Origin of the sequence: Paraburkholderia sp. BL6665CI2N2 (genome assembly GCF_004366535.1) — a bacterium.
Lineage (GTDB): Bacteria > Pseudomonadota > Gammaproteobacteria > Burkholderiales > Burkholderiaceae > Paraburkholderia.
The window spans coordinates 3,903,874-3,961,544 of record NZ_SORC01000001.1; the positions used below are offsets into that span (position 1 = coordinate 3,903,874).

At 63.1% G+C, this 57,671-nt stretch carries 47 protein-coding genes and 1 tRNA gene (2 of these 48 only partly in view); 18 read left to right on the forward strand and 30 right to left on the reverse strand.

From position 1 onward, the window contains the following. Positions 1-1,403: the 5' portion of a glutamate--tRNA ligase gene (gene gltX / locus B0G81_RS17415; protein WP_134137786.1), read on the reverse strand. The gene continues 7 nt to the left of window position 1, outside the view; only the first 1,403 of its 1,410 coding nucleotides appear in the window; its start codon is at positions 1,401-1,403; the stop codon falls past the left edge of the window. A 406-nt stretch (positions 1,404-1,809) separates the two neighbouring features. Between gltX and B0G81_RS17420 the strand changes: the two genes are divergently transcribed. Further along, entirely contained in the window at positions 1,810-2,757 is a 948-nt protein-coding gene (locus B0G81_RS17420; protein ID WP_134137787.1) for a patatin-like phospholipase family protein, read from the forward strand. Positions 2,758-2,872: 115 nt separating this feature from the next. Here the strand turns inward: B0G81_RS17420 and B0G81_RS17425 are convergent, their stop codons facing one another. The 5 genes from B0G81_RS17425 to B0G81_RS17445 form a co-directional block, all read right to left on the reverse strand. Then, positions 2,873-3,538 carry a C40 family peptidase gene (locus tag B0G81_RS17425; protein ID WP_121307615.1) on the reverse strand — a complete coding sequence of 222 codons (666 nt, stop codon included), beginning with the start codon at positions 3,536-3,538 and terminating at the stop codon, positions 2,873-2,875. Positions 3,539-3,675: 137 nt separating this feature from the next. Then, positions 3,676-5,310: a dipeptide ABC transporter ATP-binding protein gene (locus B0G81_RS17430; RefSeq protein WP_134137788.1), complete on the reverse strand. Its 1,635-nt coding sequence runs from the start codon at positions 5,308-5,310 to the stop codon at positions 3,676-3,678. Next, positions 5,307-6,413, reverse strand: a complete 1,107-nt coding sequence (locus B0G81_RS17435; RefSeq protein ID WP_106279563.1) for an ABC transporter permease — start codon at positions 6,411-6,413, stop codon at positions 5,307-5,309. The genes B0G81_RS17430 and B0G81_RS17435 overlap by 4 nt, the downstream gene beginning before the upstream one ends. Beyond that, positions 6,413-7,450: an ABC transporter permease subunit gene (locus tag B0G81_RS17440; RefSeq protein ID WP_134137789.1), complete on the reverse strand. Its 1,038-nt coding sequence runs from the start codon at positions 7,448-7,450 to the stop codon at positions 6,413-6,415. The genes B0G81_RS17435 and B0G81_RS17440 overlap by 1 nt, the downstream gene beginning before the upstream one ends. Positions 7,451-7,485: 35 nt before the next feature. Next, positions 7,486-9,327, reverse strand: coding sequence for an extracellular solute-binding protein (locus tag B0G81_RS17445; RefSeq protein ID WP_243856512.1), 1,842 nt, complete (start codon positions 9,325-9,327; stop codon positions 7,486-7,488). Positions 9,328-9,573: 246 nt separating this feature from the next. Here B0G81_RS17445 and fabI point away from each other — a divergent pair, with 246 nt between their 5' ends. Then, the gene (gene fabI, locus B0G81_RS17450) at positions 9,574-10,365 is read left to right on the forward strand and encodes an enoyl-ACP reductase FabI (protein WP_134137791.1); all 792 of its coding nucleotides are present in this window, start codon (positions 9,574-9,576) and stop codon (positions 10,363-10,365) included. A gap of 155 nt (positions 10,366-10,520) precedes the next feature. On the opposite strand, the gene B0G81_RS17455 is transcribed toward fabI, so the two are convergent. After that, positions 10,521-10,868, reverse strand: coding sequence for a hypothetical protein (locus tag B0G81_RS17455; protein ID WP_134137792.1), 348 nt, complete (start codon positions 10,866-10,868; stop codon positions 10,521-10,523). Positions 10,869-11,554: 686 nt separating this feature from the next. Here B0G81_RS17455 and B0G81_RS17460 point away from each other — a divergent pair. From B0G81_RS17460 to B0G81_RS17475, 4 genes are all read left to right on the forward strand, one after another. Continuing rightward, a complete protein-coding gene (locus B0G81_RS17460) occupies positions 11,555-12,841 on the forward strand; it encodes an MFS transporter (protein WP_106279553.1) in 1,287 nt (428 codons plus the stop codon). A gap of 24 nt (positions 12,842-12,865) precedes the next feature. Further along, on the forward strand, positions 12,866-15,289 hold the full coding sequence (locus tag B0G81_RS17465; protein ID WP_134137793.1) for a glycoside hydrolase family 31 protein: 2,424 nt from the start codon (positions 12,866-12,868) through the stop codon (positions 15,287-15,289). A 63-nt stretch (positions 15,290-15,352) separates the two neighbouring features. Next, positions 15,353-16,537 (forward strand): porin, encoded by a 1,185-nt coding sequence (locus tag B0G81_RS17470; protein WP_134137794.1) that lies wholly within the window; start codon positions 15,353-15,355, stop codon positions 16,535-16,537. Positions 16,538-16,695: 158 nt separating this feature from the next. Continuing rightward, positions 16,696-17,607: an amidohydrolase family protein gene (locus tag B0G81_RS17475; RefSeq protein ID WP_134137795.1), complete on the forward strand. Its 912-nt coding sequence runs from the start codon at positions 16,696-16,698 to the stop codon at positions 17,605-17,607. A gap of 149 nt (positions 17,608-17,756) precedes the next feature. On the opposite strand, the gene B0G81_RS17480 is transcribed toward B0G81_RS17475, so the two are convergent. The 6 genes from B0G81_RS17480 to cysS all read right to left on the reverse strand — a co-directional run bounded on the left by B0G81_RS17480 (position 17,757) and on the right by cysS (position 24,749). Further along, positions 17,757-17,850: transfer RNA gene (locus tag B0G81_RS17480), tRNA-Ser, on the reverse strand. A gap of 191 nt (positions 17,851-18,041) precedes the next feature. Further along, on the reverse strand, positions 18,042-19,292 hold the full coding sequence (locus tag B0G81_RS17485; RefSeq protein WP_134137796.1) for an aspartate kinase: 1,251 nt from the start codon (positions 19,290-19,292) through the stop codon (positions 18,042-18,044). 384 nt (positions 19,293-19,676) lie between these two features. After that, entirely contained in the window at positions 19,677-21,110 is a 1,434-nt protein-coding gene (gene tilS / locus B0G81_RS17490) for a tRNA lysidine(34) synthetase TilS (RefSeq protein WP_116117629.1), read from the reverse strand. Positions 21,111-21,158: 48 nt separating this feature from the next. Beyond that, a complete protein-coding gene (locus B0G81_RS17495) occupies positions 21,159-22,130 on the reverse strand; it encodes an acetyl-CoA carboxylase carboxyltransferase subunit alpha (RefSeq protein ID WP_074283028.1) in 972 nt (323 codons plus the stop codon). Between the two features lie 124 nt (positions 22,131-22,254). Beyond that, the gene (locus B0G81_RS17500) at positions 22,255-23,304 is read right to left on the reverse strand and encodes a DNA-3-methyladenine glycosylase (protein ID WP_134137797.1); all 1,050 of its coding nucleotides are present in this window, start codon (positions 23,302-23,304) and stop codon (positions 22,255-22,257) included. A gap of 47 nt (positions 23,305-23,351) precedes the next feature. Then, positions 23,352-24,749 carry a cysteine--tRNA ligase gene (cysS, locus tag B0G81_RS17505; protein ID WP_106279538.1) on the reverse strand — a complete coding sequence of 466 codons (1,398 nt, stop codon included), beginning with the start codon at positions 24,747-24,749 and terminating at the stop codon, positions 23,352-23,354. 239 nt (positions 24,750-24,988) lie between these two features. Here cysS and B0G81_RS17510 point away from each other — a divergent pair, with 239 nt between their 5' ends. From B0G81_RS17510 to B0G81_RS17525, 4 genes are all read left to right on the forward strand, one after another. Continuing rightward, a complete protein-coding gene (locus tag B0G81_RS17510; RefSeq protein ID WP_134137798.1) occupies positions 24,989-25,753 on the forward strand; it encodes a tetratricopeptide repeat protein in 765 nt (254 codons plus the stop codon). Positions 25,754-25,801: 48 nt separating this feature from the next. Next, entirely contained in the window at positions 25,802-26,383 is a 582-nt protein-coding gene (locus B0G81_RS17515; protein WP_106279534.1) for a peptidylprolyl isomerase, read from the forward strand. A 143-nt stretch (positions 26,384-26,526) separates the two neighbouring features. Next, the gene (locus B0G81_RS17520) at positions 26,527-27,021 is read left to right on the forward strand and encodes a peptidylprolyl isomerase (RefSeq protein WP_106279532.1); all 495 of its coding nucleotides are present in this window, start codon (positions 26,527-26,529) and stop codon (positions 27,019-27,021) included. A gap of 46 nt (positions 27,022-27,067) precedes the next feature. Beyond that, a complete protein-coding gene (locus B0G81_RS17525; RefSeq protein ID WP_134137799.1) occupies positions 27,068-27,865 on the forward strand; it encodes a UDP-2,3-diacylglucosamine diphosphatase in 798 nt (265 codons plus the stop codon). A gap of 178 nt (positions 27,866-28,043) precedes the next feature. Here the strand turns inward: B0G81_RS17525 and cysE are convergent, their stop codons facing one another. Both cysE and B0G81_RS17535 read right to left on the reverse strand, forming a co-directional pair. Next, positions 28,044-28,877, reverse strand: a complete 834-nt coding sequence (gene cysE / locus B0G81_RS17530; protein WP_121307607.1) for a serine O-acetyltransferase — start codon at positions 28,875-28,877, stop codon at positions 28,044-28,046. A gap of 208 nt (positions 28,878-29,085) precedes the next feature. Continuing rightward, the gene (locus B0G81_RS17535; protein ID WP_134137800.1) at positions 29,086-29,904 is read right to left on the reverse strand and encodes an RNA methyltransferase; all 819 of its coding nucleotides are present in this window, start codon (positions 29,902-29,904) and stop codon (positions 29,086-29,088) included. 407 nt (positions 29,905-30,311) lie between these two features. Between B0G81_RS17535 and B0G81_RS17540 the strand changes: the two genes are divergently transcribed. From B0G81_RS17540 to B0G81_RS17555, 4 genes are all read left to right on the forward strand, one after another. Further along, entirely contained in the window at positions 30,312-31,115 is an 804-nt protein-coding gene (locus B0G81_RS17540) for an inositol monophosphatase family protein (protein WP_106279526.1), read from the forward strand. Between the two features lie 201 nt (positions 31,116-31,316). After that, complete coding sequence (lplT, locus tag B0G81_RS17545; protein WP_134137801.1) at positions 31,317-32,615, forward strand: lysophospholipid transporter LplT; 1,299 nt, start codon at positions 31,317-31,319, stop codon at positions 32,613-32,615. A 170-nt stretch (positions 32,616-32,785) separates the two neighbouring features. Continuing rightward, positions 32,786-35,470 (forward strand): DNA mismatch repair protein MutS, encoded by a 2,685-nt coding sequence (mutS, locus tag B0G81_RS17550; protein ID WP_134137802.1) that lies wholly within the window; start codon positions 32,786-32,788, stop codon positions 35,468-35,470. Further along, positions 35,457-36,815 carry a hypothetical protein gene (locus B0G81_RS17555; RefSeq protein WP_134137803.1) on the forward strand — a complete coding sequence of 453 codons (1,359 nt, stop codon included), beginning with the start codon at positions 35,457-35,459 and terminating at the stop codon, positions 36,813-36,815. Before mutS ends, B0G81_RS17555 begins: the two co-directional genes overlap by 14 nt. On the opposite strand, the gene B0G81_RS17560 is transcribed toward B0G81_RS17555, so the two are convergent. Continuing rightward, positions 36,795-37,337 carry a peptidylprolyl isomerase gene (locus B0G81_RS17560; protein ID WP_012433513.1) on the reverse strand — a complete coding sequence of 181 codons (543 nt, stop codon included), beginning with the start codon at positions 37,335-37,337 and terminating at the stop codon, positions 36,795-36,797. The two genes, B0G81_RS17555 and B0G81_RS17560, sit on opposite strands and share 21 nt — an antisense overlap. 32 nt (positions 37,338-37,369) lie before the next feature. On the opposite strand from B0G81_RS17560, the gene B0G81_RS17565 reads away from it, so the two are divergent. After that, positions 37,370-38,620 carry a cupin domain-containing protein gene (locus B0G81_RS17565; RefSeq protein ID WP_134137804.1) on the forward strand — a complete coding sequence of 417 codons (1,251 nt, stop codon included), beginning with the start codon at positions 37,370-37,372 and terminating at the stop codon, positions 38,618-38,620. Between the two features lie 232 nt (positions 38,621-38,852). Next, positions 38,853-39,128, forward strand: a complete 276-nt coding sequence (locus tag B0G81_RS44685; RefSeq protein ID WP_083772052.1) for a hypothetical protein — start codon at positions 38,853-38,855, stop codon at positions 39,126-39,128. Between the two features lie 145 nt (positions 39,129-39,273). Here B0G81_RS44685 and B0G81_RS17580 read toward each other — a convergent pair whose 3' ends face one another. The 3 genes from B0G81_RS17580 to B0G81_RS17590 form a co-directional block, all read right to left on the reverse strand. Then, positions 39,274-41,547 carry an ATP-dependent DNA helicase gene (locus tag B0G81_RS17580; RefSeq protein WP_134137805.1) on the reverse strand — a complete coding sequence of 758 codons (2,274 nt, stop codon included), beginning with the start codon at positions 41,545-41,547 and terminating at the stop codon, positions 39,274-39,276. Between the two features lie 64 nt (positions 41,548-41,611). Next, positions 41,612-41,830, reverse strand: coding sequence for a DUF465 domain-containing protein (locus tag B0G81_RS17585; RefSeq protein WP_007181361.1), 219 nt, complete (start codon positions 41,828-41,830; stop codon positions 41,612-41,614). Positions 41,831-41,954: 124 nt separating this feature from the next. Further along, positions 41,955-42,887, reverse strand: coding sequence for a hypothetical protein (locus B0G81_RS17590; RefSeq protein WP_134137806.1), 933 nt, complete (start codon positions 42,885-42,887; stop codon positions 41,955-41,957). On the opposite strand from B0G81_RS17590, the gene B0G81_RS43680 reads away from it, so the two are divergent. Then, entirely contained in the window at positions 42,823-43,110 is a 288-nt protein-coding gene (locus B0G81_RS43680) for a hypothetical protein (protein ID WP_166679013.1), read from the forward strand. The two genes, B0G81_RS17590 and B0G81_RS43680, sit on opposite strands and share 65 nt — an antisense overlap. 157 nt (positions 43,111-43,267) lie before the next feature. Continuing rightward, positions 43,268-45,616, forward strand: coding sequence for a Tex family protein (locus B0G81_RS17595; RefSeq protein WP_134137807.1), 2,349 nt, complete (start codon positions 43,268-43,270; stop codon positions 45,614-45,616). Positions 45,617-45,787: 171 nt separating this feature from the next. On the opposite strand, the gene B0G81_RS17600 is transcribed toward B0G81_RS17595, so the two are convergent. The 11 genes from B0G81_RS17600 to bamB form a co-directional block, all read right to left on the reverse strand. After that, complete coding sequence (locus tag B0G81_RS17600) at positions 45,788-47,674, reverse strand: potassium transporter Kup (protein WP_116117684.1); 1,887 nt, start codon at positions 47,672-47,674, stop codon at positions 45,788-45,790. Between the two features lie 292 nt (positions 47,675-47,966). Then, positions 47,967-48,557, reverse strand: a complete 591-nt coding sequence (locus tag B0G81_RS17605) for a phosphoribosyltransferase (RefSeq protein WP_106279509.1) — start codon at positions 48,555-48,557, stop codon at positions 47,967-47,969. A 3-nt stretch (positions 48,558-48,560) separates the two neighbouring features. Then, positions 48,561-49,907: an adenylosuccinate synthase gene (locus B0G81_RS17610; RefSeq protein WP_106279507.1), complete on the reverse strand. Its 1,347-nt coding sequence runs from the start codon at positions 49,905-49,907 to the stop codon at positions 48,561-48,563. 215 nt (positions 49,908-50,122) lie between these two features. Then, positions 50,123-51,274 (reverse strand): ATP phosphoribosyltransferase regulatory subunit, encoded by a 1,152-nt coding sequence (locus B0G81_RS17615; protein WP_134137808.1) that lies wholly within the window; start codon positions 51,272-51,274, stop codon positions 50,123-50,125. Between the two features lie 271 nt (positions 51,275-51,545). After that, on the reverse strand, positions 51,546-51,737 hold the full coding sequence (locus B0G81_RS17620) for a DUF2065 domain-containing protein (protein ID WP_007181354.1): 192 nt from the start codon (positions 51,735-51,737) through the stop codon (positions 51,546-51,548). Between the two features lie 44 nt (positions 51,738-51,781). Then, positions 51,782-52,684: a protease modulator HflC gene (gene hflC, locus B0G81_RS17625; RefSeq protein ID WP_106279505.1), complete on the reverse strand. Its 903-nt coding sequence runs from the start codon at positions 52,682-52,684 to the stop codon at positions 51,782-51,784. Between the two features lie 12 nt (positions 52,685-52,696). Then, on the reverse strand, positions 52,697-54,097 hold the full coding sequence (gene hflK / locus B0G81_RS17630) for an FtsH protease activity modulator HflK (RefSeq protein ID WP_134137809.1): 1,401 nt from the start codon (positions 54,095-54,097) through the stop codon (positions 52,697-52,699). A gap of 49 nt (positions 54,098-54,146) precedes the next feature. Beyond that, positions 54,147-55,361 (reverse strand): GTPase HflX, encoded by a 1,215-nt coding sequence (gene hflX / locus B0G81_RS17635; protein ID WP_181919931.1) that lies wholly within the window; start codon positions 55,359-55,361, stop codon positions 54,147-54,149. 30 nt (positions 55,362-55,391) lie between these two features. Continuing rightward, on the reverse strand, positions 55,392-55,628 hold the full coding sequence (gene hfq, locus B0G81_RS17640) for an RNA chaperone Hfq (RefSeq protein WP_006051315.1): 237 nt from the start codon (positions 55,626-55,628) through the stop codon (positions 55,392-55,394). A gap of 153 nt (positions 55,629-55,781) precedes the next feature. Beyond that, a complete protein-coding gene (gene der, locus B0G81_RS17645; RefSeq protein WP_116117689.1) occupies positions 55,782-57,119 on the reverse strand; it encodes a ribosome biogenesis GTPase Der in 1,338 nt (445 codons plus the stop codon). 456 nt (positions 57,120-57,575) lie between these two features. Then, positions 57,576-57,671: the 3' portion of an outer membrane protein assembly factor BamB gene (bamB, locus tag B0G81_RS17650; protein ID WP_116117690.1), read on the reverse strand. 1,050 nt of this gene lie beyond the right edge of the window; the window shows 96 of its 1,146 coding nt (coding positions 1,051-1,146); its start codon lies beyond the right edge, outside the window — the gene reads right to left on this strand; the stop codon is at positions 57,576-57,578.

The window sequence follows — 57,671 nt, forward strand, 5'->3', positions numbered from 1 at the left end:
AGCGCTTTTTCGATACGGCCCACGACGACGTCACGCCCGAACAGCATCAGCACGCTGTCGATCGACGGCGTATGGGTGGTGCCCGCCACCAGCAGACGCACCGGCATCGCCAGTTGCGGCATCTTCAGCTTGTGCGCGCCAAGCGTTGCCTTCAATGCCGCGGCGATCGCTTCCTTGGTCCATTCCACGGTCTTGAGCGCGGCGGCCAGATCGGCGAGCGCCGGGCGCACTGCGTCGGTCACGTGCTGCGCGACGGACTCGGCATCCGGCGCCGGCGTGCGATAGAACATCGCGGCGTTCTCAGCGATTTCCTTCACCGTCGACGCACGGTCCTTCAGCAAGCCGACCACGGCCACCAGATCGGCGCCTTGCGCGAGCGCCGCCTCGTCGATACCCAGTTCGGTGAAGAACGGCTTGGCCAGCTCGGCGAGGCGTGCGTTATCCGCTTCCTTGATGTAGTGCGCATTCAGCCACGCCAGCTTGTCGTGGTCGTACTGCGCCGGGGACTTGCCCAGATGCTCCAGATCGAACCACTCGACGAACTGCTCGCGCGAGAAGATTTCCGCGTCGCCATGCGACCAGCCGAGGCGCGCCAGATAGTTGACCACCGCCTCGGGCAGGAAACCGGCGTCGCGATAACCCACCACGCTCATCGCGCCGTGGCGCTTGCTCATCTTCTCGCCCTGCTCGTTCAGCACGGTGGGCAAATGCGCGTAGGCCGGCGGCTCGCCGCCGAGCGCGCGCAGAATGTTGATCTGCCGCGGCGTGTTGTTGACGTGATCGTCGCCGCGAATCACGTGCGTGATGCGCATGTCCAGATCGTCCACCACCACGCAGAAGTTGTAGGTCGGCGTGCCGTCCGGACGCGCGATCACGAGATCGTCGAGCTCTTCGTTCGAGATCTCGATGCGGCCCTTCACGGCGTCGTCCCACGCCACCACGCCGGTGAGCGGGTTACGGAAGCGCAGCACCGGCTGCACGCCCGCCGGCGGCTGCGGCAGCACCTTGCCCGGCTCCGGACGCCACGTGCCGTCATAACGCGGCTTTTCGCCGGCTTCGCGTTGACGCTCGCGCAGTGCGTCGAGTTCTTCCGTCGACATGTAGCACGGGTAGACCAGCCCGGCGTCCTGCATCTGCTTGAGCACTTCGCGGTAACGGTCCATGCGCTGCATCTGGTAGAACGGGCCTTCGTCGAAATCGAGGCCGAGCCACGCCATGCCTTCGAGAATGGCATCGACAGATTCGGAGGTGGAGCGCTCCACGTCGGTGTCCTCGATCCGCAGCACGAAGGTCCCTTTCATCTTGCGCGCGAACGCCCACGGATAAAGCGCGGAGCGAATGTTGCCGAGGTGGATGAAGCCGGTGGGACTCGGTGCGAAACGGGTACGAACAGAGGTGGTCATTAGCGGTTACTCGGAAGACGGGCGCCGGCGCTCGGGGCGGACATCGCCCGCGAAGCGCGGCAGCGGAGCGCGCCCATTCGGCAAAACAGCGCCGTGCATGGGCACGAAGGAATTAAATGCGAGAGCCGAATTATACCTTCGAGAGGCGTCTTACCTGCCCTCGTCCGAACGGCCAGGTGGCGCGTGCGTGCCGCGCGGCGTAGCGTCCAAGGGCTTCCTCTGCAACGTTTCATTACCGCGCCGCCGCGCGCGCGGGGCTTTGCTTTATGATGTGCGCGCGCTGCGGCCGGAGATAGATCCACGGCGCATGGAATCGCCGCCGGCGATCCCGTCCGTCTGACTATCCGCCTGATCGCGGCCACCGGCGACGCCGATTGCGTCGCCCGCGCCGTTGCTGGAGAACTCGTTGAAGCCCTCATCGCCTAGCCTCGCCCGCCGCAACTTTTCACTGGCCGCCGCTTCCGCGGTGCTGGCCGCCTGCACCACGACCGGCAGCAAAACCGACAGCACGCCCGTCGCCGTCACACCCGTTACGCCGACGCCGCCACTCGACAAGCCGCAGCGGCCGCTGCGCGTCGCGCTCGCGCTGGGCGGCGGTGCCGCGCGCGGCTTCGCGCACATCGGCGTGATCAAGGGGCTCGAGGCGCGCAATATTCAGGTCGATCTGGTGGCCGGCACCAGCGCCGGATCAGTGGTGGGCGCGCTGTACGCGTCGGGCATGAACGGCTTCGCGCTGAACAAGCTCGCATTGACCATGGACGAAGCGTCGATCAGCGACTGGGCCATGCCGTTTCGCACACGCGGCTTTCTGCAAGGCGTCGCGCTGCAGAACTACCTGAACACGACGCTCAACAACCGACCGATCGAGAAGATGGCCAAGCCGCTCGGCGTGGTCGCCACCGATCTGAAAACCGGCCAGCCGATCCTGTTCCAGCGGGGCAATACCGGTATCGCGGTGCGTGCGTCGTGCAGTGTGCCGTCGATTTTCGAGCCGGTGAGGATCGGCGGCCACGAGTATGTGGACGGCGGGCTGGTGAGTCCGGTGCCGGCGTCGTTCGCGCGCAAGATGGGCGCGGATTTCGTGATCGCGGTGGATATCTCGCAGCGCCCGGAAAGCGGCCTCACGGCCAGTTCATTCGACGTGCTGATGCAGACCTTCACCATCATGGGCCAGACGATCAAGGCTTATGAACTCGACAAATACGCCGACATCGTGATCCGCCCCAATCTGGCCGCCATGAGCGGCAGCGATTTCTCGCAGCGCAACGCGGCGATTCTGGCCGGCGAGGAAGCGGTGGCGAAGATGATGCCGGAATTGCAGCGCAAGCTGGCGGCGAGCCGGGCCGCAGCGTAGGCGGACCTGCGCGGACCCGCGCGGCCCTGCGGCGGCCTCGTGCGCCACTCAAACGCAAAAAAGCCTGCTTCGTTCGAAGCAGGCTTTTTTTTATGCGGGAACCACAGGCGCGATCTTACTGATTGCCGCCGATTGTTGCGTTCACGCGCTTGCGCAGATCCTCGCCTTCCTGATACGAGGTCTCGATACGACGCGCGCCGGTGAAGCGCTTTTCCCAGTAGCCGTCATCCATGTCGTCGACACGAATCGTGCTGCCCGTGGAGGGCGAATGCACGAACTTGTTGTCGCCGATATAGATGCCGACGTGCGAGAACGTGCGGCGCATGGTGTTGAAGAACACCAGATCGCCCGGCTTCAGGTCGCTCACGCGAACCTTTTCACCAACACGGCTCATTTCCTCGGCGCGGCGCGGCAGCGCCATACCGAGCGTGTCCTGGAATACGTAGCGCACGAAGCCGCTGCAATCCAGCCCCGAATCCGGGGTGTTGCCACCCCAACGATAGCGCACGCCGATCATATTCAGCGCACCGACAACCACATCGCCCGCTTTGCCGGCCATGCCGGACAGGAACGATTTGGCGCCGCTGTCGCTAGTGGGAGCGGTGGCTTGCGAGGTGGGGGTGGACAAAGAATTCGACCCGTTGAGGGTCGAATATGAGGCATTCTGATTGAAACTGCTTACTTCGTCGGCGAACGCGCCGGGAGCTGCTGCCATCAAGACGCCAATGAACATCCCGGCGACGACGCGCGTGCAAGCCTGGGTTAGGTTTCTGTGCTGCATTGGTCGGTATTTTTTGCCTAAAAATCAGGGGTCTACGGAAAAAAGTTTGGTCGATACTAGCCAGTAAGTATTCACATGTCAAAACAAATAGAAAAATACAATCGAGAGGCGCACCCAATTGGTGAAAAAGCGGTAAATCAATGGTCCAGCGCTGCTTTCAGCAGCTTTCGGGTGTACGGGTGGGCGGGTGTCGCAAAAATCTCCTCAACCTCGCCGCTTTCGACAATCGAACCGTTTTGCATGACCGCGACACGATGCGCCATTGCCCCGATCACCGCTAAGTCGTGGCTAATAAAAACGAAGCCGAGGTTGTACTTCCGTTGCAACCCTGCGAGCAGTTTCAGAACCTGCTGTTGAATGGAGACATCGAGCGCGGAGGTCGGTTCGTCGAGGATCAGAATGCGTGGTTCGAGCACCAGGGCGCGCGCAATCGCGATCCGCTGACGCTGCCCGCCGGAGAATTCGTGCGGATAGCGTTGCAGCACCGTGCGGTCGAGGCCGACCTCGCGCAGCACCGAGATCACCTTGTCGCGGCGCGCTTGCGGCGTCATGGCCGGCCGGTGCAGCGCGAGCCCTTCGCCGACGATCCGCTCGATGGTCTGCCGCGGCGAAAGCGAACTAAACGGGTCCTGGAAGACAACCTGCATGTTCGACCGCAAGGCGGTCTGTTCGGCGCCACGATAGCTGTCGAGCGCCCTGCCCTGAAACTCGATCTCGCCGTGCACGGTGCGTTGCAGGCCGAGCAAGGCCATCGCGAGCGTCGACTTGCCCGAACCGGATTCGCCGACGATCCCGAGTGTCTCGCCCTGCCGCACCGACACGTTCGCGTCCGCGACCGCGCGAAACCGTCCCGAGCGGAACCAGCCGCTGAAGCCCGGCAGCTTCGTTTTGAAGGCGACCGAGATTCCGCGCGCTTCGAGCAACACCGGCGAAATCGGCAGCACCGGCACCACCGTGCGTTCCGGGCGGCTCGCCAGCAGACGTTGCGTGTACGGATGCTGCGGCGACCCGAACACCTGTTCGACCGGCCCGCTCTCCACCAGCACGCCCTTCTCCATCACCGCGATGCGTTGCGCGAAATGGCGCACCAGATTCAGGTCGTGCGTGATCAGCAGCACGGCCATGCCACGTTTGTCCGCTTCGTCGCGTTGCAGTTCCAGCAGCAGGTCGACGATCTGCGCGCGGATCGTCACGTCGAGCGCCGTGGTCGGCTCGTCGGCGAGCAGGAGGCGCGGACGGCACGCCAGCGCCATCGCGATCATCGCGCGTTGGCGCTGGCCGCCTGAAAGCTGATGCGGATAGCTGTTCACGCGCTTGCCCGGCTCGGCGATACCCGTGCGTCCCAGCAGCGCCACGGCGCGCTTGCGCGCTTCGTTTGCGCTCACGCCGTCATGCACGACGATGGTTTCCGCGATCTGGTCGCCGACCGTGTAGAGCGGATTGAGCGCGGTCATCGGCTCCTGAAAGATCATCGCGATGTCCGAGCCGCGCAGGCCGCGCATCTCGCGCTCGGTTCTGCCGAGCAGATCCTCGCCATCGAAACGGATCGAGCCGCTGACCTGCGCGTCGCTCAGCAGCCGCAGGATCGACAGCGCGGTCACGCTCTTGCCCGAACCCGATTCACCGACCAATGCCACGCGCTCGCCGCGCTGAATCGCGAGCGTCACGTCGCTCACCGCGACGGTGTCGCCGAAGCGCACGTGCAAATGGTCGAGTTCCAGCAGCGGCGGTGTCGCGGCCGATGTCGCGTTGCTTTGCAAATTCGCGCTCATTGATTGCCTCCGGCGCGCATCGCATCGGAGATACGGGTATCGAGCGCGTTGCGCAGCGCGTCGCCCATGAAGGTCAATAGCAACAGCATCGCCACCAGCACACCGAAGGTGGACAGCGAAATCCACCACGCGTCGAGATTCGCCTTGCCTTGCGCGAGCAGTTCGCCGAGGCTCGGTGTCGGCGACGGCACGCCCAGGCCGAGAAAGTCGAGGCTCGTCAGCGCGAGAATGGCGCCGCTCATGCGAAACGGCAGGAACGTGATCACCGGCGTGAGGCTATTGGGCAGCACATGCCGCCACATGATCTGCCAGTTCGACAGCCCCATCGCACGTGCCGCCCGCACGTAGTCCTGGTGACGATTGCGCAGGAATTCGGCGCGCACGTAATCGGACAAACCGATCCAGCCGAACAACGAGAGCAGTACGATCAGCAGAATGAAGCCCGGCTCGAAGATCGACGAAAAGATGATCAGCAGATAAAGCTCGGGCATCGCGCTCCAGATTTCGATCAAACGCTGCCCGATGATATCGATACGTCCTCCGAAATAACCCTGCACGGCGCCCGCGGCGATGCCCAGTATCGTGCCGATCAGCGTCAGCACCAGCCCGAATTCCACCGACACCCGGAAGCCGTAAAGCAAACGCGCAAACAGGTCGCGGCCGCGGTCGTCGGTGCCGAGCCAGTTCTCGCGCGACGGCGGCGCCGGATTCGGCGCTTTCGAAAAGTAATTCAGCGTGTCGTAGTAGTAGCGATTCGGCGGATACACGGCGAAATTGCCTGGCGCGTCGAAACGATGCTTGATATACGGGTCGAGATAATCGGCCGGCGTCGGGAAGTCGCCGCCGAAGGTTGTCTCGGCGTAAGTCTTGAACATCGGAAAATACAGGCTGCCGTCGTAGCGCACCACGAGCGGTTTGTCGTTCGACCACAGCGGTCCGGCGAGGCTCGCCGCGAACGCCACGACGAACACGATCAGGCTCCAGTAGCCCAGACGCTGCTGGCGAAAACGCTGCCACACACGGCGCGCCGGCGACGGCGAGACGAACGCGCGCGCCGGTTCGGAGCGCGCCGACGCATCGGCGGAAAGACGGGCTCGATTCATCAGCGCTCCAGTTGTTCGAATTGGATGCGGGGATCGACCCACACATAGCAAAGATCGGAAATCAGCTTGGTCGCGAGTCCGATCAGCGTGAACAGATACAACGTGCCGAGCACGACCGGATAGTCGCGCCGCACCACCGATTCGTACGACAGCAGCCCGAGGCCGTCGAGCGAAAACAGCGTTTCGATCAGCAGACTGCCGGTAAAGAACGCGCCGATAAACGCGGCCGGAAAGCCGACGATCAGCGGCAACAGCGCATTGCGAAACACGTGTTTCCACAGCACGCGCTTTTCCGACAAACCTTTGGCACGCGCAGTCAGCACGTATTGCTTGCGGATCTCGTCGAGAAAAGCGTTTTTCGTCAGCATAGTAACGACGGCGAAACTGCCTACCACCGAGGCCGTGATCGGCAACGCGATATGCCACAGATAGTCGAGAATCTTGCCCGCCACGCTCAATTGCGCCCAGTTGTCCGAAGTGAGATTGCGCAGCGGGAACAGTTGCAGGAACGTGCCGCCGCCGAACAGCACGAGCAGCAATACGCCCAGCACGAAGCCCGGAATCGCGTAGCCGACCAGCACCACGAGGCTTGTCGCGACATCGAAGCGCGAGCCGTTGCGCACCGCCTTCGCAATGCCGAGCGGCACCGATATCAGATACGTCAGAAAGAACGTCCATAAACCGATGCTGATCGACACCGGCAGTTTGGACACGATCAGCGACCACACGCTTTGATGGCGGAAATAACTCTGGCCGAGATCGAAAGTCGAGAAGCGCTTGAGCATCAGCACGTAGCGTTCGAGCGGCGGTTTGTCGAACCCGTAGAGCGCTTTGAGTTGCGCGATCTGCTGCGCGTCGACGCCGTTGTGCGCGCGCAGACCGAACGGCGCGCCGCTTTCCGCGCCTTTGCGCAACTCGTGCTGCATCTGCTCGACCGGGCCGCCGGGAACGAACTGGATCACGACGAAGGTCAGCGTCAGCACGCCGAGCAAGGTCGGGATCATTAGCAGGAGGCGTTTGAGGATGTAGCTCCACATGGCGGCGTTTCCGAATAAATGACGCGTTGGCGCGCTTAAGGTTGCGCCGGCGGCTGCGGCTGCGATGGTGGCTGCGCGAACCACCACATCGATGTAATCCAGCCTTCCGCCGTATAGTACAGAGGCAGCGTTTTGGGCCACGCAAGACCGCGCTTGAACGCCACGCGGTGCGTGGCGCTGTACCAATGCGGCACGACATAGTAGCCATGCATCAGCACACGGTCGAGCGCATGCGTGGCGTCGACCAGTTGCTCGCGCGTTTGCGCACGCACGAGCGCCCTCAGGATCGCATCCACCACAGGCGACTTCAGCCCGATCATGTTATTCGACCCCTGCGTATCGGCGGCCTTGCTGCCGAATCGTTCGATCTGCTCGGAGCCGGGCACCTGCACGTCCGGCATGCGGATCGTGGTGGTGTCGAAATCGAAGGCGTCCAGACGCTTCTGATAGACCGCGAAATCCGACACGCGAAACGTGGCCTGGATGCCCAGCTTCTGCAGATTGCGGATGAAGGTGGCGACGATCGGCTCCATTTGCGCGGACGAGCCGGAGTCGTCGAGAATCTCGAAGCGGAACGGCTCGCCCTTGGCGTTGCGCAATGCGCCGTCACGATAGGTCCAGCCGGCCTGCTGCAACAGCGCGCGCGCTTCCAGCAGATTGGCACGCAGCGAGCCGGGCGGATCGGTATCCGGCTGCTTCGGCGGCGGACCGAACACCGCCGGGTCGAGCTTCGCGCGCCACGGCTCGAGCAAGGCCAACTCGCCCGGAGAAGGCAGACCCTTCGCCTGCAGATCGGTGTTGGCGAAGAAACTGTCGATACGCGTGTACTGATTGAAGAACAACTGGCGATTGAGCCATTGAAAGTCGAGCGCGAGATCGAGTGCCTTGCGCACACGAACGTCCTGAAACAGCGGCCGCCGCGTGTTCAGCATAAAGCCCTGCATGCCGGTGCCGTTATGTTGCGGGAACACCTGCTTGATCAGTTCGCCGCTATCGAATTTCTTGCCGACGTCACGCCGTACCCAATTGCGCGCGACGTACTCGACCAGTGCGTCGTACTCGCCCGCCTTGAACGCCTCCAGGCGCGCCGTGTTATCCAAATACAGCTTGTAGACGACGCGATCGAAGTTATTCATGCCGACGCGCACCGGCAGCGCCGCGCCCCAGTAATTCGGGTCGCGCCGGTAGGTAATCGTGCGGCCGTTGTCGTATTGCTCGATCAGATAAGGCCCGCTGCCGATCGGCTTTTCGAACGCAAGCTGGTCGAATGGAATACGGCTGCCGTCCGGCTTCATTCCCCACTTGCGCGAGAACACCGGTATGCCGCCCGCGAGCAAGGGCAGCTCGCGATTGCGCTGGTGAAACTCGAAGCGGATCGTATGCGGATCGACCACCACCGCGCGCGTGATTTCGCCGAAGATCGACGCGAATTGCGGCGCGGCCTGTGGGCTTTTGAGCGTGTCGAGCGAGAACTTGACGTCGTCGGCGGTGACCGGATCGCCGTTCGAAAACCGTGCGCGCGGATTGATGTGGAACGTCACCGACAAGCCATCCGGCGCGACGTTGATGTCGTCGGCGAGCAGCCCGTAGGCGGTTGCCACTTCATCGCTGCTGCCGACGGTGAGGCTTTCGAAAATCAGGTCGACACCGGGCGCCGTATTGCCGCGCAGTGTGAACGGATTGAATTTGTCGAAGCTGGTGAGGCGGCTCGGATTGGCGAGCACCAGCGTGCCGCCCTTCGGCGCATCGGGATTGACGTAGTCGAAGTGCTTGAAATCCGCCGGATATTTCGGTGCGCCGTATTGCGCGATCGCGTAGACCGCGTGCGCCCGTGGCGCCACCAGCAAACCGGCCACAGCCAGCACGCCGCACAACATCGCGGCGCGGACGGAGCGCCAGGAACGCGGCGCAAATGCAAGGCCGTCACGCGAGGGTTGGTGAATCGCGCTGCACCGAAGTGCACGAGGCGTTGGAACCCGTCGCGAGCCAGTTGTCATGGGGGCCTTGATGGTCAGTGGGCAAGTGCAATGTGAGAGAATTCTACCCAATAAACCCGCGCGATCCGCACGTCCGTCGCGCATGGTGTCGACGTGCGCGGTGCGCCGATCCGATCAGGAGATTTCATGGGCTTCCTCGCTGGCAAACGTATCCTGCTGACCGGCTTGCTGTCGAATCGTTCGATTGCCTACGGCATCGCGCAAGCCTGCAAGCGTGAAGGCGCCGAGTTGGCGTTCACCTATGTCGGCGAGCGCTTCAAGGACCGCATCACCGAATTCGCCCACGAGTTCGGCAGCGACCTCATATTCCCCTGCGACGTCGCCGACGACGCCCAGATCGACGCCCTCTTCGTCTCGCTCCGGCAGCGCTGGGACGGCCTCGACGGCCTCGTCCATTCGATCGGCTTTGCACCGCGCGAAGCGATTGCCGGCGATTTCCTCGACGGCATGACGCGCGAAAATTTCCGCATCGCGCACGACATCTCCGCGTACAGCTTTCCGGCGCTCGCCAAGGCCGGGCAATCCATGTTCACGCCGGACGCATCGCTGCTCACGCTCAGCTATCTCGGCGCCGAGCGCGCGGTTCCGAATTACAACACCATGGGCCTTGCCAAGGCTTCGCTCGAAGCGAGCGTGCGTTATCTCGCGGTCTCGCTCGGCGCGAAAGGCGTGCGCGTCAACGGTATTTCGGCGGGTCCGATCAAGACCCTGGCCGCGAGCGGTATCAGGGGCTTCGGCAAGATTCTCGAGTTCGTCGAACAGAACGCGCCGCTCAAGCGCAACGTGACGATCGGACAGGTCGGGAATACGGCGGCGTTCCTGTTATCGGATCTGGCGGCCGGTGTGACGGCGGAAATCGTGCACGTCGATAGCGGGTTTAGCGCGGTGGTGGGCGGCATGGCCGCCGTGGCGGAATGAACGACGAAGGTTCCGCGTGAACGCGTCATGCGTCGTACTTGTCGCTGCGTTTTACGGGCTGATGGCAGAGCTTATGACAGAAGCCCAACGAAAAAACCGCCCACCTGGGCGGTTTTTCTTTGACCTCGCGATCCGGTCAACCGCGGCCTGAACGCTTAGTGCCAGCCGCGATGATTGTCGTAATGGTCGCGGCCGTAGTTGTAATGGCCCGGGGGATGATGACGATACCAGTCGTCGCGCGCCCAGTAGCGGCGGCCGTCCCAGTAGCGGTCGCCGTGCCAGCCGATCACGACGGCCGGGCCGCCGTAGTACACGGGTGCCGGTTGATAAATGACCGGCGGAGGAGGAGGCGGCGGCGGTGCGTATACCGGTGCCGGCGCGACGTAGACCGGCGCGGGAATACCGATGTTGACGCCGATGTTGACACCGCCGGCCGTTGCGGCACCCGACGCACCCAGTGCGAAAACCCCGATCAAAAGTGGAACAAGACGAGCGGACTTCATCGATCACCCTTTTAGAAGAATGTGTTGTTGGCGGAAATATAGCGCAAGGCGCCGCACCGCGTATTTCAACTTTGTAATAACTGATGCATAACATCGCACGCATCGTCGCGCGGTTACGTCTCGTTACATCGGACATGCTTTTGGTGAAAAGACGGTGGCGTTGTAAACGGAGCGGGCGCAACGCGAGGCGGCTCTGTTCGCAGCGCGGACGAATTCCGTAGGATAACGAATTACTAATTTCCTCAATGCCCTGCCCTGCCTCGACACAGAGACATCCCGATCCGCCTGGCACGGTTCGAGTGCTGCCGATTTCGAGACGGCAGTCGAGCCGGTTCCTACGGCAAGACAAGTTGACGGCATCGACACGCCGTCGCCACCGCAAACACGCCGAGCAATCCGTCATTTTGCGTCCATGCGCAAAACGAACATTCGATGTTCGAAAGAACATTGACAGAAAAATCAACAAGTAGCCGGTCGTCCGACATCTAGCTGGTCGCGTATCACCCAAAGACCCGTTTCATTGCACTTTCCCGCATAAATCCACCACAATGCATGGTTTTCCCTAGTATTCTGCAGCGATATCAGTGATACGATGACTGACACTAAACGAAGATAAATGTTCGAATTCGCGCATAGCCGCTTTCCCAACGGCCAGCCACCGAACACTTCGCGTACGGAGACAGATTTTGAAAACAATCATTGGTTTGCGCTGGTGGATCATTGCGCTCGTGTGTCTCGGGACGATCGTCAACTACCTGTCGCGCAACGCACTCGGCGTGATGGCGCCGGAGTTGATGAAGTTGCTGCACATGAGCACGCAGCAATACTCGTACGTAGTGGGCGCCTTTCAGGTCGGCTACACGATCATGCAGCCCATCTGCGGGCTGATCATCGACCTGATCGGGTTGCGGCTCGGCTTTGCGCTATTCGCCTGCCTGTGGTCGCTGACAGGCGTGCTGCACGGCTTCGCGAGCGGCTGGCTTTCGCTCGCGGCTTTGCGCGGACTCATGGGCCTGACCGAGGCCGTCGCCATTCCGGCCGGCATGAAGGTGGTCGCCGAATGGTTTCCCAATCGCGAGAAGTCCGTCGCGGTCGGCTACTTCAATGCGGGCACCTCGCTGGGTTCGCTGCTCGCTCCCCCGCTTGTCGTGTTTCTCTCGTTGCGATACGGCTGGCAAAGCGCCTTTGCCGTGACCGGCGCACTCGGCTTCGTCTGGGCCGCTGCCTGGTATCTGCTGTACCGATCGCCGACTGAGCACGCCCGCATCAGCGAGGCGGAGCGCGAGACGATTGTCGGCGGCCAGACGCCGGGCGCGCCGCAGCGGCGCAGCATCCGCGAAGTGCTGCGCACGCGCCGCTTCTGGGCGATCGCTCAGGCGCGTTTCTTCGCCGAACCGGCCTGGCAGACATTCAGCTTCTGGATTCCCCTGTATCTCGCCACGCAACGCCATATGGATCTGAAGCAGATCGCGATGTTCGCGTGGCTGCCCTTTCTCGCCGCCGATCTGGGCGGCTTGTTCGGCGGTTACCTGTCGCCTTTCCTGATGAAGCATCTGCGTGTGCCGCTGATCTGGTCGCGCATCGCGGGCGTCGTGCTCGGCGCGCTCATGATGCTCGGGCCCGCGTGCATCGGTCTCGTCGCGTCGCCGTATCAGGCCATTGCGCTCTTCTGCGTGGGCGGCTTCGCGCACCAGATGATCTCGGCGCTCGTGAATACGCTCGCAGCCGACGTGTTCGATCCCAGCGAAGTCGGCACTGTCGCCGGTTTTGCGGGCATGTCCGCGTGGATCGGCGGCCTCGGCTTTTCGCTGCTGGTGGGCGCCCTTGCCGATTCGATCGGCTACACGCCGCTCTTCGGCGCGCTCGGCGCTTTCGATCTGATCGGCGCCACGCTGCTGATCATCCTGATGCGCGGCGTGACCCGCGACGCGCGTCCGCATCAAACCGATAGCAGCGCCAGCCCCGCTGCGTGACCTCAATCGAATCGAAGACACATCATGCATTCACCGACGAATCTGAAGCACCCGCCGCGCTTCTCGCTGTCGACACAGACCGGCAATCACATCGTTCTCGCCGCGCAGGCGCAGTGCCGGATCGAACTGTTCGTGCTCGCCGAAGACATCATCCGCGTGCTCGTGCTGCCTGATGGCGAACTGCACGGGCCGCGCACCTGGTCCATTGCGCCGGGCGAAGACGACGTCGCGCTCGAAGGGCGCGAGCGGCGCGACCTGAGCGGCTTCACGCCGCCGCCGTTCGAGGTGTCGAGCGACGCGCAACAGGTGGTGATCGAAACGGCGCGCATCCGCCTGACGGTCACGCTCGACGGCGGCTTCTGCGCCTGGGACATCCTGCACGACGACGCATGGCAGCGCGTGATGAGCGATCGCAAGACGCAGGCGTATAACTTCGGCTGGTGGGACGAGCGCGTGTATCACTACATCGAGCGGCGCCGGGACGAAATGAATGTCGGCCTCGGCGAGCGCGCCGGTTCGCTGGATCGCGCGCAGCAAAGCTACGAGATGCGCAATATCGACGCGATGGGCTACAGCGCGCGCACCACCGATCCGCTCTACAAGCACATCCCGTTCTACGTGACCTGGCAGCCGCAGACGTCGACGGGCTTCGGACTTTTCTACGACACGCTCGCCGATTGCCGCTTCGACATGGGCCGCGAACTGGACAACTATCACGGCCACTACCGCCACTTCGTCGCCGAGCATGGCGATCTCGACTATTACTTCATCGCGTCGGCGGGCACGCCCCTGCAGGCGGTGCGTCGTTTTACATGGCTGACCGGACGGCCGGCGTGGATGCCGAAGTGGGGACTCGGCTATTCCGGTTCGACGATGAGCTACACCGATGCGCCCGACGCGCAGCAACGCATGGGCGAATTCATCGAACGATGCGGCGAACACGACGTGCTGTGCGATTCATTCCATCTGTCGTCGGGCTACACGTCGATTGGCGCGAAGCGCTACGTGTTCAACTGGAATCACGAGAAGTTTCCAGATATCGACTGCTTCGTGCAGAGCTATCTCGACCACGGCGTGCGTCTGTGCGCGAACATCAAACCTTGCTTGCTGCAAGACCATCCCGCGTTCGCGGACGTTGCCCGAGCCGGCCTGCTGATCGAGTCGCGTGACGGCAATCCTGCCTGGGTGCAGTTCTGGGACGAAGTCGGCGCGTATCTGGATTTCACGAATCCCGACACCATCGACTGGTGGAAGGCGCGCGTCAAGGACAGTCTCCTGAAGCACGGCATCGCGGCCACGTGGAACGACAACAACGAATTCGAGATCTGGTCGCCCGACGCGATCGCACGCGGCTTCGGCGCGGCGTATCCGGCGCGCGAGGCCAAGGTGCTGCAAACGCAATTGATGATGCGCGCGTCGCACGACGCGCAGCGCGAGCACGCGCCTGAGAAGCGGCCCTTTCTCGTGTCGCGTTCGGGCGGCGTCGGCATGCATCGCTATGTGCAGACCTGGTCCGGCGACAATTACACGTCGTGGGAAACGCTGCGCTTCAATCTGAAGATGGGCCTCGGCCTCGCCATGTCCGGCATCTCCAACAGCGGCCACGACATCGGCGGATTCTCCGGCCCGGCGCCGGGCCCGGAACTGTTCGCGCGCTGGGTCGCGTTCGGCATCTTCCTGCCGCGCTTCAGCATTCATTCGTGGAACGACGACGGCACCGTCAACGAACCGTGGATGTACCCCGAAGTCACGCGGCAGGTTGCCGCGCTGATCAAACTGCGCTACCGCTTCATTCCTTACCTGTACGAGTTGCTCTGGCAGTCGCACAGTGCCTACGAACCCGTCTTGCGCCCGATGTTCGCCGAGTTTCCCCGCGACCCGCGCTGCCTCGTCGACGGCGACGACATGATGCTCGGCTCCTCGATGCTGGTCGCGCCGGTGGTCGACGCGGGCCAGTCGACGCGTGACGTGTATCTGCCGTCCGGCTCGCGCTGGGTGGCGTACTGGGGCGGCGAAACGTTCGACGGCGGCCAGACCGTGAACCTGCCCGCGCCGTACGAGCAGCCGGTGATCCTGCTGCGCGAGGGCAGCGTGATTCCATTGAACGTGGCTGAACAACACTTCGGCCGCCCCGCCGACGAACGCGCGTTCATCGCCGTGCCGCATGCCGGCGTTGGCACCACGCGCGGCGGCTGCGTCGAAGACGACGGCGAGAGCGAAGCCTGGCGCGAAGGCGCGCAAGGCCGCTGGCACATCACGCTGACCGGTGACGCGAGCACCTTGCGCGTTTCAGTCGAACGCGAAGGCTGGATGCCGCAGCCGCAGCGCGAAGTCCGGATCTTTGTGCCGAAGGACGAAGCGCGCGCGGTCGAATGCATCGGCGGCGCACTCGTGGCCGATCACACCGCCGACGGCTGGCGCTGCCTGACGATTTCCATGGCCCACTAAACAAGCCCGCATCACCGGCCTGAAGCACTCAGGCCGCTCATCTAATCCGGAGACCTGCAAGCGATGAACTCATTCAAGCGTGCGCGTACGCGCGCACTCGTCCTCTCGTGCCTGCCGTTCGCGGGCGCCGCGCTGTCGAGCGACGCGGCGGCGCAAAGCAGCGTCACGTTGTACGGTGTCGTCGATAACGCGTTCACCTATGTCAGCAATCAGCGCGGTCACGCCAACTTCTACATGAGTCAGGGCAACCTGCAGGCGAGCAAGTTCGGCTTGCTCGGTTCGGAAGACATCGGCGGCGGCACGAAAGCGATTTTCCGGCTGGAGAGCGGCTTCAACTCGCTGACGGGCGCGCAGAGCAGCGCGGGTTTCCTATTCAATCGGCAGGCCTATGTCGGGCTGAGCAACGACCGGTACGGGACCTTCACGCTCGGCCGTCAATACACCCCCTACTTCCAGATGGTCGGCGCACTGGGGCCGACCGGCGTGCTGACCGGCGCAACCGGCGCGCACCCAGGCGATGTCGATGCGCTCGACACCACGCTGCGCTTCAATAATTCGGTAACCTATCTATCGCCGAACATCGCCGGCCTGCAATTTAGCGCGCAATACGGCTTGGGCGGCGTGCCGGGCAGCGTGGCCAACGGCAGCAATTTCAGCGCGGCGTTTCGCTACGACTACAAGCCGTTCGCGGTCGCGGCGGGCTATGTCAAGCTGAAAGACATTGCGACGAGCGCGGCGCTCGGCACCTTCGCCATCAACTCTCCGGTGAATAGCGGTTATGCGACGGCACGCAGCGCGCAACTGTTCGCCGCGGCCGCTCGTTATAACCTGCGGGACCTGATGGTCGGCGTCAACTATTCGAACGTGCAGTATGCGCCGGGCTCCGGTTCGCTATTTGCCGGCAAAGCGGTATTCAACACGTACGGCGTGATTTCGACGTATCGGATTACGCCGGCGGTGATCGTCGGCGCCGGCTACAGCTATACGCGCGCGAGCAAGGCGAATGGCATGAGCGATCCGGCGCACTATCACCAGATTTCGCTGGAGCAGACCTATAACCTCTCGGCGCGCACCACGTTGTACGCGCTGGAAGCGTATCAGCTCGCGCGCGGCAAGACGCTGATCGCGGCGGGCGGCGCCACGAGCATCACCGACGCGGTGGCCGTGGTCGGGGATTCGCAGAATACGACGCCGTCGTCGGGACCTTCGCAGTTTGTCGGGATGGTGGGGTTGAGGCACGCGTTTTGAGGGCGACCTGAAGGGTCAATTAAGCAATGGTGAACCCGCGAAGAGAATCGGCTGCAGGAACACGCCGAGGGACTTCGCGGGACGCGGAAGCGACTCGTGCTAACCTCGCTGGACAGGCACTGTGCTTCAGTGCCGGCTCTCGTACGGAGACCTGGACGATGGACTGCGCCGCGCTGCCGATCCTTGACTGTCACCAACACTTCTACGACGCCCGACGCTTCCATTACCCCGTGTTCGCGACGCGCAGCGAAGGCTTCGAAGCGCTCGTCGGCGACTACGGTGCGCTCCCCCGCATCTACTTACCCGACGACTACGCGCGCGACACGAGCGCGTTAAATGTCGTCGGCACAGTCTGGGCGGAATTTATGTCGACCGATCCGGTGGGCGAGGCAGGCTGGGCACAGGAACTGGCGAACGCGACTCGACGCCCTGACGGCATCATCGCTCTGGTCGATTTTTCAAGTCCTGATCTGCCGGCCACGCTAGACGCGTATTCGTCAGCGCAACGGATCCGTTGTGTTCGCCAGCATCTGGGCTGGCATCCGGCGAACCCGCTGCTTCGCTATGCGCCGAGGCCGGACCTCATGTCGGACCAGGCATGGCGACGCGGCCTCGCGTCGCTGCGGGGACGTGGCGTGATTTGCGAACTGGAAATGTTCGCGCCGCAACTGCCCCAACTTGCTTCGCTGGCGACCGCGTTTCCCGACACTCAGTTCGTGCTGCCCGTCATGGGCTGGCCACTTGACCTGACCAGCGAAGGCCAGGCAGCGTGGAAACGTGAAATGAACGCGGTGAGCGCGTGTCCCAATGTGGCAGTGAAAATATTCGGGCTGGAGTGCATCTTCGGCATTCATTGGACGGTCGCTCAGGTCCGGCCCTGGATACTGGAAACCATTGAAGTCTTCGGCCCCGATCGATGCATGTTTGCCAGTCATATGCCGATAAGCAAGCTGGCCTGCAGCTTCGAAAAGCTGTATCGCGCGTACTTTGAGGTGATAGCGGGATTCAGTGTTTCGGAGCAGCGAGGGCTTCTGCATGACACGGCTGCGGCGATTTACAAGCTGAGCTAAATGTTGGTTGCGGGAGAACCGGACTGCGCGTACCGCTGCGAACGCGGGTGAAGCGACCCGTTGTCGTGCTGATCCGTTCGAACTGCAACACCCCAAAAAAACAAAAACCCCGCAGAGCCTAGACTCTGCGGGGTTCTCTCTACCACTTCTGGCGGAGACGGAGGGATTCGAACCCTCGATCCAGGTTTTGGCCCAGATGCTCCCTTAGCAGGGGAGTGCCTTCGACCTCTCGGCCACGTCTCCCAAACTTTCGGTCGCGCAGGGAGTCAGCGCGACGAAGCCAAGATAATAGCGGGCCGAACCGCGAAGGTCAATGTCTGGCGGACAGTTTTTGTGCCAGTTTCGTCACTGACGACGCAATTTATTCACCTGGGCCACCGCGGCCGCGCAAAACAAACGGGGCGCTCTTGCACGCCCCGCCTATTCAAAACTACTTACGCCTGATCCAGCTCGAACGCTTTATGCAGCGCGCGCACAGCGAGCTCCATATACTTCTCGTCGATCAGCACCGAGATCTTGATTTCGGAGGTCGAGATCATCTGGATGTTGATGCCCTCTTCCGACAGCGTGCGGAACATCGTGCTCGCGATACCCACATGCGAGCGCATGCCGACGCCCACCACCGAGACCTTCGACACCTTCGGATCGCCCAGCACCTGCTCGGCCTGCACGTGGCCTTTCACCTGGTTCGTGAGGATGTCCATGGCGCGTTGATAGTCGCCACGGCCGACCGTGAACGTGAACGCCGTTTTGCCTTCCACGCTCTGGTTCTGGATGATCATGTCGACGTCGATATTCGCGTCCGCCACCGGGCCGAGAATCTGATACGCGATGCCCGGCTTGTCGGGCACACCCATCACGGCGATACGAGCTTCGTCGCGCTGAAACGCGATGCCCGAGATGACTGCTTTTTCCATGGTCTCGTCTTCTTCAAAAGTAATCAGGGTGCCCGACTTCATTTCAGCGTCGAGCGGTATCAGCGGATCGGTCAGGCTCGACAACACACGCGTCTTCACCTGATATTTGCCGGCGAATTCCACCGAGCGGATCTGCAGCACCTTCGAACCCAGGCTTGCCATTTCCAGCATTTCTTCGAACGTCACGCGATCGAGCCGGCGCGCTTCTTCCACCACGCGCGGGTCGGTCGTGTAGACCCCGTCGACGTCCGTGTAAATCAGGCATTCATCGGCTTTCAACGCGGCCGCAACCGCGACCGCCGACGTATCCGAACCGCCGCGGCCGAGCGTGGTGATGTTGCCGGCAGGATCGATACCCTGGAAGCCGGTGATCACCACCACCTTGCCGGCGTCGAGATCGCGCAGCACGCGCTCGCCGTCGATTTCGCTGATGCGCGCTTTCGTGAACGCGCTATCCGTTTTCACCGGCACTTGCCAGCCGGCGTAGCTGACCGCGTCGACCCCGGCTTCCTGCAGCGCGATGGCGAGCAGACCCGAGCTGACCTGCTCGCCCGTGGCGGCAATCATGTCGAGTTCGCGCGGGCTCGGCTGACCCGTGATTTCCTTCGCGAGACCGAGCAAGCGGTTGGTTTCGCCGGACATCGCCGACGGCACGACGACCATCTTGTGGCCAGCCTTGTGCCATTTCGCGACGCGCTTGGCGACGTTCTTGATGCGCTCGACCGAGCCCATCGAGGTGCCGCCGTATTTGTGTACGATGAGTGCCATTGTCGTTCTGAACTGGAGGAGAAACCGCGCTGGCGCGCTGGAGACGACCGCACAAAAGCACAGAAGCGCAACGTCTTGTGAACGACGGCAGAGTGTGTGGCGGCGTAAATGCAGCACGCGTGCAGCACGCGCGGATTTGCCCGGGAATGATCGCTGATGGCTTACCGGAAACGACGGATCACGATCGCAAACCGACTAATTCAACAAAAGCGAAGGCGAAATCGGGTCGGGCAAACAAGTTAACGTACCCGATCGAGCGCAAAAAGACAAGCCGGAACGGCCATCGGATCACGCTGAATATGCGCTGCAAAGGCCTGTTTCATGCGGATTTGCGCCCTATTTCCGGATTCGCGGCACGGACTATCGAGGTGTCCGACCGGCCGGTCAGGCGATCAGCAAGTCCTCGCGCCAGACGATCCTGACGCGCGATTCGGCCTCGTCGATCGGCTGCGGCAACGTCGCGCGATTGATCCCGAGCCCGGGCACGAACAGCAGTTCATCGCCGATGTAAAGCAGCGGTACATCGCGCTTCCATGCGGGAATGCCGCGCTCCTGGAATAGATTTTTCAACGTGCGGCTCGGTGCGCCAGGCGCGTCGCTCGTGCGCATGCGTTCGCCGCCGCTGCGCGGACGTGCGCTCAACACCGCACGCTGCAACACGCTCACGGGAATCGTCGCGTCGGCGTCACCAACCGCGGCGTCGGCGAATACGAACGTGCCGCGCCATTGCGGCAACCGCCAGATCGACTCGCCCTGCCACGCGAGCTCGCTGACCGCGCGCGCGGCGAGGGCGGTTTCGTCGGCGGGCTCGCTACTGTCTCCCGCTTCCCAATAGATCACACCGCGATAGCTGCGCAACGCATGTCCCGCGTGATCGATGCGCAGACCATGGCCCTCGCCCGCCGCGCCGATCTCACGCAACTGACGCAGCGCATCGCCGAGACGCGCGCTCGATGCGGCAACGAAGCCCAACGTGCGCATCCAGTAGCGCAGAAGATTGAGCGCGCGGTCGTCGTCAAGCGCGAGCAATGCATCGTGCGATAGCGCGCGCCCTTCGTCGCGTGACGCTTCTTCCATATCGATGCGCGCAAGCGTATCGAGCAAACGCTGCGCCGACGCCGCGTGCGCCGCCGTGCGCGCAAGCGCGTCGCGAAAGCCCGGAAAATGCACGGCCAGGGCCGGCGTCACTTCGTGGCGCAACGCATTGCGGGCGTAGCGTGTATCGGCATTCGATTCATCGTCGATCCAACGCAACGCACGCTCGCACGCGTATTGCTCGAGCTGTGCGCGCAGTAGATGAAGCAAAGGCCGCACGCGCGTTGCCGACGCATTCGCCGGCAAATACTCGGGCGCCATCGCGGCAAGACCGGCGAGACCGGCGCCGCGCAGCAATTGCAACAACACAGTCTCAGCCTGATCGTCCGCATGCTGCGCGAGCCACAGCGTGGCTACACCATGCGACGCGCACATCTCGTCCAGCGCGCGATAACGCGCATCGCGTGCGGCGGCTTCGACGCTCACGCCCGCATCACGCGACACCTCGACGCGCTCTGCCGCGAACTCGACACCACGCTCCAGCGCAAACGCCTCGCAGTGCGCGAGCCATGCATCGGCATGCGCGCTAAGCCCATGATGCACATGCAGCGCGATGCAACGCGACGCGCCCGCGACACGCACCGCGGCATCGAGCAGCACACTCGAATCCACCCCGCCACTGAAGGCAATCGCAACACGCGCGCTAGCGGGAAGCGCAGACAAAGAAAAGCCGACCGCCTCGAGAACGAGGCGGTCGGCGGGTGTTTCGGCGGTGGAGGTCACGTCGCTAGCGCATCAAGCGCTGAAGGACGAAAGAAAACGCGCGCGGGCTTACGCACCCGGCGTCGTTTCCTTGAATTTGCCGTACGACATCAACCGTTCGAAACGGCGTTGACGCAGGTCGTTGATGCTCATGCCCTGGAACTGGCGCAGCGAATCGGCGAGCGCACGGCGCAGCATCGCGGCCATGCCTTTCGGATCGCGATGCGCGCCGCCCAGCGGCTCGTTCACGATCTTGTCGATCAGGCCGAGCGCCTTCAGACGATGCGCGGTCAGGCCGAGCGCTTCCGCGGCTTCCGGCGCTTTCGCGGCGCTCTTCCACAGAATCGACGCGCAGCCTTCCGGCGAGATCACCGAATAGGTCGAGAATTGCAGCATCAGCACGCTGTCGCCGACTGCAATGGCCAACGCGCCGCCCGAACCGCCCTCGCCGATGATCGTCGCAATCAGCGGCGTCTTCAGTTCGGCCATGACGTAAAGATTGCGGCCGATCGCTTCCGACTGCCCGCGCTCTTCCGCGCCGATGCCCGGATACGCGCCCGGCGTGTCGATGAACGTGAAAATCGGCAAGCCGAATTTTTCGGCGAGACGCATCAGACGTTCGGCCTTGCGATAGCCTTCCGGACGCGGCATGCCGAAGTTGCGCAGCGCGCGCTCCTTGGTATCGCGGCCCTTCTGATGGCCGATCACCATGCACGCCTGGCCGTTGAAACGCGCGAGGCCGCCGACGATCGACAGGTCGTCCGCATAGTTGCGGTCGCCGTGCAATTCGTGGAAGTCGGTGAACAACTCGCTCACGTAGTCGAACGTGTACGGGCGTTGCGGATGACGGGCGATTTGCGAAACCTGCCACGGCGTGAGGTTCGCGTACAGATCTTTGGTGAGCTGTTGACTCTTCTTGGACAGCCGCTCGATCTCTTCCGAAATATCGACGGCCGAATCGTCCTGCACGAAGCGCAATTCTTCGATCTTCGCTTCGAGTTCAGCGATCGGCTGTTCGAAATCCAGAAACGTGGTCTTCATTGTTTGTAATCCTTGGACTTACCGGCAGCGCGTATTCTAACCGCGCGGGCCGATGTCAAAACCATCTCGCAACTATCAATTTTCAAACTTTGATAGCTTTTGAAATAGTCCCGTTTCTTCTTTTTCAGTAGTCGACCGGCAACGGGTCAAGACTACGCCACATATACCAGGTGGCGACGGTGCGCCACGGCTCCCAGTTGGCGGCGACCTCGCGCGCTTCGCTGCGTGTGACCGGTTCGCCACTGAAGTAGTTGACGCTGATCGCACGAATCAGGCCCAAATCGTCGAGCGGCAGGACGTCGGGGCGTGACAGGTTGAAGATCAGGAACATCTCCGCGGTCCAGCGGCCGATGCCGCGAATCTGCGTGAGTTCTGCGATCACGGCCTCGTCTTCCATCGACGTCCATTTGCCGACGTGCAGCGCGCCCGAAACGAAATGCTGCGCGAGATCGAGCACGTATTCGGCTTTGCGCCTGGACAGCCCGCACGTGGTCAGCTTTTCCAGACCGAGCTTGATGAACTGCTGCGGCACGAGCTTGGGACACGCGGCCTCGACCTTCGCCCAGGCGGCCTGCGCGGACGCGACCGAAATCTGCTGCCCGACCACCGAACGCGCGAGCGTGACGAACGGATCGCCGCGACTCAGCAGATGCACCGGGCCGAACTTCGGAATCAGTTTCTTCAGAATGCGATCGCGCTTGACGAGGTCGGCACACGCCTTGTCCCAATAGGCCGGACGCGTGACTTCAGGCGTGAGGCCGGCGATCTGCACCGGCACCGCGGCTTCGCTCGCGCTCGCCGCTTCGCCGCCCGCGGTTGCGGACGCGCGCGTCTTGCGCACGACTTCGCCTTCGTGCCCCTCGACGTTGATGCGGGCGAGTTCCTGCACGTCGCCGGCCAGTTCCGCCGACAAGGCGCCGTTGCTCTTCGCACGCTGCGGCTTCGCGCGCTTCGCGACAGGCGCGTGCGCCGACGCGCCGTTGAGCGCACGCTGCACGGTGGTCTTTTTCGCTGCGCCCGCTGCGGTCTTGGCCACCACCCCGGCGGCTTTCGACGATGCTTTCCTTACCACGCCGCTGCCCGTGCGAGCCGACGTGCGTGTCGACTTTGCCGCGGCTGCCGCGTTTGTTTGAGACGCGGCTCGTTTAGCCGGCGTCTTCGTGGCCGTTGCCATCCTGCCTCCTGCCTGGCGAGTCGATCAAAGGGTAAGTCGAGGTGCGCTCACACGCGCCGCCACTCGGTCAACCCGCCGGGTTTGTCTTCAAGTGCAACGCCGGCCTCGAGCAATTCGGCCCGGATCCGGTCTGCTGCCGCATAGTCCTTCGCCTGTTTGGCGGCCACGCGCGCCGCGATCTTCGCTTCGATCGCGGCGGGCTCGAGCGCGCCCTCAGCTGCAGCCCCCGCTGCCTGCTGCAGGTATGCACGCGGCTCGCGGCCGAGCAGTCCGATCACCGCGCCCAGCGAGCGCAATTGACGGGCCAGCGCGGGGTCGCGCGTGCGATTCACTTCTGTTGCCAACTCGAACAACACCGACACTGCAACCGGTGTGTTGAAGTCGTCATTCATTGCTGCCTGGAAACGAAGCGCATGCGCCTCATTCCAGTCGAGCTCGGCGGCGTCCGGCGTGACGTCTTTCAGCGCGGTGTACAAACGCGCGAGAGCGTTGCGGGCGTCGTCGATATGCACGTCGCTGTAATTCAACGGCGAGCGGTAATGCGCGCGTGCGATAAAGAAACGCACGACCTCGGCATCGTACTGCGCCAATACTTCGCGGATCGTAAAGAAGTTGTTCAACGACTTCGACATCTTCTCATTGTCGATCTGTACGTAGCCGTTGTGCATCCAGAAATTGACGAAGGTTTGACCGGTAGCGGCTTCACTTTGCGCTATTTCGTTTTCATGGTGCGGAAACTGCAGGTCTTGCCCGCCGCCGTGAATGTCGAAATGTTCGCCGAGCAATGTGCAGCCCATTGCCGAGCATTCGATATGCCAGCCTGGACGGCCGCGCCCATACTTCGAATCCCAGCCTGTATCCGCCGGCTCTTCCGGCTTGGCCTGCTTCCACAAGACAAAGTCGAGCGGGTCCTGCTTCGCGTCGTTCGCCGCGACGCGTTCGCCCGCGCGCAGATCTTCGAGCGACTTGCCCGACAGCTTGCCGTAGTTCGCGAACTTGCGCACCGCATAGTTCACGTCGCCGTCGCTTGCCTGATAGGCGTAGCCGTTCGCTTCGAGCTGCTCGATCATGCCGAGCATCTGCGGAATGAAATCCGTGGCGCGCGGTTCGATGTCGGGCCGCTGGATGCCGAGTGCGTCCGCGTCTTCGTGCAATGCGTTGATGAAGCGATCGGTCAGCGCCTTGATGGTCTCGCCGTTCTCCACTGCGCGCCGGATGATCTTGTCATCAATATCCGTGATATTGCGCACGTAGGTCACGTCGTAGCCGAGCGTGCGCAACCAGCGCTGCACGATGTCGAACACGACCATCACCCGCGCATGACCGACGTGACAATAGTCGTACACGGTCATCCCGCAGACGTACATTCGCACGACGCCTTCTTGCAGCGGCACGAAAGTTTGCTTGTCACGCGCGAGCGTGTTGTAGATGCGCAGTGATTCCATAGAGAACGGTGCGTGGGCCGAAAGAAATCCGCAATGTGTTTCATGCGCGGCGTGCCCCGCCAGTCAAGAACCGGACGGCGGGCGCGTCGCATACAGCAAAACCGGTGCACCTGGTGCGGCGGTCAGGCTGCGATCAAGGCGGAGACGACCACGAGTGGCGAAAAGACAGTTTGCGGTTCGACGGAACGCGCAGACCTTTTGTTAGAATGGGTCGGAGTATAACATCCAGACCTGAGCCTATGAAACCTTCAAGCGGCCGCGCGCGCAGCGCTGCGACCCTCGCCGCGACGGCCTTCGGTGGCGCCACGCGGGCCCTCACCTTGCGCGTCACCGTGGCGCTCGCCCTTGCGGCCATGCCGGCCGCGGCGGCCTTTGCGCAGAAAACCGCCACGCTGCCGCAGGGCCCCGCCGTGCGCGACAACACGCCGGAAATCGACACGTCGATCGCGCAGAAAAACTGGGCCGCCTCGCTGACCCAGCTCGACGCGCGCATCGCCTCGAATCCGCGCGACGCGCAAGCAAAGTTCAAGCGCGGCACGGTGCTCGCCCACCTGAATCGCGACGACGAAGCTATCGTCGCGTTCACCGAACTCACGCAGACCTACCCCGAGTTGCCCGAGCCCTACAACAACCTCGCCGCGCTTTACGCGAAGCATGGTCAATACGCCGAAGCGCGCGTCGCGCTCGAAACGGCGACCAAGGTCAACCCGGGCTACGGCCTCGCCTACGAGAATCTCGGCGACCTGTATCTGCGCATGGCCAATGAGGCCTATCGCCACGCGCAGAGCCTCGGCAAGGTGAGCCCCACCACCACGCAGCGGCTCGCGGACATTCAGAAAGTCATCTCGCCGGTCAAGACCGCGGCCCAGGCGAAACAGGCCGTTAGCACCGAAGACGACTACACCGCCCGCGCCACCTCGAACATGACGCAAACGCCGAGCTTCCAGTACGGCGGTGCGAACGGCTCGCTCGCCATGCCGCCTTACATGGCGCCGTCGAAGTAAAGCCATCACGTTTCGCGCAATACGTTTTTTCCAACCCTGAGGATCTTCATGAAATGGTTGATGTTGGCGCTCGGCAGCGCCGCCCTGATCGCAAACGCTCCCGCATTTGCCCAGTCCGGTTCGCAAGCCGCGCATCCGTCCGTCCTCTTCAAGACATCGGAAGGCGACATCCGCGTCGAGTTGTATCCTGAGAAAGCGCCCAAGACGGTCGCCAACTTCCTCGACTATGTGAAGTCCGGCCAGTACAGCGGCACGATTTTCCATCGCGTGATTCGTGGTTTCATGATTCAGGGCGGCGGTTACACGCAAAGCTTCGCGGAGAAGCCGACACGCGCGCCGATTCCGCTCGAAAGCCGTAACGGTCTGAAGAACATGACGGGCACGCTCGCCATGGCGCGCACCAGCGACCCGAATTCGGCCACCGCGCAATTCTTCATCAACACGGTGGACAATGCCGGCCTCGACTATCCGAATCCTGACGGCAACGGCTATGCGGTGTTCGGCAAAGTCACGGGCGGCATGGACGTCGTGAAAAAGATCGAAGGCACGCCCACCACCTCGCGCGGCCCGATGAGCGACGTGCCGCAAAAGCCGGTCGTGATCGAGTCGGCCACGGTCGTCGGCAAGTAATTGCAGCAACAGGACGCGCGCCGCAGTCGGGCGCGCGCACGAGAAAAGCGTCAGCGCTCAATCCACGCCCCGGCGCGGCTCAACGTCAACGCATGACGACTCGCCGCGCCTTTTACCCACCCTGTTCATCAAAGGATTCCATCATGGTTGAACTGCATACGAACCACGGCGTCATCAAACTCGAACTTGACGCTGAAAAGGCGCCGAAGTCGGTTGAGAACTTCCTCAACTACGTGAAGGCCGGCCACTACGACAACACGGTGTTCCACCGCGTGATCGACGGCTTCATGATCCAGGGCGGCGGCTTCGAACCCGGCATGAAGCAGAAGCCGACGGGCGAGCCGATCCCGAATGAAGCGAACAACGGTCTGAAGAACGTCAACGGCTCGGTCGCCATGGCGCGCACGAACGACCCGCACTCGGCCACGGCGCAATTCTTCATCAACGTGAACGACAATGACTTCCTGAACCACTCGTCGCCGACGCCGCAAGGCTGGGGTTACGCCGTGTTCGGCAAGGTGGTCGAAGGCCTCGACATCGTCGAGAAGATCAAGAAGGTCAAGACGGGTTCGAAGGGCTTCCATCAGGACGTGCCGGCGGACGACGTGGTGATCGAAAAGGCTGTGATCGTCGACTAAGTCGTAGCGAGCATCGATTCGTTCGAACTGACATCAGGCACCTTCAATGCTGCAAGAAACGCCGCTGCGAAGCGTCGCCGCGGGCGTGCCTGGCGAGGGCAAACGCCCGCACGCCGCACGCCCGTTTTTTTTCCTCTCCGATATTCATCTGAGCGAGGCGATCCCGCATACGGTCGCCGCGTTCGAGCATTTCATCCGCTTCACGGCCGAGCAGGCCGATTCGGTGTTCATACTCGGCGATCTGTTCGAGTACTGGATCGGCGACGACATGCTCGCCGAGCCGTTCGTCGCGCGCATGGCGGCGCTACTGCATACGTTGTCGGAACGCGGCATCGCGCTCTACATCATGCATGGCAACCGCGATTTTCTGCTGGGCAAGCGCTTCATGAAAGCGGCCGGCGCGATCTGGCTGCCCGATCCGTTCGTGATCACCGCGTTCGGCACGCGTGTCGCCCTCGCGCATGGCGATGGCTTATGCACGGCCGATCGTGGCTATCAAGTGTTCCGGCGTTTTGCGCGTAACCGTTTTGCGCAGATGCTGTTTCTCGCATGGCCGTTGCGCTGGCGTCAGAAGCTAGCCGAAAACATGCGCTCGAAAAGCGAGCAAGGCCGCGCGCGGCCGGTTTCGCCGAAATACGATGTGACGGCGGCGGCCGTGGCCGCGTTATTCAAGTCGTCGAAAACGGCGACCCTCATTCATGGGCACACGCACCGGCCGGCGCGGCATCGCGAGCCGGGCGGCACGCGCTGGGTCCTGCCGGATTGGGATCTCGACCACGGCGAGCGCCGTGGTGGGTATTTGCGTATCGACGCTGAAGGGATTCGGGCGTTGCCGTTGGGTTGAGTGTGGCGGCAGTTGATTGCACCCGTGCCGACGCCGACGGGTCAAGTGCGCCGGGTAGCTCGGCGCTGTTCCACGCCACGCGTGCCGGCGTTGTGGCTGCTCTCGCTCTGCGCCGCATGCAGCGTTGCTGTTAGCAGCCGGCCAATAGCACCGGCGTCGGCGGCGCGCGCGAACAACTTCACCGCTCCGCCGCCACCGCTTCCCCTTTCCCTGCAATCGCGGCCGACAACCGCCGCAGATCGAGCAACGCCGCATCGGCGCCTTGCAGTCCTTCGAGACTCGTACCCAGCCGCTCCAGCGCGTCGACGATTTCGTCGATGCGCTTGGCTTGCGTCGCCGCGTGATCGATCAGCCCATGAATCGCCAGCGACACCGGATCGTCGGCGTTCGGCGTGATGCCGTATGCGCAGAAGCCGCTGCTTGCGGCGGAGCGTTTGCCCTCGCGCGCGGCGCCGCCGGCATCGGCATTGGCCGCTTCCGGAGCAACTGTGGCGGCCGCCGGCACGATGATCCGCGCCGGGTTACCCACCGCCGTGCCACGTGCCGGCACGGGCTTGGTCACCACCGCATTCGACCCGATCTTCGCGTCCGCGCCGATCGTGAAACCGCCGAGAACCTTCGCGCCCGCGCCGACGATCACACCGCGCTCAAGCGTTGGGTGCCGCTTCGCGCCGCGCGTGAGCGACGTGCCGCCGAGCGTAACGCCCTGATAGATCGTGCAGTCGTCGCCGATCTGCGCGGTCTCGCCGATCACCACGCCCATGCCGTGATCGATGAACACGCGCCGCCCGAGCGTCGCGCCCGGATGAATCTCGATGCCGGTCATGAAGCGCGCCATCTGCGAGACGAAACGCGCTAGCCAGCGGCGTTTGGCTCGCCAGCACGCATGCGCGAGCCGGTGCAGCAAGAGCGCGTGTAGGCCGGGATAACACGTGAGGACTTCCCAGGCGCTGCGGGCGGCGGGATCGCGCTCGCGGATCGTGGCGATGTCTTCGCGAAGTCTCGTGAACATGGCAGGGACTGTGTTGTGGGAGAAAGAGCCGCGCGCGAGAGCTGGCGCGCACGACGGCGTGGCTCGCCGCATAGCACGGCGGCAGCTTTGCTTAGAACGTTTTGAGGATTGTAGGGGGATTGCGGAAAACCTGCCGGAAGCCCACGCTGCCGGCGGGGTCGTCGCCGGCTAACGGGGAGGCATTCAGTTCAGATATGACACGCGGCCTTCAGGACGCGTCGTCCTTGGGCTTGCTCTTCAACAGAATGTGTTTGGCGATGCCGCGCACGATATTCACTTCCTCGCGCTCGAGGCCCGAGCGGGCAAACAGGCGGCGCAGGCGCGACATCAGCTTCTTCGGATTGGCCGGGTCAAGAAAATCGATGGCGACGAGCGCGCTTTCCAGATGCGTGAACATGCTCTCGATTTCGTCGCTCGCGGCGCGCGCACCGACGGGTTCGCCCTCCTCCGCCGCCCGAGGCGCGGCAGCGCTGCTGTCGGCCGACAGATACATCGTGCGCAGCTCATACGCCAACACCTGCACGGCCTGCGCGAGGTTGAGCGAGCTATAGGCAGGATTGGCGGGAATATGCGCCAGCGCGCTGCATCGCTCGACGTCCTCGTTCGACAAACCCGTGCGCTCGTTGCCGAACACCAGCGCGATCTCGCCGTGCACCGCCTGTTCACGCGCGATACCGGCGGCGGCACGCGGGGTCCATTGCGGCGGCCCATATTCGCGCAGCCGCGCGGTCAGCGCGATCGACCAGTGCACGCCGCTCAGGGCGTCGGCGAGGGTCGGCACGACGTGCGCGGACGCCAGCACGTCGTCGGCTCCGCTCGCCATGGCGATGGCTTCCGGATCGCTCTGCACGTGCGGCACGCGCGGCGACACCAGCACGAGCCGCGAGAAACCCATGGTTTTCAGCGCGCGTGCCGCGGCGCCGACGTTGCCCGGATGGCTCGGCTCGACCAGCACGAAGCGCGTCGAGGTGAAGCCGCCGCGCAGTTCGGCTACGGCGGGATCGGAGGAATGGTGGGTATGGTCCACGATGGAATTCGGCTGGCTAAAGACGCGTATGGTAGCGCCAACGCCGCGGCCGGTCGCAAACGAACACAGGTATGAACGCAGACGCGCATGCGGATGTCTGCGGCGAAGCGCTCGCGAACGCCGGACCGAGCCGTGCAGAACGCGGGCAAATCGACCGCCGCCCCGCAAACACTGCCGCGGCGTCCGGACTCAGGTAAAATGCCGGAATTCGCGTCCGCTTTGCCCTCTGGCACTGCATGAACGCCTCGTTCTTATCCAATTCGTCTCCGTCGGCGGAATGCGCACCGGTTGTACCGGGCGAGCGTTCCGTGCTGTTTCCGCGCCTCTTAGAGGGCGCCCAATTGGCGCAGGTTAGCGCTTATTTTCCGGCCAGCAGCCGTGCTGCCCCGGCACAAGGATCCAGTCTCATGCATCCCATGCTCAATATCGCTGTGAAGGCCGCGCGCCGCGCGTCACAGATCATCACCCGCGCGTCGCTCGATCTCGATCTCGTCCAGGTCAGCAAGAAACAGCACAACGATTTCGTCACGGAGGTCGACAAAGCGTCTGAAGCGGCGATCATCGACACGCTCAAGACCGCCTACCCCGATCACGCCATCCTCGCCGAAGAATCCGGCAAGTCGGATAACGAATCCGAATACCAGTGGATCATCGATCCGCTCGACGGCACCACCAATTTCATCCACGGTTTTCCGTACTACTGCGTGTCGATCGCGCTGGCGCACAAGGGCATCGTGACGCAGGCCGTGGTCTACGACCCAACCCGCAACGACCTGTTCACCGCCTCGCGCGGCCGTGGCGCGTTCCTCAACGATCGCCGCATCCGCGTGGCCAAGCGCGACCGTCTGGCTGATGGCCTGATCGGCACCGGCTTCCCGTTCCGCGAAAGGGACGGCCTGGAAGCGTACGGCCGCCAGTTCGCTGAAATGACCGAAGCGTGCGCCGGCCTGCGCCGTCCGGGCGCCGCCGCGCTCGATCTGGCAAACGTCGCTGCCGGCCGCATGGACGGCTTCTTCGAGCAAGGCCTGAATGCGTGGGACGTCGCCGCGGGCAGCCTGCTAATCACGGAAGCGGGTGGCCTGGTCGGCAACTACACCGGCGATTCGGATTTCCTGCACGTCGGCGAAATCGTCGCGGGCAACGCGAAGGTCTACGCGCAGATGATCCCGATCCTGTCGCGCTACAGCCGCACGCGCCAGCAAGCGGCGTAATCCCTACGAGGGCGGCGCCGGCAAGCGGAACATGAAAAAGCGGCTGCGGCCGCTTTTTCGTTGGCGCGCCTGCATGCAGCGGGCGTTCGTGCTACAAAGCGGAATGCCGCGCCGGCGCAGGTCATTGCCGGCTGCGTTTCGCGCGTTTTTCGCTGCGCCCTGCCTTGCGCCCGCCGTCTCGCGCAGCTTCCGATCCGCTTCATGAAAAAAGGCTTCTACACAATCATCGCGGCGCAGTTTATTTCGTCGCTGGCGGACAATGCACTGTTGATCGCGGCCATCGCGCTGCTCTCCGTGATTCGTTCGGCCGCCTGGGTCACGCCGCTGCTGCAGATTTTCTTCACTGTTTCGTACGTGCTGCTTGCACCGTTCGTCGGCGCTTTCGCCGACTCGATGCAAAAGCGCCACGTCATGTTCATCTCCAACGCATTGAAGGCGAGCGGCTGCCTGATGATGATCGCGGGCGTTCATCCGATGATTGCCTACGGCGTGGTCGGCTTCGGCGCGGCTGCGTATTCGCCGGCCAAGTACGGCATCCTCACCGAACTGCTGCCCGCGGAAAAACTCGTCAAGGCGAACGCGTGGCTCGAATCGGCCACCGTGCTGTCGACCATCGTCGGCACGATGGTGGGCGGCGCGCTGATCAGCACCTTCGCCGACAAATTCGTCGCGCATGCGCATCTGCCGCTGATCCGTTCCTCCGCCGATCTCGCCATGTTCGCGACGATGGTGACCTATGCGATCGCCGCCGCGATCAACATCTTCATTCCCGACACTGGCGCGCGTTATAAAAGCCGCCTGAGCGAACCGAAGAAACTGGTCGGCGATTTCTATCATTGCTTCAACGTGCTGTGGGCCGACAAACTCGCGCAGATCGCGCTGTGGGTGACGACCCTGATGTGGGGCGGCGCGGTCACGCTGCAATTGCTGGTGCTCAAATGGGCCAACGTGAATCTCGGACTGTCGCTCTCGAAGGCGGCGGTCATGCAGGGCGTCACGGGTCTCGGCATCGCAGTCGGCGCGGCGGCGGCCGCTGCGCTAATTCCGTTGCGCAAGTCGCTGCGCGTGTTGCCGGTCGGCATTCTGACCGGCGCGGTGGCGATCGCCATGGCGTTCTACAACAAGGATCTGTTCCCGCCCGGTTCAGGCATTCGCATCGGCACGTACGTCATGCCGTTTTACATTCTGCTCGCCTATCCGATGATGATTCTGCTCGGCGCGCTGTCGGGGTTTTTCATCGTGCCAATGAACGCGATCCTTCAGCATCGCGGCGCGACGCTGCTGTCCGCGGGGCATTCGATCGCCGTGCAGAATTTCAACCAGAACCTCGCGGTGCTGCTGATGCTCGGCGTCTACGCGCTGCTGCTTACGGCGAAGATGCCGGCGCAGTGGATCATCGTTGTGTTCGGCACGTTCATCACCTTCATGATGTGGCTCGCCAGGCGGCGCAGCGCGGTGAACGAACGCACGGTGGACATACGGGCCATGGTGGAAGAATGAAGCCTTCATGCGGCTGAGGCCGGCGCGGTGCGGCTCGCGTCGGCTGCTCGCCGCGGCGTTTGGCCGGAATGCGGATTTGCAGCGCAGATTGGCCATCCGGCCAGGGTCCGCGCGCCGTCCCGTCAGGTTAAACTCACGCCCTGAACAGCTAACGCAAGAAGATACCGAGGATGGGCATTCAAACCGCAGCGGCCAACGACGTCGCACAGCATACGCCGATGATGCAGCAGTATCTCCGCATTAAAGCGGATCATCCCGGCACGCTGGTGTTCTACCGGATGGGCGACTTCTACGAGCTTTTTTTCGAAGATGCGGAAAAAGCCGCACGTCTGCTCGATCTGACACTCACGCAGCGTGGCGCGTCGGCGGGCAATCCGATCAAGATGGCCGGCGTGCCGCATCACGCGGTCGAACAATATCTCGCCAAGCTCGTGAAGCTCGGCGAATCCGTCGCGATTTGCGAGCAGATCGGCGACCCGGCTACATCGAAGGGTCCAGTCGAGCGCAAAGTGGTGCGCGTGGTCACGCCGGGCACGCTCACGGATGCAGCGCTGCTGTCCGATAAGAGCGACGTCTATCTGCTGGCCATGTGCGTCGCGCATAACCGACGCGGCGTCGCGACCAGCGTGGGCCTTGCATGGCTGAATCTGGCGAGCGGCGCGTTGCGCCTCGCCGAAGTCGCACCGGACCAGGTGGCGGCCGCGCTCGAACGCATTCGCCCCGCGGAAATTCTGGTTGCCGACACACCAACCGACTCGGCAAGCTGGACGCCACCGGTCAATGCGGGCGCCCTCACCCGCGTGCCGGTCTGGCACTTCGACGTCACCTCGGGCACGCAACGCTTGTGCGAGCAGTTGGAAGTGGCGGGCCTCGACGGCTTCGGCGCGCATTCGCTCACCTGCGCATGCGGCGCGGCCGGCGCGCTGCTGCTGTATGCCGCGGCCACGCAAGGTCAGCAGTTGCGCCACGTGCGCAGCCTGAAGGTCGAATACGAATCCGAATATATCGGCCTCGACCCCGCCACGCGGCGCAACCTCGAACTCACGGAAACACTGCGCGGCACGGAATCGCCTACGCTGTGTTCGCTGCTCGACACCTGCTGCACCACCATGGGCAGCCGCCTGCTGCGTCACTGGCTGCATCATCCGCCGCGCGAATCGGCGGTGGCGCAGGCGCGTCAGCAGGCGATCGGCGCCTTGCTCGACGCGCCGCCGGGTGCGAGCGTCGATTCGTTGCGCGGCGCATTGCGGCAGATCTCGGACATCGAGCGCATCACCGGGCGTCTTGCGCTGCTGTCCGCGCGGCCTCGCGATCTGTCGAGCCTGCGCGATACCTTCATTGCGTTGCCCGAGTTGCGCACGCAGCTCGTGGCCGTTGCGCCGAATGCGGATTCGCTGGCGCGTATCGACGCGTCGCTGGAACCGCCGCAAGCCTGCGTCGAACTGCTCAGGCGCGCGGTCGCGCAGGAACCGTCGGCCATGGTGCGCGACGGCGGCGTGATCGCACGCGGCTACGATGCGGAACTCGACGAGCTGCGCGATATTTCGGAGAACTGCGGGCAGTTCCTGATCGACCTCGAGACCCGCGAGCGCGCACGCACGGGCATCGGCAATCTGCGCGTCGAATACAACAAGGTGCACGGCTTCTACATCGAAGTCACGCGCGGCCAAACCGACAAGGTGCCGGACGACTATCGCCGCCGTCAGACGCTGAAGAACGCCGAACGCTACATCACGCCGGAACTGAAAACATTCGAGGACAAGGCGCTCTCCGCGCAGGAACGGGCGCTCGCTCGCGAACGCTCGCTCTACGACGCGCTGCTGCAGGCGCTGCTGCCCTTCATCCCGGATTGCCAGCGGGTCGCTTCGGCGCTTGCCGAACTCGATCTGCTGGCGGCCTTCGGCGAGCGCGCCCGCGCGCTCGATTGGGTCGCGCCCACGTTCTCGGCAAACACCGGCATCGAAATCGAACAGGGGCGGCATCCGGTGGTCGAGGCGCAGGTCGAGCAGTTCATCGCCAACGACTGCTCGCTCACGCCCGAGCGCAAACTGCTGCTGATCACCGGCCCGAACATGGGCGGTAAATCGACCTTCATGCGGCAGACCGCGCTGATCGCGCTGCTCGCTTATGTGGGCAGTTATGTGCCCGCTCGGCGCGCCGCCTTCGGGCCGATCGACCGCATCTTCACGCGCATCGGCGCAGCGGACGATCTCGCCGGCGGGCGCTCGACCTTCATGGTCGAGATGACCGAAGCCGCCGCGATCCTGAACGACGCCTCGCCGCAAAGTCTCGTGCTGATGGACGAGATCGGCCGGGGCACGTCCACGTTCGACGGCCTCGCGCTGGCGTGGGCCATTGCGCGGCATCTGCTCGCGCACAACGGTTGCCATACGCTGTTCGCCACGCACTACTTCGAATTGACGCAGTTGCCGGCGGAGTTTCCGCAGGCGGCCAACGTGCATTTGTCGGCGGTCGAGCATGGGCACGGCATCGTGTTCCTGCATGCGGTCAGCGAAGGTCCGGCGAATCAGAGCTACGGCCTGCAGGTCGCGCAACTCGCCGGCGTGCCGAATGCGGTGATTCGCGCGGCGCGCAAGCATCTCGCGCATCTGGAACAGCAGTCGGCCGCGCAGCCCGCGCCGCAACTCGACCTGTTCGCCGCGCCCATGCCGATGCTGCTCGAAGACGCGGACGACGAGCGCGATGCGAAGACGGGACCGGCGGCGTCGCCCGCCGTGCAGGAACTCGTCGAGCGTCTGCGCGGCATCGATCCGAACGATCTGCGGCCCCGCGAAGCACTCGATCTGCTGTACGAATTGCACGAACTGGCCGCCGCGCCGGATGCGGATCATTGACTCACACAGGCCCCCGCGGCGTCCGCGCAAACTTCGCGCGGCGCTGACCCTCGCCCTCACACTTACCGGTGGTGGCGTGCCGCTTGTGGGATTGTTCGCGGGGTTGTCGGGTTTCACACCGGCGGCCTACGCCGACACGCCGCGCTATACCTTCGCGGTCATCGCCAACACGATGCAAAGCGTCGCCGACGAAGCGCCCACGCAGCGGTTGATCGAAGCGATCAGCCGCGAGCGCGATGTGTCGTTCATCGTGTACGACGGCAATCTCAAGGGCGCGAAAGAAGCATGCCGCGACGCGCTTTATGAGCGCCGCCACGCGCTGCTCGAAACGTCACGGCCGGCCCTTTTCTTCATTCCCGGCCAGCACGACTGGGCCGATTGCGGCATCGGCGAAGCCGGCGGTTTTGATCCGACCGAACGGCTCGACCAGTTGCGCCAAACGCTTTTTGCCGACGCCACCTCAATGGGCCAGAACCCGATCGCATTGACGCGTGAAAGCGAGGTCTCGCGCTTTCGCCCCTATCGCGAGAACGTGCGCTGGCAAGTGGGCGATACGGTGTTCGTCGGCCTGAATGCGCCGAGTCCGAACAATCACTATCTGACTGCGGGCGGCCGCAATGGCGAATTCGAAGACCGCGTGATCGCCAATGCATTCTGGCTGGAACATGCCGGCGAATATGCGAAACGCCGCGACGCGCGGGCGCTCGTCGTGTTCATTCAAGGCGATCCTGACCCTGAGCGTTACGAACGGCCCGACCGTTTCGCGTGGCTGCGCTTTGCACGCAACACCCGCCGCGACGGTTTTCTGGAATTGAAACGCAGCCTCGTGAAACTCGCGCAGATTTTCCGGGGACCGGTACTAGTGATTCATTGCGACGACGAACGAGCAAGCGCCGGCTTCGTGATCGATCAGCCGCTACGCAATGACAAGGGAATGCTGGTGACGAATCTCACGCGTGTCGCGCTCGCGCCGCATGATCGACTCAACCAGTGGATTCAGGTGGAAGCGGATCTCGGCAGGAAACCGCCGTTCCGCGTAAGTGTTCGCGATGTGCCCAGGCAAATGCCGATGCCCACCGCGCAACCCGTGTTGCCGCGCGATGAACCGGCTGCTTCGATGCCGGCTGTACCGGCGCTCGGACCCGCGTCGGAATTGCCGCCACTGCTGCCGACGCCCGGAGAGTCGCAACCGGATCAGCAACCGCGCATACCGGCGGATCAGGGTGGCGGCGGTTACGGGCCGGCCATGCCGACGCCGCCCGCCTCCGCCGCTCAACCGCACGCGCCGGGCGCTTCTTCAAGCGGGCCCGGCATGCCTGCAAGCTCAGTGCAGCGTGGGCCCTGACTTGCCTTCTTCTTCGTCGTCCTCGTCTTCGTCGAGGACTTCGAGGCCGTCGGCGCCATGCGCGTGTTCGTGCTGGATTTCGTCTTCGGTAGCAGGACGCACGTCTTTCACGGTCAGCGCGAAACGCAGCGCCATGCCGGCGAGCGGATGGTTGCCGTCGAGCACGACTTTGTCTTCGGCGACGTCGGTCACCACGTAGACGAGCGAGTCGAGGTCCTCGTCGCCTTCTTCCGGCGTGCCTTCGAATTGCATGCCGACTTCGAGCGGTTCCGGGAAGCGATTGCGCGGCTCGATCTTCACGAGATCAGGGTCGTACTCACCGAACGCGTCTTGCGGCTCGAGCTGGATCTGGGTCTCGAAACCGGCCTCGTGGCCGTCGAGCTCTTCCTCGATCTTGGGGAACGTGCCATCATAGCCGCCGTGCAGATAGACCATCGGCTCGTCGCTTTCTTCAATCAGATTGCCCTGCGCATCCGACAGCTTGTAAGCGACCGACACGACGGTGTTCTTTGCGATTTTCATTCGATTCTCCAGAATACAACTCACATTATACGATGCCCAAGCGGCCCACTGACCACCCGGCCGACGCAGCTTCGGCACGGAAGTTGTCGCCGGCTTCAAAGCCGGCTGTTCCGATTCTCCCGCCTTCGCCAGACACACCGACACCGCTGCTCGGTAATCTGACGCCGTCGCAATTCATGCGCCGCTACTGGCAGAAAAAGCCGCTGCTGATTCGCCAGGCGATCCCGAACGTCGCGGCGCCATTGTCGCGCGACGAATTTTTCGAGCTGGCCGATCAGGACGAAGTCGAGGCACGCCTGATCACCCATTTCCGCAATAAATGGCAGATCGAACACGGGCCGTTCGCGCCTGACGAACTGCCTTCGGTGAAGCAGCGCGCATGGACACTGCTTGTGCAAGGCGTCGATCTCCACGACGATCGCGCCCGCGCCCTGCTCGACCGTTTCCGCTTCGTGCCGGATGCGCGTCTCGACGACCTGATGATTTCCTACGCAAGTGACGGCGGCGGCGTAGGGCCGCACTTCGATTCCTACGATGTGTTTCTTTTGCAAGTAAAAGGCAAGCGCCGTTGGCGCATTAGCGCGCAGAAAGATCTGACGCTGCAAGCCGGTTTGCCTTTGAAAGTTTTACAGAACTTCCAGCCCGAAGAGGAGTGGCTGCTCGAACCGGGCGACATGTTGTATCTGCCGCCGCACATCGCGCACGACGGCATTGCCGAGGGCGAATGCATGACCTGTTCGATCGGGTTTCGCGCCCCTTCGGCGAGCGAACTGACCGCGCAGTTCCTCTACCATCTGGCCGAACGCGGCGAGTCGGCGGGTCATCCGGGCGCGCTTTATCGCGATCCGCAGCAACCTGCCGTGGAGCGTCCGGCCGAGCTCCCTGCGGCGCTGGTCGAGAGGGTTGGCGCAATCCTTGCTGGCATCAAATGGAATGAGCAGGATATTGCGTCGTTCCTTGGCACGTATCTCAGCGAACCCAAGCCGAGTGTCGTCTTTGATCCGCCGCAAAGGCCGCTTAATGAAGCCCGTTTCATCAGTCAGGCATCGAAGTCAGGCATTCGGCTGGACCGCAAGACTAATTTGTTGTACAACCGCCGTTTTTTCTTCGTAAATGGAGAGGAAACCTCATTCGATGGCGCAAAAAAGTGGTTGTTTGACCTCGCAAATTACCGCTGTATGAGTGCGAAACGCTTTGTAACACTCTCACACGATTCGTCGGTGACAGCACGGCTACACGAGTGGTATTGTGCGGGCTGGATACAAGTGGGCGAGCTTGCGTAACTCTGCCTGCCTGCTATACCGTACAGTGAAATTTTGTATGAGAAAGACAACGTATTGACCCCGGATTTATGGATTGTCAGTACGAAAGTGCATATAATTTCCGCCCAAGCCGTAGGGAAGATTCGAGCTCGTCAAAAGAGCTTCTCCACCAGCGGCCCAGGTCGGTGTTGGAGCACATTACCGGTTTTATTTTGCGCTGTTGCTTACCTTTAAACCATAAAAGGACGTGATCATGAAGAAATCCCTCCTCGTAGCATCCCTGTTGGCAGCTGTGGCACTGGCTGCATGCAACAAGAGCAACGACCAAGCCGCTGCCCCGGCTAGCGACGCAGCTGCTGCTTCGGCACCGGCTGCCGCAGCTTCGGATTCGGCTGCTGCTGCTTCGGGTGCTGCTGCTGCTGCGAGCGACGCTGCTGCTTCGGCTACGACCGCTGCTTCGGACGCAGGCGCTGCTGCTTCGGACGCTGCCGCTTCGGCTGCTGCTCCGGCTTCGGGCGCAAGCCAGTAAGCTGTCGCATAGGGTTCGCCTCCGGGCGAAAACTGCATCGGGAAATCATCGCGGTTTCCCGGGCAGTAAAGCAAAACGCCACGGATTCACATCCGTGGCGTTTTGTCATTCAAGCGCCGCTTTTTTATAGCGGCGTTCATTGATTTTAATCAGGCTGATCAGCCTGTTGCGCCGGCGTCGCGCTCTCTTCAAAAAACTCGCGCACCACCTCGATCTCGCGTGTGCGTTTAAACGGCGGCAGGCTCTGCCAGATACGGCGCCCATACGGTTTGTCGACGAGTCGTGTGTCGCAGATCATCAGCACGCCACGATCGGTCTCAGCGCGAATCAGACGTCCCGCGCCCTGCTTCAGCGTGATGACCGCCTGCGGCAACTGATGCACGGCGAATGGACTCAAGCCTCTCTTGGTCAGTGCGTCGAGCCGTGCAGACAAAACCGGATCGTCGGGCGGCGCAAACGGCAGCTTGTCGATTACCACCAGCGACAATGCGTCGCCGCGCACATCCACGCCTTCCCAGAAGCTCTGGCTGCCCACGAGGATCGCGTTGCCGTACGACCGGAATCGATCCAGCAGTTCGGTGCGGCTCGCATCGCCCTGCACGAGCAGCGGATAGTCCCAGCCGCGCGCTTCGATCGTGTCGCGCAGCTTCGCCGAGATGCGGTCCACCGCGCGCAGCGTCGTGCACAACATGAAGACGCCGCCGCCCGATGCTTCGATCGCCGGCAACGCGGCGTCGAATACGGCGTCGGTGAACATGGGCGAAGATGGCTGCGGCAAATTGCGCGGCACGTACAGCAGGCCCTGCGTCGGATAGTCGAATGGACTGGGCAGCGTCATCGAACGCTTCGCGTTCAGACCCATTTGCGCCGCGTAGTGCGTGAAATCGCCGCGCACCGACAGCGTGGCCGACGTGAAGATCCACGCGCGCGGCACACCGGCGCGCTGCTTCGCGAAGATCGGCGCGACCGACAATGGTGTTTCGTGCAACTGCACGGTATGCGAGAAGACTTCGATCCAGCGCACCTTTTCGTTGGGATCGGCGCGCTCGCTTTTGCCGTCGGCAGAGGCGCCGTCAGCGGCTTCGCGCTCGGTCTGCGTGGGTGGCGTGGTCCAGCCGGCCAGCACGTCCTGCAGCTCGCGTGCGCGGCGCAGACACGCGCCGATCGATTCCGCTCGCTCGGCCTGACCCGCGAGCGCCGACGCCAATGCATCGAGCTCGGTTTCGAGCGTTTCGAGTGCGCAGAACAACGGATGATCGTCCGGCAACTGGCCAATCGACAAGCGCACCGAGTCTTCCTTGAAGGCAAGCCGCACATCGCGCGCGGCGCGCTCGAGCGTGGCGCCGAGCTTGACCCAATCGACCGTTTCACGCGCATGGCCCAAACCTTCGGCCACCGAATCGCGGGCGAGTTCGAGAAACTGCGTGGTCGACAGCGTCTCGCCGAAGAACAGCGTCGCCGTCTCGGGCAGTTGATGCGCTTCGTCGAAGATGATCGTGTTGGCGGTGGGCAGCAATTCAGCCATGCCCGTATCGCGCAACATGATGTCGGCGAAAAACAGATGGTGATTCACCACCACGATATCCGCCTGCTGCGCCTCACGGCGCGCCTGCATTACAAAGCAGTCCTTGTAATGCGGACATTCCTGGCCGAGACAGTTTTCGCGCGTGGACGTGACCATCGACCACACCGCAGCCGTTTCCGGCACGCTCGCCAGTTCGGCCTTGTCGCCAGTGCGAGTGATCTTGGCGAAGCGCACGATATCCTGCAGATACGAGGTTTCCTGACGCGAGGGCAGACGGCCGTTATCCGCGGTGCGCTGCAGATAGTAGTGGCACAGGTAATTCGCGCGCCCCTTGAGCATGGCGACCGATACCGGCACCGCAAGCGCATCGCGCACGGTCGGAATGTCACGCTGAAAGAGCTGATCCTGCAAATGCTTCGTGCCGGTGGAGACGATCACCTTGCCGCCCCACAACATGGCCGGCACCAGGTACGCATAGGTCTTGCCGGTGCCGGTCCCGGCTTCGACGATCAGCGTGTTTTCGCTGCCGTCGAGGCCGCCCGATCCGGCGCCCTCAGCTGCCTCGGCGGCGGCATCGGCACCTGCCCCCTGCAGACGCCGCGCCGGACGCTTCTGCGCCTCGAACATGGCCGGCTCGGGCATTGCGCGGCCCGATGCTTCCATGGCCGCGGCCACGGCGCGCGACATTTCGATCTGCGAGGCGCGCGAACGATAGCCGTCGATCTGACGGGCCAGCAAACCGTTGGCGGCGAAGATCTCGTCCAGCTCCGCGACGCGGCGTGGATTCAGCGACGCGCTCAGTGCGGACGCGGCGGGACGCGGCGCCGGTGTAACGGCTCCTGATGCGTCGTCGCCCGGCGTGGCACGGGATGAAGTTTCAAGCGGTGAATTCAAGGCAAGCGTTTCCTGCAAAGTCCGGCTCGCGCGGCGCGCGCCCGGCGCCTGCCAGGCCGCGAACTCAGGCGCGCGCGTCCGGTTCGAGCTGCAATTGCAGCAAGATGATGGTGTCCTTGACCTTGAGTTTGCGCTTTTTCAGGCGCTGCAACTCGAAGTCGTCGATGCCGGGCTCATCCGACATTCGGTCGATCAAGCGATCGAGCCCACTATGCTCCGATTCCAGTTGCAGAATACGGTCGCGAAGTGTGTCCGCGTTGATGACGTGATGTTGATCGCGCATGCTCGCCTCCTCTCGTCTACGGCGGGGGCCGCGTGTGCGGCCCGATGCCTGAGGTTGCTGTCCGGCTTAAAACGCATAACGGCGGCTATGGCCCTGCCACTCAGCTCAGGGCCCCTCAGCACGCTTACTGCTGCTGCTCCTGCTGCTGCTTTTGCCGCTCTTCCTGTTGCTGCTGTTTCAACGCGTCCTGACGCTTCTGCTCGGCTTTCTCGGCCGCCTGCTTCTGACGCGTCTCCACCTCGGCCTTGTGCTGCGCGGCGTCCGCCTGCTTCTTCTCGAAGCTCTGCTGCTTCTGCACGCGCTCCTGCGCCTTCTGCGCACCTTGCGCACGCGCCTCGTCGAGCTTGCGCTGGAAGTCGCCCTGCTTCTGATCGTACGCCTGCTGGTTGGCCGCCGCCTGCGACGGGCTGATGCCGCGCTGCGCCTGATCCAGCGCGTGCTGACGCAGTTTGTCCTGATAGGCCTGCGCATTCGCGCTGCGCTGCGGCGCCTCGGCGGCGCGCTGCGCCTGATCGATCTGATGCTGTTTCTGCTTGTCTTCGTACGCCTGCGCGTTGCGTGCGTCGTCGGCGGCACGCTGCGGCGCGCTCGCTTCGTCCTGCGCACGCTTGATGGCGGCCTGTTCGTCACGCACGCGAGCGCGCTGCGTGCGCTGTTCGCCGTCGAGCGCGAGCTGTTCCTTGCGAATGTCGGCCTGCACCGAGCGCATGCTGTCGCGCGCCTTGTTCAGGCAATAGTTGACGAAGAACTTGCTGTAGCAGTCGTGTTCCGCGACGCCGTAGCGGTAATTGTTCTCCTCGGTGCGCTGATCGAGGGCTTTCTGGCGCGCGTTGAAATCACTATCCGACGCTACCGCGTTGCCGGCGCTGTCCGTGCCGTCGGCGTTCGTGGCGCCGTTGACCGTCGTGGCTTGCGCGGCCGACGCGGCGGCCGGCGTCAGGGCGCCTGCGGGCCGCGCGGCGCTGCTGCTCGCCGGCGTCGCGGACTGAGCCATGGCGGGCGTGGACGCGCCCAATGCGACGGCCAGCACACACGACGCGCAAGACGCGAAAAACACCCCACGCGAGGCGAACGCGGACCTGAACGCGGAACGCGGCGCCGATGGGAGCGAAGAGAGCGAAGAACGTGGCAAACCCGGTGCCAGACCCGGCGGGAAAGACGGCGGCAGTTGTGACAAGCGAGAGACCAAGCGGGAGCCCAGGCAGTTGAGTGACAAGGAGATCGGCAACGTCGTAGAGGGTCAGCGGAACATGCCCGAAATTCTATCACCCTGCGGTTGAGCCCTTTTGCATTTATGGCAAAATGCCCCGCTCCAGCAACCTGGTCGCAGCGCGCACGCCCGGCGTGCCCCGACGTGCCTTATGCGGCCCTCGCGTGCCGCCCACGTTCGGTCAGCGCGCGGCCTCCGAACTGAGTCCGCAGGAACACCAAGACCTTATGACGGAAACCGTAGCACTCAAGATCGTACAGCGCATCGCCGCCGAACTGTCCGTCCAGCCGCGCCAGGTCGCGGCCGCGGTGCAACTTCTCGACGAAGGAGCGACTGTTCCGTTCATCGCCCGCTACCGTAAGGAAGTGACCGACAATCTCGACGACACGCAACTGCGCAACCTCGAGGAACGCCTGCTGTATCTGCGCGAGCTGGAAGACCGGCGCGCCGCGATCATTGCCAGCATCGACGAACAGGGCAAGCTCACCGACGAGCTGCGCACCGCGATCGAAGGCGCCGACAGCAAGCAGGTGCTGGAAGACCTGTATCTCCCATATAAGCCGAAGCGCCGCACGCGCGCGCAGATTGCCCGCGAAGCCGGCCTGCAGCCGCTCGCCGACGCGCTGCTGGCAAATCCCCTGCTCGACCCGCAAACCGAAGCCGCAGCCTACGTGGACGCGGAGAAAGGCGTCGCCGACGTCAAGGCCGCGCTCGACGGCGCGCGCGACATCCTCTCGGAACAGTTCGGCGAAACGGCCGATCTGCTCGGCAAGCTGCGCGACTACATGTTCAACCAGGGCGTGGTGTCGTCGAAAGTGGTGGAAGGCAAGGAACACGCGGAAGAAGAAAAATTCCGCGACTACTACGACTACGCGGAAACCATCCGCACGGTGCCGTCGCATCGCGCGCTGGCGCTGTTCCGCGGCCGCAATGCGGGCGTGCTGATGGTCAAGCTGGGTCTGGGCGAAGAACTCGATGCGCAGGTGCCGCATCCGGGCGAAGCGTTGATCGCGCGCCACTTCGGCATCGCGAATCAGAACCGTCCGGCCGACAAGTGGCTCTCCGACGTGTGCCGCTGGTGCTGGCGCGTGAAGGTGCAGCCGCATATCGAAAACGAGCTGCTGACCAATCTGCGCGACGAAGCCGAGCACGAAGCGATTCGCGTGTTCGCGCGCAATCTGAAGGACTTGCTGCTGGCTGCGCCCGCTGGCCCGAAGGCTGTGATCGGCCTCGATCCGGGTATGCGCACCGGCGTGAAGGTGGCGGTGGTCGATCGGACCGGCAAGGTGCTCGCCACCGACGTGATCTATCCGCACGAGCCGCGCCGCGACTGGGACGGCTCGATCGCGAAACTCGCGCGCATCTGCGCGCAGACGCAGGCTGAACTGATCAGCATCGGCAACGGCACCGCGTCGCGTGAAACGGACAAGCTCGCGAGCGAACTGATCGCGCGTCATCCGGAGTTCAAGCTGCAGAAGATCGTCGTGTCCGAAGCGGGCGCGTCGGTGTACTCGGCCTCGGAACTCGCGGCGAAGGAATTCCCCGACATGGACGTGTCGCTGCGCGGCGCGGTGTCGATTGCGCGCCGTCTGCAAGACCCGCTCGCCGAGTTGGTTAAGATCGAGCCGAAGGCGATCGGCGTCGGCCAGTATCAGCACGATGTGAATCAGCGAGAACTGGCCCGTTCGCTCGACGCGGTGGTCGAAGACTGCGTGAACGCCGTCGGCGTGGATGCAAATACGGCGTCGGTTGCCCTGCTCGCCCGCGTGTCGGGTTTGAATGCCACGCTGGCGCGCAATATCGTCGACTATCGCGATGCAAACGGTCCGTTCCCATCGCGCGAGCATCTGCGCAAGGTGCCGCGTCTGGGCGACAAGACGTTCGAGCAGGCCGCCGGGTTTCTGCGTATCAACAACGGAGAGAATCCGCTCGACCGCTCGTCGGTTCACCCGGAAGCGTATCCGGTCGTTGAACGCATGCTTGCTAAAATCAGCAAGCACGTGGGTGAAGTGCTGGGCAATCGCGACGCATTGCGCGGCCTCTCGCCTGCGGAATTCGTCGACGATCGTTTCGGTCTGCCGACCGTGCGCGACATTCTGCTCGAACTCGAAAAGCCGGGCCGCGATCCGCGTCCCGAGTTCAAGACCGCGACGTTCCGCGAAGGCGTCGAAAAGGTCAGCGATCTGACGCCGGGCATGGTGCTCGAAGGTGTCGTGACAAACGTGGCGGCATTCGGCGCGTTTATCGATATCGGCGTGCATCAGGATGGTCTGGTGCACGTGTCGGCCATGTCGACGAAGTTCATCAAGGATCCGCATGAAGTGGTCAAGGCTGGCCAGATCGTCAAGGTGAAGGTTCTTGAAGTCGACGTGAAGCGCCAGCGTATCGCTTTGACGATGCGCATGGACGATGAAGTCGGTGTGGCGGCGGCACGCAGCGGTGGCGGCGCCCAGCAGGATCGCGGCGGCGCGGGTCGTTCGGGCGGCGGTGGACGCGGCGCGCAGCAACAGCGCTCGCGTGAGCCGGAAGCGGGTGGCGCGATGGCGGCTGCGTTCGCCAAGCTCAAGCAGAAGTAGTTTTTGCCGCGTTAGAGGCGTGTGATTCGCTCACGCGCTTGATGAGCTTGTTGAGCACCGCGCGGTGCCCGATCAGTCACTCGCTCGATCAAGCTGCAAGCAAAAAGCCCACACACGTGGGCTTTTTTTCGCGCCTCGATACGCGAGGCGCCTGAAAATCAGCGGCGGACTTCAGATCTCGATCTTGGTCCCCAACTCCACCACCCGATTAGCCGGAATACTAAAGAAGTCCGTCGGCTTCGCGGCATTCTGATGCATCCACGCGAACACACGTTCGCGCCACACCGACATGCCCGGCAGTTGCGTCGGCACCACCGTTTCGCGCGCGAGGAAGAACGACGTGTCCATCATCTCGAAGGTCATGTCACGGGTGCGGCCGACTTCGAGCAGCACCGCCTTCACGTCCGGCGTTTCGTTGAAGCCGTAGGCCGCCTTGACGAGATACAGGCCACCGTCGATGTCCTTGACCGTCACGCGCTCCGAGTCGTTCACGTACGGAATATCGCGCGTCACGAATGTCAGGAAAATGGTGCGCTCATGCAGCACCTTGTTGTGCTTCAGATTGTGCAACAGGCTCACCGGCACGAGCGAATCGCTGCCGGTCAGATAGATCGCCGTGCCCGACACGCGATGCGGCGGATGCGCGAGCAAGCCCTGCAGGAACGGCATGAGCGGAATGCCGTCCGCGGCCGTGCGTTCCTTGACGATCATGCGGCCCTTGAACCAGGTCATCAGCAGGAAGAACAGCAATGCGCCGATACCGAGCGGCAACCACCCGCCTTCCTCTACCTTCAGCAGATTCGCGCCGAAAAATCCTAGATCGACCGTCATGAACACGCCGATGATCAGCGCCACCAGCAGCTTGTTCCAGTTCCACACGTTCACCATCACGACGCAGGCGAGGATCGTGGTGATCACCATGGTAGCCGTCACCGCGATACCGTACGCGGCCGCGAGATTGTCCGAGCTCTTGAAGGCAATCACGATGCACAGGATGATGAACAGCAGCATCCAGTTCACCACCGGCACATAGATCTGGCCGATCGCCAGTTCCGACGTGTGCAGGATCTTCATGCGCGGCACGTAGCCGAGCTGGATTGCCTGGCTAGTCAGTGAATAAGCGCCGGAAATCACGGCCTGCGAGGCGATCACGGTCGCGACGGTCGAGAGCACGACGAGCGGCAGCAAGGCCCAGTCCGGCGCGAGCAGGAAGAACGGATTCTCGATGGCCTTCGGATCGTGCATCAGCAGTGCGCCCTGGCCGAAGTAGTTCAGCACCAGCGAAGGCATGACCAGGAAATACCACGCCATGCGGATCGGCTTCGCACCGAAATGGCCCATGTCGGCGTACAGCGCTTCGGCGCCGGTCAGCACCAGCACGACCGAGCCGAGCACCACGTAGGCCTGCAGCACGTGCGCGGCCATGAAGGTGTACGCGTAATACGGGTTCAGCGCGCGGATCACATTCGGCGACTGCAGGATATGCCACAGGCCGAGCACCGCGAGCACCGCGAACCACACCACCATGATAGGACCGAACAGACGGCCGACCATCGCCGTGCCGTGCCGCTGAATCCAGAACAGCAGCACGAGGATCACCATGGTGAGCGGCAGCACCAGGTGCGACAGATGCGGCGCGGCGATCTCCAGACCCTCGACTGCCGAGATCACCGAGATGGCCGGCGTGATCACCGCGTCGCCATAGAACATGCAGGCGCCGAAAATGCCGAGCATCACCAGCACGCCGGCCATTTTCGACTTCTCGTCGAGCGAGCGCAGTGCCAGCGCCATCAGCGCGAGCACACCGCCCTCGCCGTTATTGTCCGCGCGCATCACGAACAACACGTACTTGACGCCGACCACGATCACGATCGCCCAGAACAGCAGCGAGATCACACCCAGGATTGATTGATCGGTCAGCGGAATGCCGTGAGAGGGGCTGAAGGCTTCTTTCAGCGAGTACAACGGGCTCGTGCCGATATCGCCGAACACCACTCCGATCGCAGCGAGAGCGAGGGAAGGCAGAGGCTGTTTGTGCACGTGATTGTTATCTGTCATAAACGCGAGGAAATCCGTTCCCTGAGCGGAAAAACGACCGCCATTCTAAACTGCCGGCATGGCGCCGCCCGGCTTGTTGTGGATACGCCACGTGATGGTCCGCGCAGTGTAGCACTGCGATATGGGCGCGTCTGCTGCGCGAGCCGCATTGCCGGCATCGGCGATGCGCGTTTGCGAAGCGTACACGGCACGGCCCGCACATAAAAAAACGGAGCCCACTGGGCTCCGTTTTGCAAGACTACGCAGGGTACGGCGCGACGAAGATGCAACACGTTCGGCGCCGAAGTTCGCATCACTTCTCCGACGACTCCTGCGCTTGCTGCATGCCGCGTTTGATCCACGCGCCGAGGTTATGCGGACGCACCGTGTCCCATTCCTCGAACGGCTGATGGATCCACGGATTGGTAGGCAAATACTGGACGTGATAGTCGGGTTTCACTTTCGAGCAGCCCTTGTACCAGAGCACCGCCGAACGCACGGCGGTGATCGCCGGATAACGCTCTTTCAGATGCTGCTGAACGCGCGCGAGCGTCACGCCCGAATCGACCAGGTCGTCGACCAGCAACACGTTGCCGTGCAGCTCGCCGCGTGTCATGGTGATGTATTGCGCGATGTCGAGTTCGCCCTGCTCGGTGCCGGCCGCTTCACGATACGAACTCGTGGCGAGAATCGCCAGCGGCAGATCGTAAATGCGCGAGAGCTGATCGCCGACGCGCAGACCGCCGCGCGCGAGGCACAGGATCTTGTCGAACTTCCAGCCCGACTCATGCACCTGCAACGCCAGCAATTCGATCAGCCGGTGATACTCGTCCCAGCCGACCCACAGGTTCTTGTCGTCGTTGCGCGGATCTTTCATCGCAATCATGGGTACACCTTGAACCATGGCTTAAACCTTGAACGGATGACGAAGCAGAATGGTTTCGTCGCGATCCGGACCGGTCGACACCATGTCGATCGGAATGCCCGCGACTTCCTGCACACGCGACAGATAAGCGCGCGCATTCGCGGGCAGCTTGTCCCATTCCTTGATGCCGACGGTGCTTTCCTTCCAGCCCGCGAAGGTTTCATACACCGGCTCGCAGCGCGCGACTTCCGACGAACCGCGCGGCAGCAGGTCGACATGCTTGCCGTCGACCGTGTAGCCGACGCACAGCTTCACTTCGTCGAGACCGTCGAGCACGTCGAGCTTGGTCATGCACAGACCCGATACACCGTTGATCTGGATCGAGCGGCGCAGCGCGGCGACGTCGAGCCAGCCGGTGCGGCGCGGACGGCCGGTGACCGAGCCGAATTCCTTGCCGACGGTAGCCAGTTCCAGGCCGATCGCTTCCTGACGGGCGGCGTTATCCGCGTCGTACAGTTCGCTCGGGAACGGGCCCGAACCGACGCGCGTGCAATATGCCTTGGTGATGCCGAGAATGTAGTTCAGCTTTTGCGGACCGACGCCCGCGCCGGCCGTGGCCGCACCCGCCACGCAGTTGCTCGACGTGACGTACGGATACGTGCCGTGGTCGATGTCGAGCAGCGTGCCTTGCGCGCCTTCGAACAGCAGGTTACTGCCGGCCGCGTTCGCGTCGTAGAGACGACGCGACACGTCGGTGACCATGGGCTTCAGACGGTCGGCATAGCTGAGCATCGTGTCGAGCGTTTGCTGGAAGTCGACAGCGTCAACGCCCAGGTATTGCGTCAACACGAAGTTGTGGTAATCGAGATTTTCACGCAGACGTTCGGCGAAGGTTTCCGGCTCGAACAGGTCCTGCACGCGCAAGCCGCGGCGTGCCACCTTGTCTTCGTAAGCCGGGCCGATGCCGCGGCCGGTGGTGCCGATCTTGGCCGCGCCACGGCGCTTTTCGCGGCCCTGGTCGATGGCGATGTGATACGGCAGGATCAGGGTGGTGGCTTCGGAAATAAAGAGGCGATTCTGAACGTCGACCCCGGCGGCTTCGAGCTCGCCGATTTCCTTGAACAGCGCTTCCGGCGACAACACGACGCCATTGCCGATGTAGCACGCGACGCCGGGATGCATAATGCCCGACGGAATCAGACGCAAGATGGTTTTCTTGCCGCCGATGATAAGCGTGTGACCGGCATTGTGACCGCCCTGGAAGCGAACGACGCCTTGAGCGTGGTCCGTCAGCCAGTCGACGATCTTGCCCTTGCCTTCATCACCCCACTGGGTTCCCACGACGACGACGTTACGCCCGGGGTTCACATTCACTGCGCTGGCAGACATGTTGTTTCGTAAGCTGGTTAAAAACGTATTCTACCTATGTTCGCGGAACCTTCCGAATTTTTCCGTTTCCGCTCAACGGTATGCACGTTATGTTGGGTATTGCGAAAGTAGCGCGGCCGATGGCCGCGCCGCGTTTTAACGGCACGTTCGAAGCCGTCTGAGATGCCCTGAGGATCACCCTCGGGCGGGTCCGACGGAACGCTCAGGCAACGCGCTCAGGCGCGCGGTTCGACGACCCAGTTGCCGTTGCGCTCGACCAACACGCGGTCGAAAGCGAATTCGTCCAGATCGTGTTCATGGCCGGGCAGCGCCTGAATCACCACTTCACCGGCATCGCGCAACGCGGCGACGCTCACGCGCAATGCTTCGTCGTGCTGCCACGGCGCGAGAATCGCGCTGCTGCGCGCTTCGACCGGCGAAATCCGCGCCACTTCGCGCAGATCGAGCGAAAAGCCGGTGGCCGCCCGCGCGCGGCCATACGCCTGGCCCACGTGGTCGTAACGGCCGCCGCGCGCTACCGCATTGGGCACGCCGTCCACATACGCCGAGAACATCACGCCGCTGTGGTAAGCATAGCCGCGTAGATCAGCGAGATCGATCATCACTTCGGCGCCGTCCACCTGGCTTGCGAGGAACGCCAGGTCGTCGAGCGCGCGGGCGATGGCCGGCGCATTCGGCAAGCGCGCGCGGGCTTCGTCGAGCACCGAGGCGTCGCCGTAGAGCGTGGGCAGCGCGCGCAAGGCGTCGCGGATCACCGGTGTCAGGTTTGCCGTTAGTTCGACGAGGCGCGGCACGTCCTTGCCCGCCAAGGCGTCGTAAAGCGACTGCCCGAACTCGGCCGCGGCCGGCTCGGCTTCGATCAGCGCCGCGAGCACGCCCGCGTGGCACAGATCGAGGCGCACTTTCGCGAGGCCGGCCAGACGCAGCGCGTCGAGCATCAGTTGCTGGATTTCCAGGTCCGCTTCAAGACCCGCGTGTCCATAGATTTCCGCGCCGATCTGGATTTGCTCGCGCGTGGCATGCAGGCCGCGCGGACGCGTATGCGCGACATTGCCTGCATAGCAAAGACGCGTCACGCCCTGGCGATTCAGCAGATGCGCGTCGATGCGCGCGACTTGCGGCGTGATGTCCGCGCGCAGACCGAGCGTGCGCCCGGACAGCTGATCGACTAGCTTGAAGGTCCGCAGATTCAGATCGTGCCCGCCGCCGGTCAGCAGCGACTCAATGTATTCGAGCAACGGCGGCATAACCATCTCGTAGCCGTACGAACGGAAACGGTCCAGCAAATGGCGCCGCAACTCTTCGATCTTGCGGGCTTCCGACGGCAGCACGTCGGCAATATTTTCGGGAAGTAACCAGGTCGACATCGATACAGTCCTACGACGTTGAACACGGCGGCTGGGTGCGCCGGTAAGTGAGAGTGAATGGCGGGCGGCGGCTCGATTTTGGCGGCCATCGCGGGCGTCTGGATTGGCTGCAGCGAACCCATCCGGCTTTTGGCCGCGGGGCGTTGCACGATGCGGCGTTCAGAGCACCGCGGGCCATGGCGGCCGATCACATCTGGCCGCGGGTAATACGGTGATCGCGGATGATCGCACGCGCCGTCGGACCGCGAGGCCACCGGCAAAACAAACGCCTTCAGGTCACGATAAACAGCAGGATCAACCCGAGCACCATCACGATCAGGCCGCCCACCCGAATCTGATGCGGCGGCCGTTCCGCTATTTTACGGAACGTGTCGCGCCAGGCGCTCGGAAAAACGAAGGGAAACATTCCCTCGATAATCAGCATCAACGCGATCGCGAGCAGTAACGAGCCGGCTATATCCATGCGATTCAAAGGGCCGCGATGCGGGTGCCGCGGCGTTCCGGTTATCAGGGTTTGCGCGGGACCGCGGGAGCGTCCGGGGCGGCGCCGCCGGTCGGGCTACGCATGAAGCGGAAGAACTCGTTGCTCGGATCGACCACGATCACGTCGCCCGGCTTGAAGGTGTTCTTGTACGCCTGCATGCTTTGATAGAACTGGTAGAACTGCGGGTCGCTGCCGTAAGCGTCGGCGGCGATCTGCGCTGCCTTGGCATCGCCTTCGCCCTTGATGGTCTGCGCCTGACGATAACCGTCCGCGAGAATCGCCTGTTGCTGGCCGATCGCGTCCTGCCTGATCTTGTCGGCTTCGGCCGTGCCCTTCGCGCGTTCGTCGGCCGCGACCTGCTGGCGCGCGGCGATCATGCGCTTGTAGACCGAGTCCGCCATCGACGCCGGGAAATCGACGCGCGTCAATTGCACGTCGACCACCGACACGCCCAGCGATGCCGCCGCCTTGTCCATCGCGGCGCGCGCTTCGTCGGCGACGGCCTGTTGCCGCGCGAGCGCGTCGGACAGCGTGACCTTCGCGAACGCATCGCCGAGCGCGCCGCGCGACAGCAACGCGAGCCGGTCCGGCAGGCTCTGCGCATCGCCGCGGGTTTCGGCGAGCAGCTTGAGCGGATCGGTCACGCGATATTTGAGAACCGGGTTCGCCAGCAGATCGATTTTGTCGGACGTCACGTAACGGTCTTCGTCCGGCGCATCGAGCGACTGAATGCGGTTATCGACCAGCGTGACCGTTTGCAGCGGCGGCGGCAATTTCACATGCAGACCGGGGCCGAGCAGGCTCGGCGCTTCGTCGCCGTGCGAGGACAGCACGGCCATGTGGCGCTGATCGACGACGAACACCATCGACGAAGCGGCGAACAGCACGATGACGACAGCCACGACGAGCGCAATGATCTTGTTCATGATGTGCGCTCCTTATTGAACGTCGTCTTCGCGCATACGGCTGCGGAAGGAGTCGCGTGAACGCAGCGCGTCGCTGCCGGCTGCGGCCTGGCTGGCCGGCGCGGCGGATGCCGCAGGCGCCGAAGCCGCGGAGCCGGTTGCGGAGGCGGACGGTGCAGCCAAAGGCGACGCGGCATTGCTCGCCGCTTGCGGCGCGGCAGCGGCCGTCGCGCCCGCTGCCGCACCCGAGGCGGCGGCAGCGTCGGCGACCCGCTGGCGAGTCTGCTCGACCAGCTTGTCGAGCGGCAGATACAGCACGTTGTTGCCGCTCTTGCTGTCCACGTACACCTTGGTCGTATTCGAATAGATCTGCTGCATGGTGTCCAGGTACATGCGCTCGCGAATCACCGCGGGCGCTTTCGAGTACTGCGCGTAGACCTGCTTGAAGCGTTCGGCGTCGCCTTGTGCCTGGGCCACGGTCTTCTCGCTGTAGGTTTTCGCTGCGTCGATCTGGCGCGCCACGTCGGCTTGCGCGCGCGGCAGAAGATCCGCGGCATAGGCTTCGGCATCGCGTTTCGCGCGGTCGTTTTCCTGACGGACTTTCGCGGCGTCGTCGAAGGCGGCCTGCACGCGGTCGGGCACCTGCACGCCCTGGATCGTCACACCGGTCACGGCGAGGCCGGACTGATATTCATCCAGGGATTGCTGGATCGCCGTCATGAGTTGCTGGCGAATTGTTTCGCGATCCTGATAGAGGATGTCATTGGTGCTGCGCGCGCCGACGATGTTACGCACCGCCGCCTGGGCAGCCTGCATCACGCCCTGATCGGGATCGACGCTGCGAAACAGGTAATCGGTCGGCTTCTTCACCTGGTATTGCACGGCGAAGCGCACGTCGACGATATCCGCGTCGTGCGTGAGCATCGACGCGTCTTTCACATTCGCGAGACGCACCACGTTGTTGCGGCCCACTTCCACCTGGCGGATCTGGCCGATATTGACGAGCTCATGTGCTTCGAACGGATACGGCAGACGCCAGTGCACGCCCTGTCCCGCCGTGTAGCGATACTTGCCGAACTGCATCACCACACCGGCCTGGCCGTCCTGCACGACGAACACGCCGCTGCCGAGATAAATGGCCAGCAGCACGCCGATCACGATGCCCACGCCGATCCGCGCGCTACGACCGTTGTCAGGACGGCCGCCACCCGCACCGCCGCCCTTGCGGCCGAACACCCGGCTCAAACGACGGTTGAAATCGCGCCACATCTCGTCGAGATCGGGCGGTCCCTCGCCGTCTTTGCTCGGCGGACGCTTCGGCTCGTTGGGACGTTGCCGGTCGCCATTGGCGTCTCCCCGGCCCCAGCGCGGATCGTTCAGTGACAGCATGGCGCGCATGCGCACCCAGATACTCCGCTCGTTGTAATCGTTCACCTGTGTTCGTTCACCAGAGTAGACAGCGGGTCAGTGCAATTGGAACGGGTCAGTGCCCGAGTTCTGGGACCTTGCGGTCGTCGCGTGGTGCTGCCGACCGGTCCTCTTCCGAGAGATCGACCAGCGTTTCGGGAAGAGGTTCGGCAGTTGCGATTTCAGCGATGGCTGCGCGCAATGTGTCCAACCCTTGCCCCGTGCGCGCGCTCAAAAAGACGCGCGAAATATTACCATACTCGTCCCTTTCAACCGCGTCCCCACGGGCCGCCAACTCCGGCACCGCGTCGATCTTGTTGAAGACCAGCACCTGCCGGATCGTGTCTGCACCGATTGCGTGCAATACCTCGTTCACCTGATCGATCTGGTCGAGCCGCACCGCGCTCGACGCATCGACCACGTGCAGCAGCAGGTCGGCGTGAATGGTTTCCTCGAGCGTGGCGCGAAACGCCGCCACCAGCTGGTGAGGCAGTTCGCGGATGAAACCGACCGTATCCGATACCACCACCTGCCCCGCTTCGTCGCCGAGATAGACGCGCCGCGAGGTGGTATCCAGGGTCGCGAACAACTGGTCGGCGGCGTACGCCTGAGCCTTGGTGAGCGCGTTGAAGAGCGTGGACTTGCCCGCGTTCGTGTAGCCGACCAACGACACCGACATGGTCTGATTGCGGCTGCGCGCGCGGCGCTGCGTGCCGTGCTGACGACGCAGTTTCTCGAGTCGCGTCTTGAGCGCCTTGATGCGCTCGCCGATCAAACGACGGTCGGTTTCGAGCTGCGTTTCGCCAGGGCCGCGCAAACCGATACCGCCTTTTTGCCGCTCCAGGTGAGTCCATGCGCGGATTAGCCGCGTCGACAGATACTGCAGTTGCGCGAGCTCCACCTGCAGCTTGCCTTCATGGCTGCGGGCGCGTTGCGCAAAAATGTCGAGGATCAGACTGGTGCGGTCGATCACGCGCCGATTAAGCGCCTGCTCCAGATTGCGCTGCTGCGCAGGCGCCAGCGCGTGATTGAAAATGACGAGTTCGATGTCGTTCGCCTCACACGCAAGACGCAGTTCTTCGGCCTTGCCGCTGCCGACGAACATCTTGGCATCGGGACTGGACCGGCGCCCAGTGAGGGTGACTATGGGATTCGCGCCCGCGCTTTGCGCGAGCAGGCTGAGTTCTTCCAGGCTGGCTTCGAAATCGATCTTACCGAAGTCGATGCCGACAAGCGCTGCATTAATCAAATTGGAGGGTATCAAGATGAGGCGGCCGGGAGTAATCGCCAACGGGCGACGCTACGCCGGCCGCGACGGGGGTTAGGACTGTTCAGAATCCGGGTGGAAATTCACCGGACGGGCTGGCACGACTGTCGAGATTGCGTGCTTGTAGACCATCTGGGTGACCGTATTCCGGAGCAACACGACGTACTGGTCGAACGATTCGATGTTCCCTTGAAGCTTGATGCCGTTGACCAGATAGATCGACACCGGCACATGCTCTTTACGCAGTGCGTTCAAAAACGGGTCTTGTAACAATTGCCCTTTGTTGCTCATAGCAAACTCCGTATTTTTTTGCAGGTTGACTGAATTGACGCGGAAGAAAAAGAGATCCAGCGTCAACCGCTACACTATAGCCGATTTTCATTTTTGCGCGGGAGGCCTGGCCAGGCGGCCAAAGCCAGCACACACGCGGGTTTCAGCCTAGGTCTAGCCTTTATCCGCGTAAGGGTTCGTCGACGATCTGAACTCTATGCGCAATGGAGTCCCAGTCAGCTTGAAAGTTTCCCTGAAGCGGTTTTCCAGATAGCGTTTGTACGTTTCGGTGATCGCGTCGAGCGCATTGCCGTGAATCACGATGATCGGCGGATTCTGTCCGCCCTGGTGCGCGTAACGCAGTTTCGGGCGCACCGGACCGCGTCGGCGCGGCTGCTGGAATTCGACGGCATCGATCAACGCGCGCGTGAGCTTCGGCGTCGGCAGCTTGGCCATGGCGGCTGCGTAGGCGTCGTCGACCGAGCGCATCAACGGGCCGATCCCGGTTTTTTCCGCGGCGGAAATGAAGTGGAATTTGGCGAAGTCGAGAAATTTTAGTTTGCGCTCGAGGTCCGCTTTCGTGCGGTCGCGCACATGCGGGTCGAGACCGTCCCACTTGTTCACGCCCACCACCAGTGCACGGCCCTGCTCCACCACGAAGCCGGCAATGTGCGCGTCCTGCTCCGAAATGTCCTGGCGCGCGTCGAGCAGCAGGATCACGACATTGGCGTCGGAGATCGACTGCAGCGTCTTCACCACCGAGAATTTCTCGATCGCTTCGAACACTTTGCCGCGGCGGCGCAAACCGGCGGTGTCGATCAGCGTGTACGGCTTGCCGCCGCGTTCGAAATCGACATAGATCGAATCGCGTGTGGTGCCCGGCATGTCGAACGCGATCACGCGCTCTTCGCCCACCAGTGCATTGATCAACGTCGACTTGCCGACATTCGGACGGCCGACGATCGCGATCTTCACGCCGCGCGTCTGCTTCTCTTCGTCGCTTTCTTCCGGCTGGCCGGCGTAGGCGACTTCGAGTGCCTCGTTGATCATTTCGGTGACGCCGTCGCCATGCGCCGCGGAAATCGCGCGCGGGTCGCCGAGGCCAAGTTCGTAGAAGTCGGCGGCGACGTTGCTGTACTTCATGCCCTCCGCCTTGTTGACGACCAGGAAAATCGGCCGGCCGACCTTGCGCAGATAGTCGGCGATCGACTTATCCTGCGGCGCGAGGCCATTGCGACCGTCGACGATGAACACGACGATGTCCGATTCCTCGACCGCCTGGCGGGTTTGACGCGCCATTTCGTGCAGGATGCCTTCTTTCGCGACCGGTTCGAAGCCGCCGGTGTCGACGACCAGATACGGCCGGTCGCCGGCGCGCCCCTCGCCGTAATGGCGATCGCGGGTGAGACCGGGCAGGTCGGCAACCAGCGCATCACGCGTGCGCGTGAGCCGGTTGAACAGCGTGGATTTCCCCACATTGGGGCGCCCGACGAGGGCAATAACGGGTTTCATCAGATGTTGTTCACGGTGAAACGCGGGATCGAAATCGACCGGCCGCGTAGCGACGCCATGCGGCCGCTACACGGCAGCGTTTGACGAAAATTATCACGAATTCGGCCAGCCCCGGATGTGCTGTCAATATGCACGCCCGGGCGGACGGGGGTTTGGCTGTATGGGCGACGCCAGCGGGCCGCCAGATTCAGTCTTGATTGCTCGACGGCTCGCACGCCGGTTCGAAACCGATTCTGTGCGGTATTGGCGAACCTGCCGTCGAAGGTGATGCCGCAAGCACTCACCGATGGCCACGTGGGCCCGTGCGCCATATCTGATCCGACTTGCCGGACCAGCCAGTCCGGCGGAATTCTTTTACTTACTCTGCCCTGCTACTACAACTCGAACTGCACCTCAGTAAAACGCGCGCGGCCGGCGAAGCCGGCCTGCGCGCCAGACAGCAATTGCTGCGCGCGATCAGCGCGGGCGGTAGCCGTACAAATCGCCGTCGTGCGTCAGCACCACCAGCGTTTCGCCGGCGAGCACCGGCGCTGCGGTGATCGGGCTGCCGTC

Coding starts and splice junctions, on each gene's coding strand:
- B0G81_RS17425 (WP_121307615.1), bottom strand. CDS start 3,538: ATGCAGCACAGAAACCTAACCCAGGCTTGCACGCGCGTCGTCGCCGGG.
- B0G81_RS17430 (WP_134137788.1), bottom strand. CDS start 5,310: ATGAGCGCGAATTTGCAAAGCAACGCGACATCGGCCGCGACACCGCCG.
- B0G81_RS17435 (WP_106279563.1), bottom strand. CDS start 6,413: ATGAATCGAGCCCGTCTTTCCGCCGATGCGTCGGCGCGCTCCGAACCG.
- B0G81_RS17440 (WP_134137789.1), bottom strand. CDS start 7,450: ATGTGGAGCTACATCCTCAAACGCCTCCTGCTAATGATCCCGACCTTG.
- B0G81_RS17445 (WP_243856512.1), bottom strand. CDS start 9,327: ATGTTGTGCGGCGTGCTGGCTGTGGCCGGTTTGCTGGTGGCGCCACGG.
- fabI (WP_134137791.1), top strand. CDS start 9,574: ATGGGCTTCCTCGCTGGCAAACGTATCCTGCTGACCGGCTTGCTGTCG.
- B0G81_RS17455 (WP_134137792.1), bottom strand. CDS start 10,868: ATGAAGTCCGCTCGTCTTGTTCCACTTTTGATCGGGGTTTTCGCACTG.
- B0G81_RS17465 (WP_134137793.1), top strand. CDS start 12,866: ATGCATTCACCGACGAATCTGAAGCACCCGCCGCGCTTCTCGCTGTCG.
- B0G81_RS17470 (WP_134137794.1), top strand. CDS start 15,353: ATGAACTCATTCAAGCGTGCGCGTACGCGCGCACTCGTCCTCTCGTGC.
- B0G81_RS17475 (WP_134137795.1), top strand. CDS start 16,696: ATGGACTGCGCCGCGCTGCCGATCCTTGACTGTCACCAACACTTCTAC.
- B0G81_RS17485 (WP_134137796.1), bottom strand. CDS start 19,292: ATGGCACTCATCGTACACAAATACGGCGGCACCTCGATGGGCTCGGTC.
- B0G81_RS17495 (WP_074283028.1), bottom strand. CDS start 22,130: ATGAAGACCACGTTTCTGGATTTCGAACAGCCGATCGCTGAACTCGAA.
- B0G81_RS17500 (WP_134137797.1), bottom strand. CDS start 23,304: ATGGCAACGGCCACGAAGACGCCGGCTAAACGAGCCGCGTCTCAAACA.
- cysS (WP_106279538.1), bottom strand. CDS start 24,749: ATGGAATCACTGCGCATCTACAACACGCTCGCGCGTGACAAGCAAACT.
- B0G81_RS17510 (WP_134137798.1), top strand. CDS start 24,989: ATGAAACCTTCAAGCGGCCGCGCGCGCAGCGCTGCGACCCTCGCCGCG.
- B0G81_RS17515 (WP_106279534.1), top strand. CDS start 25,802: ATGAAATGGTTGATGTTGGCGCTCGGCAGCGCCGCCCTGATCGCAAAC.
- B0G81_RS17520 (WP_106279532.1), top strand. CDS start 26,527: ATGGTTGAACTGCATACGAACCACGGCGTCATCAAACTCGAACTTGAC.
- B0G81_RS17525 (WP_134137799.1), top strand. CDS start 27,068: ATGCTGCAAGAAACGCCGCTGCGAAGCGTCGCCGCGGGCGTGCCTGGC.
- cysE (WP_121307607.1), bottom strand. CDS start 28,877: ATGTTCACGAGACTTCGCGAAGACATCGCCACGATCCGCGAGCGCGAT.
- B0G81_RS17540 (WP_106279526.1), top strand. CDS start 30,312: ATGCATCCCATGCTCAATATCGCTGTGAAGGCCGCGCGCCGCGCGTCA.
- lplT (WP_134137801.1), top strand. CDS start 31,317: ATGAAAAAAGGCTTCTACACAATCATCGCGGCGCAGTTTATTTCGTCG.
- mutS (WP_134137802.1), top strand. CDS start 32,786: ATGGGCATTCAAACCGCAGCGGCCAACGACGTCGCACAGCATACGCCG.
- B0G81_RS17555 (WP_134137803.1), top strand. CDS start 35,457: ATGCGGATCATTGACTCACACAGGCCCCCGCGGCGTCCGCGCAAACTT.
- B0G81_RS17560 (WP_012433513.1), bottom strand. CDS start 37,337: ATGAAAATCGCAAAGAACACCGTCGTGTCGGTCGCTTACAAGCTGTCG.
- B0G81_RS17565 (WP_134137804.1), top strand. CDS start 37,370: ATGCCCAAGCGGCCCACTGACCACCCGGCCGACGCAGCTTCGGCACGG.
- B0G81_RS44685 (WP_083772052.1), top strand. CDS start 38,853: ATGAAGAAATCCCTCCTCGTAGCATCCCTGTTGGCAGCTGTGGCACTG.
- B0G81_RS17585 (WP_007181361.1), bottom strand. CDS start 41,830: ATGCGCGATCAACATCACGTCATCAACGCGGACACACTTCGCGACCGT.
- B0G81_RS43680 (WP_166679013.1), top strand. CDS start 42,823: ATGGCGGGCGTGGACGCGCCCAATGCGACGGCCAGCACACACGACGCG.
- B0G81_RS17595 (WP_134137807.1), top strand. CDS start 43,268: ATGACGGAAACCGTAGCACTCAAGATCGTACAGCGCATCGCCGCCGAA.
- B0G81_RS17600 (WP_116117684.1), bottom strand. CDS start 47,674: ATGACAGATAACAATCACGTGCACAAACAGCCTCTGCCTTCCCTCGCT.
- B0G81_RS17605 (WP_106279509.1), bottom strand. CDS start 48,557: ATGGTTCAAGGTGTACCCATGATTGCGATGAAAGATCCGCGCAACGAC.
- B0G81_RS17610 (WP_106279507.1), bottom strand. CDS start 49,907: ATGTCTGCCAGCGCAGTGAATGTGAACCCCGGGCGTAACGTCGTCGTC.
- B0G81_RS17615 (WP_134137808.1), bottom strand. CDS start 51,274: ATGTCGACCTGGTTACTTCCCGAAAATATTGCCGACGTGCTGCCGTCG.
- B0G81_RS17620 (WP_007181354.1), bottom strand. CDS start 51,737: ATGGATATAGCCGGCTCGTTACTGCTCGCGATCGCGTTGATGCTGATT.
- hflC (WP_106279505.1), bottom strand. CDS start 52,684: ATGAACAAGATCATTGCGCTCGTCGTGGCTGTCGTCATCGTGCTGTTC.
- hfq (WP_006051315.1), bottom strand. CDS start 55,628: ATGAGCAACAAAGGGCAATTGTTACAAGACCCGTTTTTGAACGCACTG.
- der (WP_116117689.1), bottom strand. CDS start 57,119: ATGAAACCCGTTATTGCCCTCGTCGGGCGCCCCAATGTGGGGAAATCC.